Annotated in this window: 52 protein-coding genes and 2 pseudogenes (1 of these 54 cut by a window edge); 23 read left to right on the forward strand and 31 right to left on the reverse strand. The window is 65.6% G+C overall.

What is annotated here, in order from left to right; all coding sequences use genetic code 11:
• Positions 1-184 (reverse strand): annotated as a pseudogene (locus ACVIGA_RS31260) (FAD-dependent oxidoreductase) (its annotated part extends 353 nt beyond the left edge of the window); the annotation flags it as partial.
• 73 nt (positions 185-257) lie between these two features.
• Between ACVIGA_RS31260 and ACVIGA_RS31265 the strand changes: the two are divergent.
• Positions 258-731 (forward strand): MarR family winged helix-turn-helix transcriptional regulator, encoded by a 474-nt coding sequence (locus tag ACVIGA_RS31265; RefSeq protein ID WP_456669028.1) that lies wholly within the window; start codon positions 258-260, stop codon positions 729-731.
• A 173-nt stretch (positions 732-904) separates the two neighbouring features.
• Here the strand turns inward: ACVIGA_RS31265 and ACVIGA_RS31270 are convergent, their stop codons facing one another.
• From ACVIGA_RS31270 to ACVIGA_RS31285, 4 genes are all read right to left on the reverse strand, one after another.
• Positions 905-2,008: an alkene reductase gene (locus tag ACVIGA_RS31270; RefSeq protein ID WP_456669029.1), complete on the reverse strand. Its 1,104-nt coding sequence runs from the start codon at positions 2,006-2,008 to the stop codon at positions 905-907.
• A gap of 88 nt (positions 2,009-2,096) precedes the next feature.
• Complete coding sequence (locus ACVIGA_RS31275) at positions 2,097-2,951, reverse strand: SDR family NAD(P)-dependent oxidoreductase (protein WP_456669030.1); 855 nt, start codon at positions 2,949-2,951, stop codon at positions 2,097-2,099.
• Positions 2,952-3,098: 147 nt separating this feature from the next.
• On the reverse strand, positions 3,099-3,602 hold the full coding sequence (locus tag ACVIGA_RS31280) for a DUF1993 domain-containing protein (protein ID WP_456669031.1): 504 nt from the start codon (positions 3,600-3,602) through the stop codon (positions 3,099-3,101).
• Positions 3,603-3,877: 275 nt separating this feature from the next.
• Positions 3,878-5,194, reverse strand: a complete 1,317-nt coding sequence (locus ACVIGA_RS31285) for a lytic murein transglycosylase (RefSeq protein ID WP_456670927.1) — start codon at positions 5,192-5,194, stop codon at positions 3,878-3,880.
• A gap of 214 nt (positions 5,195-5,408) precedes the next feature.
• On the opposite strand from ACVIGA_RS31285, the gene ACVIGA_RS31290 reads away from it, so the two are divergent.
• Together ACVIGA_RS31290 and htpX are read left to right on the forward strand one after the other, a co-directional pair.
• Positions 5,409-7,061, forward strand: coding sequence for an ATP-binding protein (locus tag ACVIGA_RS31290; RefSeq protein WP_456669032.1), 1,653 nt, complete (start codon positions 5,409-5,411; stop codon positions 7,059-7,061).
• 222 nt (positions 7,062-7,283) lie between these two features.
• Complete coding sequence (gene htpX, locus ACVIGA_RS31295) at positions 7,284-8,216, forward strand: zinc metalloprotease HtpX (RefSeq protein ID WP_456669033.1); 933 nt, start codon at positions 7,284-7,286, stop codon at positions 8,214-8,216.
• A gap of 146 nt (positions 8,217-8,362) precedes the next feature.
• On the opposite strand, the gene ACVIGA_RS31300 is transcribed toward htpX, so the two are convergent.
• Both ACVIGA_RS31300 and ACVIGA_RS31305 read right to left on the reverse strand, forming a co-directional pair.
• Positions 8,363-9,313: an aldo/keto reductase gene (locus tag ACVIGA_RS31300; protein ID WP_456669034.1), complete on the reverse strand. Its 951-nt coding sequence runs from the start codon at positions 9,311-9,313 to the stop codon at positions 8,363-8,365.
• Between the two features lie 247 nt (positions 9,314-9,560).
• Entirely contained in the window at positions 9,561-9,932 is a 372-nt protein-coding gene (locus ACVIGA_RS31305) for a hypothetical protein (RefSeq protein ID WP_456669035.1), read from the reverse strand.
• A 421-nt stretch (positions 9,933-10,353) separates the two neighbouring features.
• Between ACVIGA_RS31305 and ACVIGA_RS31310 the strand changes: the two genes are divergently transcribed.
• Positions 10,354-10,689, forward strand: a complete 336-nt coding sequence (locus tag ACVIGA_RS31310) for a GYD domain-containing protein (protein ID WP_456669036.1) — start codon at positions 10,354-10,356, stop codon at positions 10,687-10,689.
• Positions 10,690-10,955: 266 nt separating this feature from the next.
• Here ACVIGA_RS31310 and ACVIGA_RS31315 read toward each other — a convergent pair whose 3' ends face one another.
• Positions 10,956-11,369, reverse strand: a complete 414-nt coding sequence (locus ACVIGA_RS31315) for a nuclear transport factor 2 family protein (RefSeq protein ID WP_456669037.1) — start codon at positions 11,367-11,369, stop codon at positions 10,956-10,958.
• Between the two features lie 283 nt (positions 11,370-11,652).
• On the opposite strand from ACVIGA_RS31315, the gene ACVIGA_RS31320 reads away from it, so the two are divergent.
• From ACVIGA_RS31320 to ACVIGA_RS31330, 3 genes are all read left to right on the forward strand, one after another.
• Positions 11,653-12,417 carry a S1 family peptidase gene (locus ACVIGA_RS31320; RefSeq protein ID WP_456669038.1) on the forward strand — a complete coding sequence of 255 codons (765 nt, stop codon included), beginning with the start codon at positions 11,653-11,655 and terminating at the stop codon, positions 12,415-12,417.
• Positions 12,418-12,493: 76 nt separating this feature from the next.
• Complete coding sequence (locus ACVIGA_RS31325; RefSeq protein WP_456669039.1) at positions 12,494-12,925, forward strand: hypothetical protein; 432 nt, start codon at positions 12,494-12,496, stop codon at positions 12,923-12,925.
• A gap of 336 nt (positions 12,926-13,261) precedes the next feature.
• Positions 13,262-13,519, forward strand: a complete 258-nt coding sequence (locus ACVIGA_RS31330; RefSeq protein WP_456669040.1) for a high-potential iron-sulfur protein — start codon at positions 13,262-13,264, stop codon at positions 13,517-13,519.
• A 32-nt stretch (positions 13,520-13,551) separates the two neighbouring features.
• On the opposite strand, the gene ACVIGA_RS31335 is transcribed toward ACVIGA_RS31330, so the two are convergent.
• Entirely contained in the window at positions 13,552-14,994 is a 1,443-nt protein-coding gene (locus tag ACVIGA_RS31335) for a helix-turn-helix domain-containing protein (protein ID WP_456669041.1), read from the reverse strand.
• Positions 14,995-15,237: 243 nt separating this feature from the next.
• On the opposite strand from ACVIGA_RS31335, the gene ACVIGA_RS31340 reads away from it, so the two are divergent.
• The 3 genes from ACVIGA_RS31340 to ACVIGA_RS31350 all read left to right on the forward strand — a co-directional run bounded on the left by ACVIGA_RS31340 (position 15,238) and on the right by ACVIGA_RS31350 (position 17,080).
• On the forward strand, positions 15,238-15,447 hold the full coding sequence (locus ACVIGA_RS31340; RefSeq protein ID WP_223969444.1) for a DUF4170 domain-containing protein: 210 nt from the start codon (positions 15,238-15,240) through the stop codon (positions 15,445-15,447).
• Between the two features lie 209 nt (positions 15,448-15,656).
• A complete protein-coding gene (locus tag ACVIGA_RS31345) occupies positions 15,657-16,232 on the forward strand; it encodes a hypothetical protein (protein ID WP_456669042.1) in 576 nt (191 codons plus the stop codon).
• Positions 16,233-16,297: 65 nt separating this feature from the next.
• Positions 16,298-17,080 carry a glycine-rich domain-containing protein gene (locus tag ACVIGA_RS31350; RefSeq protein ID WP_456669043.1) on the forward strand — a complete coding sequence of 261 codons (783 nt, stop codon included), beginning with the start codon at positions 16,298-16,300 and terminating at the stop codon, positions 17,078-17,080.
• 61 nt (positions 17,081-17,141) lie between these two features.
• Here ACVIGA_RS31350 and ACVIGA_RS31355 read toward each other — a convergent pair whose 3' ends face one another.
• Positions 17,142-18,029, reverse strand: a complete 888-nt coding sequence (locus tag ACVIGA_RS31355) for a metallophosphoesterase family protein (protein WP_456669044.1) — start codon at positions 18,027-18,029, stop codon at positions 17,142-17,144.
• 147 nt (positions 18,030-18,176) lie between these two features.
• On the opposite strand from ACVIGA_RS31355, the gene ACVIGA_RS31360 reads away from it, so the two are divergent.
• From ACVIGA_RS31360 to ACVIGA_RS31370, 3 genes are all read left to right on the forward strand, one after another.
• The gene (locus ACVIGA_RS31360; protein WP_456669045.1) at positions 18,177-18,665 is read left to right on the forward strand and encodes an NUDIX domain-containing protein; all 489 of its coding nucleotides are present in this window, start codon (positions 18,177-18,179) and stop codon (positions 18,663-18,665) included.
• Between the two features lie 39 nt (positions 18,666-18,704).
• Positions 18,705-19,217: a GNAT family N-acetyltransferase gene (locus ACVIGA_RS31365; protein WP_456669046.1), complete on the forward strand. Its 513-nt coding sequence runs from the start codon at positions 18,705-18,707 to the stop codon at positions 19,215-19,217.
• A gap of 113 nt (positions 19,218-19,330) precedes the next feature.
• Positions 19,331-19,648, forward strand: coding sequence for an EthD family reductase (locus ACVIGA_RS31370; RefSeq protein ID WP_092124536.1), 318 nt, complete (start codon positions 19,331-19,333; stop codon positions 19,646-19,648).
• A 59-nt stretch (positions 19,649-19,707) separates the two neighbouring features.
• Here ACVIGA_RS31370 and ACVIGA_RS31375 read toward each other — a convergent pair whose 3' ends face one another.
• The 6 genes from ACVIGA_RS31375 to ACVIGA_RS31400 all read right to left on the reverse strand — a co-directional run bounded on the left by ACVIGA_RS31375 (position 19,708) and on the right by ACVIGA_RS31400 (position 29,715).
• Positions 19,708-22,065 carry a TonB-dependent receptor gene (locus ACVIGA_RS31375; protein ID WP_456669047.1) on the reverse strand — a complete coding sequence of 786 codons (2,358 nt, stop codon included), beginning with the start codon at positions 22,063-22,065 and terminating at the stop codon, positions 19,708-19,710.
• A gap of 112 nt (positions 22,066-22,177) precedes the next feature.
• Positions 22,178-22,600 (reverse strand): DUF2946 family protein, encoded by a 423-nt coding sequence (locus tag ACVIGA_RS31380; RefSeq protein WP_375776494.1) that lies wholly within the window; start codon positions 22,598-22,600, stop codon positions 22,178-22,180.
• A gap of 172 nt (positions 22,601-22,772) precedes the next feature.
• A complete protein-coding gene (locus tag ACVIGA_RS31385; RefSeq protein WP_456669048.1) occupies positions 22,773-24,836 on the reverse strand; it encodes a hypothetical protein in 2,064 nt (687 codons plus the stop codon).
• Between the two features lie 123 nt (positions 24,837-24,959).
• Positions 24,960-27,770, reverse strand: coding sequence for a DUF4159 domain-containing protein (locus tag ACVIGA_RS31390; protein WP_456670928.1), 2,811 nt, complete (start codon positions 27,768-27,770; stop codon positions 24,960-24,962).
• On the reverse strand, positions 27,770-28,711 hold the full coding sequence (locus ACVIGA_RS31395; protein ID WP_212315584.1) for a DUF58 domain-containing protein: 942 nt from the start codon (positions 28,709-28,711) through the stop codon (positions 27,770-27,772). Before ACVIGA_RS31395 ends, ACVIGA_RS31390 begins: the two co-directional genes overlap by 1 nt.
• Positions 28,711-29,715, reverse strand: coding sequence for an AAA family ATPase (locus ACVIGA_RS31400; protein ID WP_223969434.1), 1,005 nt, complete (start codon positions 29,713-29,715; stop codon positions 28,711-28,713). The genes ACVIGA_RS31395 and ACVIGA_RS31400 overlap by 1 nt, the downstream gene beginning before the upstream one ends.
• Before the next feature lie 229 nt (positions 29,716-29,944).
• Here ACVIGA_RS31400 and ACVIGA_RS31405 point away from each other — a divergent pair, with 229 nt between their 5' ends.
• From ACVIGA_RS31405 to ACVIGA_RS31425, 5 genes are read left to right on the forward strand one after another with little or no spacing between them, the layout of a single operon-like run.
• Positions 29,945-30,601: a DUF1285 domain-containing protein gene (locus tag ACVIGA_RS31405; protein ID WP_223969433.1), complete on the forward strand. Its 657-nt coding sequence runs from the start codon at positions 29,945-29,947 to the stop codon at positions 30,599-30,601.
• Positions 30,602-30,633: 32 nt separating this feature from the next.
• Positions 30,634-31,269, forward strand: a complete 636-nt coding sequence (locus ACVIGA_RS31410; protein ID WP_456670929.1) for a CoA pyrophosphatase — start codon at positions 30,634-30,636, stop codon at positions 31,267-31,269.
• The gene (locus ACVIGA_RS31415; protein ID WP_456669049.1) at positions 31,266-31,529 is read left to right on the forward strand and encodes a DUF6111 family protein; all 264 of its coding nucleotides are present in this window, start codon (positions 31,266-31,268) and stop codon (positions 31,527-31,529) included. The genes ACVIGA_RS31410 and ACVIGA_RS31415 overlap by 4 nt, the downstream gene beginning before the upstream one ends.
• On the forward strand, positions 31,526-32,782 hold the full coding sequence (locus tag ACVIGA_RS31420) for a CCA tRNA nucleotidyltransferase (protein ID WP_456669050.1): 1,257 nt from the start codon (positions 31,526-31,528) through the stop codon (positions 32,780-32,782). Before ACVIGA_RS31415 ends, ACVIGA_RS31420 begins: the two co-directional genes overlap by 4 nt.
• A complete protein-coding gene (locus ACVIGA_RS31425) occupies positions 32,779-33,543 on the forward strand; it encodes a TSUP family transporter (RefSeq protein WP_456669051.1) in 765 nt (254 codons plus the stop codon). Before ACVIGA_RS31420 ends, ACVIGA_RS31425 begins: the two co-directional genes overlap by 4 nt.
• A 289-nt stretch (positions 33,544-33,832) precedes the next feature.
• Here ACVIGA_RS31425 and ACVIGA_RS31430 read toward each other — a convergent pair.
• The 6 genes and pseudogenes from ACVIGA_RS31430 to ACVIGA_RS31455 form a co-directional block, all read right to left on the reverse strand.
• Positions 33,833-33,901 (reverse strand): annotated as a pseudogene (locus tag ACVIGA_RS31430) (DUF2158 domain-containing protein); the annotation flags it as partial.
• A 111-nt stretch (positions 33,902-34,012) separates the two neighbouring features.
• Positions 34,013-34,753 carry an HAD family hydrolase gene (locus ACVIGA_RS31435; RefSeq protein WP_456669052.1) on the reverse strand — a complete coding sequence of 247 codons (741 nt, stop codon included), beginning with the start codon at positions 34,751-34,753 and terminating at the stop codon, positions 34,013-34,015.
• A complete protein-coding gene (gene hemF / locus ACVIGA_RS31440; RefSeq protein ID WP_456669053.1) occupies positions 34,744-35,640 on the reverse strand; it encodes an oxygen-dependent coproporphyrinogen oxidase in 897 nt (298 codons plus the stop codon). The genes ACVIGA_RS31435 and hemF overlap by 10 nt, the downstream gene beginning before the upstream one ends.
• Positions 35,641-35,642: 2 nt before the next feature.
• Positions 35,643-36,008 (reverse strand): 6-pyruvoyl trahydropterin synthase family protein, encoded by a 366-nt coding sequence (locus tag ACVIGA_RS31445; protein ID WP_092126881.1) that lies wholly within the window; start codon positions 36,006-36,008, stop codon positions 35,643-35,645.
• A 27-nt stretch (positions 36,009-36,035) separates the two neighbouring features.
• Positions 36,036-36,668 carry a 7-carboxy-7-deazaguanine synthase gene (gene queE / locus ACVIGA_RS31450; RefSeq protein WP_456669054.1) on the reverse strand — a complete coding sequence of 211 codons (633 nt, stop codon included), beginning with the start codon at positions 36,666-36,668 and terminating at the stop codon, positions 36,036-36,038.
• A 10-nt stretch (positions 36,669-36,678) separates the two neighbouring features.
• Positions 36,679-37,149, reverse strand: coding sequence for a tRNA (cytidine(34)-2'-O)-methyltransferase (locus ACVIGA_RS31455; RefSeq protein ID WP_456669055.1), 471 nt, complete (start codon positions 37,147-37,149; stop codon positions 36,679-36,681).
• Positions 37,150-37,426: 277 nt separating this feature from the next.
• Here ACVIGA_RS31455 and petA point away from each other — a divergent pair, with 277 nt between their 5' ends.
• From petA to ACVIGA_RS31470, 3 genes are all read left to right on the forward strand, one after another.
• Positions 37,427-37,957: a ubiquinol-cytochrome c reductase iron-sulfur subunit gene (gene petA, locus ACVIGA_RS31460; protein WP_097672906.1), complete on the forward strand. Its 531-nt coding sequence runs from the start codon at positions 37,427-37,429 to the stop codon at positions 37,955-37,957.
• Positions 37,958-38,029: 72 nt separating this feature from the next.
• Positions 38,030-40,102 (forward strand): cytochrome c1, encoded by a 2,073-nt coding sequence (locus ACVIGA_RS31465; RefSeq protein WP_456669056.1) that lies wholly within the window; start codon positions 38,030-38,032, stop codon positions 40,100-40,102.
• Positions 40,103-40,309: 207 nt separating this feature from the next.
• A complete protein-coding gene (locus ACVIGA_RS31470) occupies positions 40,310-40,984 on the forward strand; it encodes a dienelactone hydrolase family protein (RefSeq protein ID WP_223969411.1) in 675 nt (224 codons plus the stop codon).
• Between the two features lie 48 nt (positions 40,985-41,032).
• Here ACVIGA_RS31470 and ACVIGA_RS31475 read toward each other — a convergent pair whose 3' ends face one another.
• On the reverse strand, positions 41,033-41,974 hold the full coding sequence (locus ACVIGA_RS31475; RefSeq protein WP_456667447.1) for an IS110 family transposase: 942 nt from the start codon (positions 41,972-41,974) through the stop codon (positions 41,033-41,035).
• Positions 41,975-42,241: 267 nt separating this feature from the next.
• Positions 42,242-43,240: a VOC family protein gene (locus ACVIGA_RS31480; protein ID WP_456669057.1), complete on the reverse strand. Its 999-nt coding sequence runs from the start codon at positions 43,238-43,240 to the stop codon at positions 42,242-42,244.
• A gap of 343 nt (positions 43,241-43,583) precedes the next feature.
• On the opposite strand from ACVIGA_RS31480, the gene ACVIGA_RS31485 reads away from it, so the two are divergent.
• Both ACVIGA_RS31485 and ACVIGA_RS31490 read left to right on the forward strand, forming a co-directional pair.
• Positions 43,584-45,749 carry an anthranilate synthase component I gene (locus ACVIGA_RS31485; protein ID WP_456669058.1) on the forward strand — a complete coding sequence of 722 codons (2,166 nt, stop codon included), beginning with the start codon at positions 43,584-43,586 and terminating at the stop codon, positions 45,747-45,749.
• Between the two features lie 14 nt (positions 45,750-45,763).
• Positions 45,764-46,303: an adenine phosphoribosyltransferase gene (locus tag ACVIGA_RS31490; RefSeq protein ID WP_223969405.1), complete on the forward strand. Its 540-nt coding sequence runs from the start codon at positions 45,764-45,766 to the stop codon at positions 46,301-46,303.
• 36 nt (positions 46,304-46,339) lie between these two features.
• On the opposite strand, the gene ACVIGA_RS31495 is transcribed toward ACVIGA_RS31490, so the two are convergent.
• From ACVIGA_RS31495 to ACVIGA_RS31525, 7 genes are all read right to left on the reverse strand, one after another.
• Positions 46,340-47,008, reverse strand: a complete 669-nt coding sequence (locus ACVIGA_RS31495) for a hypothetical protein (protein WP_456669059.1) — start codon at positions 47,006-47,008, stop codon at positions 46,340-46,342.
• A gap of 131 nt (positions 47,009-47,139) precedes the next feature.
• Entirely contained in the window at positions 47,140-47,883 is a 744-nt protein-coding gene (locus tag ACVIGA_RS31500; protein WP_092124553.1) for a P-loop NTPase family protein, read from the reverse strand.
• A 163-nt stretch (positions 47,884-48,046) separates the two neighbouring features.
• The gene (locus ACVIGA_RS31505) at positions 48,047-49,291 is read right to left on the reverse strand and encodes a M48 family metallopeptidase (RefSeq protein ID WP_456669060.1); all 1,245 of its coding nucleotides are present in this window, start codon (positions 49,289-49,291) and stop codon (positions 48,047-48,049) included.
• Positions 49,292-49,424: 133 nt separating this feature from the next.
• Positions 49,425-49,985, reverse strand: coding sequence for a LemA family protein (locus tag ACVIGA_RS31510; protein ID WP_092124555.1), 561 nt, complete (start codon positions 49,983-49,985; stop codon positions 49,425-49,427).
• A 249-nt stretch (positions 49,986-50,234) separates the two neighbouring features.
• Positions 50,235-51,200 (reverse strand): small ribosomal subunit Rsm22 family protein, encoded by a 966-nt coding sequence (locus ACVIGA_RS31515; RefSeq protein WP_456669061.1) that lies wholly within the window; start codon positions 51,198-51,200, stop codon positions 50,235-50,237.
• Between the two features lie 146 nt (positions 51,201-51,346).
• The gene (smc, locus tag ACVIGA_RS31520; protein ID WP_456669062.1) at positions 51,347-54,811 is read right to left on the reverse strand and encodes a chromosome segregation protein SMC; all 3,465 of its coding nucleotides are present in this window, start codon (positions 54,809-54,811) and stop codon (positions 51,347-51,349) included.
• Positions 54,812-55,158: 347 nt separating this feature from the next.
• The gene (locus tag ACVIGA_RS31525) at positions 55,159-55,815 is read right to left on the reverse strand and encodes a DsbA family protein (protein WP_092124558.1); all 657 of its coding nucleotides are present in this window, start codon (positions 55,813-55,815) and stop codon (positions 55,159-55,161) included.
• Positions 55,816-55,862: the final 47 nt, after the last annotated feature.

Here is a 55,862-nt window from a genome sequence, read left to right on the forward strand (position 1 = left end):
GCGCCAGCGCGAGCTGGCCGCTCTCGGTGTGCAGGTCGAGCGTTCCGCCCTGCGGCCGCTCGGTTGCCGAGCTTTCGCGTTCGAACAGGCTGGTCTTGATCCCGGCAACATGCAGCAGGCGAGCGAGCGTCAGGCCGCCGGGGCCGGCGCCGACGATAGCAATGCGAATGGGATTTGAACTCATTTACACCACGCTGACAACAGGATACATAGGTACCGATCTATTATAAATAGGGGCCTATGTAAATGGTGGGATCGTGACCGACTGGGACCTGTTCGATCGTCCGGCGCCGCTGGTCAACATGGCATCGCGCAGCTTCCTCAGGCTCGGCGAGCGGCGCGTGAAGCCGCACGGCTTCAGCATCGGGCAATTGCCCGTGATCTATCTGCTGCGTGACGGCAAGGCGATGTCACAGCGCGATCTCGCCCGCGCCGCTAAGGTCGAGCAGCCGTCGATGGCGCAGATATTGGCGCGGATGGAGCGCGATGGCCTGGTGCAGCGAAGGCCGACGCCGGGCGACGGCCGCAGCCAGCTTGTGTCGCTGACCAAGGCGGCCAAGGCCAAACTGCCGGCCGCGCGCAGGGCGTTGCATCGCAATCAGGACCAGGCGCTCGCGGGTTTTACCGCAGCCGAAGCCGCAACCCTACTCGACCTGCTGCGGCGGCTCAATCGAAACCTCGACCGTATGGTCGCGGAGGAGGTTGAGAGCGGTGAGGCTGCCGAGGCGTAGAAATCCCCGAGAGCGCGGAGGCATGACGAATAAGGGCCGGGAGCGATCCCGGCCTTGTCGTCTTCCGTCATTGCGAGGAGCGATAGCGACGAAGCAATCCATGCTTCTACGTATGCGGTTCTATGGATTGCTTCGCTCCGCTCGCAATGACGATGCTGAGAAAGCGGATCGCGTCACTCCGCCGCTTCGGTCGCCTTCAGCGTCGGATAATCCGTGTAGCCCTTGGCGCCGCCGCCGTAGAAGGTCGCCTTGTCCCAGTCGTTGAGCGGGGCGCCGGCCTTGAGTCGCTCGACCAGATCGGGGTTGGAGATGAACGGCTTGCCGAACGCGATCAGGTCGGCAGCACCTGCCTCCAGCACCTTCTCCGCCAGCGCGAAGTCGTAGCCGTTGTTGGCGACATAGGCCTGCTTGAAGCGCTTGCGCAGCGAGGCGTAGTCGAACGGCGCGATGTCGCGCGGGCCGCCGGTCGCGCCCTCGATGACGTGGATATAGGTCAGCTTCAGCGCATTGAGTTGGTCGACGATGTAGTCGAACAGTGGTTGCGGATTGCTGTCGGAGACATCGTTGGCTGGCGTCACCGGCGAGATGCGGATGCCGGTACGCTCAGCGCCGGCCTCCTTGGCGACCGCCTTCGAGACTTCCAGCATCAGCTGGGCGCGATTCTCGATTCCGCCGCCATAGGCGTCGGTGCGCTTGTTGGTGCCGTCCCTGGCGAACTGGTCGAGCAGATAGCCGTTGGCGCCATGGATCTCGACGCCGTCGAAACCGGCCGCCAGCGCATTCGCGGTGCCGCGCTTGAAATCCTCGATGATCCCGGGGATTTCCGACAGTTCGAGCGCGCGCGGCTCGGACACGTCGGCGAAGGTGCCGTTCACGAAGGTCTTGGTCTTGGCGCGGATCGCGCTCGGCGCCACCGGCGCGCCGCCATTCGGCTGCAGCGAGGTATGCGAGATGCGGCCGACATGCCAGAGCTGGATGAAGATGTGGCCGCCGCGCTCATGCACGCGATCGGTGACCTTGCGCCAGGCCGCGACCTGTTCCTTCGAATAGATGCCAGGCGTGTCCTGATAGCCCTGGCCCTGCTGCGAGACCTGGCTCGCTTCGGTGACCAGAAGGCCGGCGGAGGCGCGCTGGCCGTAATAATCCACCGCGAGCGGGCTTGGCACCATGCCGGGCGGCACCGCGCGGTTGCGCGTCAGCGGCGCCATCACGAAGCGGTTCGGCAGCGTCAGCGGGCCAAGCTTGTAGGGCTCGAGAAGTTTGGTCGGTTGGCTCATGTGAAACGGTTCCAGACAATGATCGATGAGGAGAGATTTGTGCATTGCCGCGACGAGCGCAATGGCCGGGATATGCCCAGTTTGCAGGCTAGCCGCGCACAATTCCGCCCATGTGGCCGGCATCGAGGAACAGCGTGTGCGCGTTCACATAGGAGGATTCATTCGAAATCAGGAACAGCGCAGTATAGGCGACCTCCCAGCCGGTGCCCTGGCGGCCGAAAGGTACCGTCACGGCGCGATCCGATCGCCTGCGGCTGGCATCTCGGCCCATCGGCGTGTCCATGAAGCCCGGCGCGATCACATTGCAGCGAATGCCCTTGTCCTCGCCGGCCCGCGCGATCGCCCGTCCCAGCGCGATCTGCGCCGCCTTGGAGGATTCATAGGCCGGGTTACGGCCGCCGGCGCGCTGGCTCGCCATCGAGGAGATCAGGATGATCGCGCCGCCCGGCGCCATCACCTCGAGCGCCTTCTGCGCGAACAGCATGTGGCTGCGTACATTGACGGCGTAGTCGCGATCCCAGGCTTCCGCCGTCATCTTGGGCAGCGACAGGCCGGAGGAAATGCCGACATTCAGCGCCAGCCCGTCGAGCCCGCCGAGCTTTTGCGCGCAGCGTTCGACCGCAGGCGCGATCGCCGCGACGTCGGAGACATCGACCACATCGGTGAAGGCCTTGCCGCCCTCGCCTGTGATCTGCGCGACGGTGTTGTCGGCGGCCTCCCGATTGACGTCGAGGCACGCGACCGAGGCGCCTTCGCGCGCGAACAGCACGCTCATCGCGCGGCCGTTGCCGATCGGCGGCTCTTCGTCAACGGTTGTGCGCTGTCCGGCACCGACCACGATGATGCGCCGGCCGGCCAGGCGGCCATGGTTCTTGGCAAGCCCAAGCGATTCCGCATGCAGCGAGGCGGACGGATCGACGGCTTTCGGTGCGTGGGTCGACATGGCGTGCTCCCTGACGTCTTGTTGTTGTCAAGGAGCAGTAGCACGGCTGTGCGCGCGAGGCGAAAATCCCGCAGCGGGGAATTTCGATTGCAGCAACGTCATTCCGGGTTCGTCCTTCGGACGCCCCGGAATGACGCGCGACGCGCGTCAGCTCACGCCGAGGAAATCGCGCTTGCCGACCTCGACGCCGTTGTGGCGCAGGATGCCGTGCGCGGTGACGGCGTGGAAGTAGAAGTTCGGGAACGAGAAGGCGCTGACGAACTGCTGGCCCTTCAAGGTCATGGTGCGATCGGGGCCGATCGGGAAGGTGACGTCCTTGGCATCGCCGCCGTCGAACTGCTCCGGCTTGAACGACTTCACATAGTCGATCGTCTTCGCCAGCCGCTGTTTCAGTTCACCGAAGCTCTTCTCGGTGTCGGGCGTCGACGGCACCTCGCTATGGGTCAGCCGCGCGCAGCCGCGTGCGGCGTGATCGCAGACCAGCTGCACCTGCTTGGTCAGCGGCAGCATGTCGGGATAGAGCCGCGATCCCAGCAGCACCTCGGGCGCGATCTTCTTCGCTTCGCAATGCGCCTCGGCCTTGGTCAGCTCGCCGGTGAGGCTGTTGAGGATCTGCAAATAGGCGGGGACGACGGCGTCATGAAAGGACATGGGGATGCTCTTTGTTTTGATGAAATCCGGATCTGCCGAACGGCGATGCTGCACATGGGGCCGCGAGGGGAAGAATACAACTGCGGGCGGCTGTAACACTTGGTCAAATGTTTCCCGGGGTGCCTTCTCAATCCCGTCATCCTGAGGGGCGCGTAGTGCGTCTCGAAGGATGCACGGCCCGGTCGGTGGCCGTCGACCCTTCGAGGCGCGCTTCGCGCTCCTCAGGGTGACGGTTCAAAAGCACTGCTTGCTACCCAGAAAGCCCGACGACGTCCCTACCGCGTCCCCGGCACCGCTGCATCCGCGGCCGGCTGCGCACGGCCACCGCCGCGCATCCGCGCCAAGAGCTCCGCGGTCGGCCAGGAATCCGCCGGCAGGCCGTATTTCATCTGCATCGCTTTCACCGCGCTGCGGCTCGCCTGGCCCAGCACGCCGTCGATCTTGCCGACGTCGTAGCCGGCGCGCGCGAGCAGCGATTGCAGCTCCTTGATCTCGTTGAACGGCAGCTGCGCGACCGGTGCGTGCGGACGCTGCATCGGCGGTGCGCCCGCGATGCGGCCGGCGAGATAGCCGGCCGTGGTCGAATAGATCAGCGAGTTATTCCACTCGGTGTAGGCGGCGAAGTTCGGGTAGGCGAGGAACGCCGGACCCATCCGGCCCATCGGCAGCAGCAGCGAGGCCGGCATCTCGTCATTCGGCAGCGCCTTGCCGTCGGTCAGCGTGATGCCGAGCGCTGCCCATTTCGAGCGCGGCAGCTTGACGGTGAGGTCGGCCTGGTCCCAAGGAAAATTCGGGGCCTGCGGCACGCGCACCTCCTGCAGCCACGGCTCGCCGCGCCGCCACTTCAATCCGTTGGCGATGTAGTTCGCGGTCGAGCCGATCACGTCGGGGCCGCTGGCGAGCAGATTGCGATGGCCGTCGCCGTCATAGTCGACGGCATAGTTGAAATAGTGCGTCGGCAAAAATTGCGTCTGGCCGAGTTCGCCGGCCCATGAGCCGATCATCTCGTCGGGCGTCAGGTCGCCGCGCTCGATGATCTTCAGCGCCGCGATGGTCTCGCCCTGGAACATCTCCGAGCGGCGGCAATCATAAGCCAGCGACACCAGCGATTTCAGCGTCGGCAGATTGCCCATCTGGACGCCGAAATCGCTCTCCAGTCCCCAGAACGCGGCGATCACCGCCGGCGGCACGCCATACTCCTTCTCGGCGCGCGCGAACGCGGCCGCGTAGGTCCGGATGTATTGCTGGCCCTGCTGCATGCGGTAGTTCGCAGCCATGCGGCCGGCGAACTGGGTGAAGATCTGCCCGAACACGCGCTGGCCGCGGTCGCGGTTGACGATGCCCTGGTCGTAAACCAGGTAGGGCGCTGTCTCCGCGATCGTCCGCTGCGAGACGCCGGCGGCGACCGCCTTCTGTTTCAGCTCGGCGAGGAAGCGATCGAAGCTCTGCCCGTTGTGGCAGGACGCAGCCCTTGGCGATGCTGTGGTGGTCGGGCGCGCCCTGACCGGAGCCGGGCCGGCGGGATTGGGCAGCGGTTGCTGCGCCAGGGCAAGGGAGGAGAGTGCCAGCGCCCCCGCGATCGCTGCGATCATGATCGGGGCGCGGAGGGGAGATGCTGGCATCGATGTCACCGGCTGGGAAAGGGGGATCAAGGCCCATCCTGCATACACCAGGGCGACACCGGGCAACAACGGGGGTGCTGGTGTTAGACCAATTGGGCTTCGGCAGGTTGAAGGGCCGCCGCTATGATCGGCAGGTGATTCGCGGGCAGGGGTGTCGGCGGATCGATCACGCCCGGAGGGACCCATGTGGAGTTTTCTCGAGCGGCTGGTGGATTCGTCGACGTTTTCGCCACACGGCATCTGCCTGTTGTGGGAGCCGGAGCTGATCTGGCTGCACGTGATTTCAGACGCGATCATTGCCGCTTCGTATTTCTCGATTCCGTTTGCGCTGGCGATCCTCGTCTCCAAGCGGCGCGACTTCCAATTCGGCTGGATGGCCTGGCCGTTTGCTGTGTTCATCCTCGCCTGCGGCCTCACGCATGTGTTCTCGATCTACACGCTGTGGGTGCCGATCTACGGGCTCGAAGGCATCGTCAAGGCGCTGACCGCCGTCGCCTCGATCTTCACCGCGGTGCTGCTCTGGCCGCTGATCCCGAGAATCCTGGCGATCCCGACCGAGCAACAGCTGCGCGAGGCGCATGTTGCGCTCGCCGAAGAAGGACGGCAGCGCCAGCGCTCGGATTTCCTGCTCGAGCGTTTCCGCGAGGCCGAAGTCAACGAGAGCAAGATCCGCCAGGCGCAGAAGATGGAAGCGGTCGGCCAGCTCACCGGCGGCATCGCGCACGACTTCAACAATATCCTCACCGTCATCACCGGCACCATCGACATCCTGGCCGAGGCGGTCACCCACAATCGCCAGCTCACCGAGATCACCAGCCTGATCCGCGACGCCGCCGAGCGCGGTGCGTCGCTGACGCGGCATCTGCTGGCCTTCGCGCGCAAGCAGCCGCTGCAGCCGAGCGATGTCGATGTCAATGCGTTGATGGTCGACACCATCGACCTGCTGCGGCCGACCATCGGCGACCATGTCGATATCGATTTTTGGCCGATGCCGGATCTGCCGCGCGCGCTGGTCGATTCCAACCAGCTGGTCACCGCGATCATCAATCTCGCGCTGAACGCGCGCGACGCGATGCCGAAGGGCGGCAGGGTGCGGATCGAGACCCGCGCGGCCGAACTGAAGCCATCAGACGTGCACGGCCATGACGGACTTGCCGCCGGCGACTATGTTGCGATCGCGCTGATCGACAACGGCCAAGGCATCGCGGAAGCCGATCTCGCCAAAGTGTTCGAGCCGTTCTTCACCACCAAGGACGTCGGCAAGGGCACCGGCCTCGGGCTTTCCATGGTCTACGGCTTCGTCAAGCAGTCCAACGGCCACATCGCGCTCGACAGCGAGGTCGGCCGTGGCACCAGGGTGATGCTCTATCTGCCGCGCGCGGCGGTGCTCTCGCCGGCCGCCGCACCCGAGCGGCGGCAGCCGGAGGTGCGCGGCGCGCAGGAGATCGTGCTTGTGGTCGAGGACGACAAACTGGTGCGCTCCTACGTGCTGACCCAGATCGAGAGCCTCGGCTACACGACGCGCTCGGCCAACAATGGCGGCGAAGCGCTTGCCGTGCTCGACAGCGGCGTGCCGGTCGATCTCTTGTTCACCGACGTCATCATGCCCGGTGCGATTAACGGACGCGATCTCGCCACCGAGGCGCAGAAACGGCGCCCCGACCTGCGCGTGCTGTTCACCTCGGGCTACACCGATGACGCCATCGACCAGGACGGTAAGCTCGAGCAGGGCATCCTGTTCCTGGCAAAGCCCTACAGCCGCGCCCAGCTCGCCCGCATGCTGCGGGTCGCGCTGCGCGCGCAGGAGGCGGTGATCGCGCGGGAGCCGGCCGAGTAGGCGCGGGATCGTAGCCCGCATGAGCGACAGCGACCTACGGGACCGGTCTTACCCCGCATGTCGCTTCGCTCATGCGGGCTACCGATTGCCTCTGCACATGACCAATCGTTAACCCGCGCCACGTCGCTGCGACGCACACCTTCCCCTTGCGGCTTCCGCGGCAAAATCCCTACCTCAACGGCGTCAGTTGTGGCAGCATCCGCTCGCCGTGAGGGAACCACGATGAATTATTTCCGCACCGCGCTCCTGCTTGCCGGCCTCACCGCGCTGTTCATGAGCGTCGGCTATCTGATCGGCGGCGGCACTGGCGCTGTGATCGCGCTGGTCGTTGCGGCTGCGACAAATCTGTTCACCTACTGGAATTCCGATCGCATGGTGCTGTCGATGTACGGCGCCCATCAGGTCGATGCGCGTTCGGCGCCGGAGCTTTACAATCTCGTCGCGGAGCTCGCGCAGCGCGCCGCTCTGCCGATGCCGCGCGTGTTCGTGATGGACGAGGCGCAGCCGAACGCATTCGCGACCGGCCGCAATCCGGAGAATGCGGCGGTCGCCGTCACCACGGGATTGATGCAGCAGCTCAGCCGCGAAGAGCTCGCCGGCGTGATCGCGCACGAGCTTGCGCATATCAAGCATCACGACACGCTGACCATGACGATCACCGCGACGATCGCCGGCGCGATCTCGATGCTGGCGCAGTTCGGCATGTTCTTCGGCGGCAACCGCAACAACAACGGCCCCGGCATCGTCGGCTCGATCGCGATGATGATCCTGGCGCCGCTCGGCGCCATGCTGGTACAGATGGCGATCAGCCGCACCCGCGAATACGCCGCTGACAATCTCGGCGCGCGCATCGTCGGCCAGCCGATGTGGCTGGCGTCCGCGCTCGCGAAGATCGAGAACGCTTCGCATCAGCTGCCGAACATGGAAGCCGAGCGCAATCCGGCCACCGCGCACATGTTCATCATTAACCCGCTGTCGGGCCACGGTGTCGACAATCTGTTCGCCACCCACCCCTCGACCGCGAACCGCATCGCCGCGCTGCAGCAGCTCGCCGCCGAGCTCGGTACCCAGACCGCGCCGCGCCCGGGCGGCGCCAGCTATCCGCCGCGCAGCCCGTGGGGCGGTGCCTCGGGCCAGCGTGGGCCGTGGGGCTAGGGCGAGGTGAGATAGGCTGAATAACGGCCGCACATTTCCTTCGCCTCCCCCGCTTGCGGCGGGTGGGGCTATCTCCATGATACGACTCGCGGAGAGAGCCCCCACCCCAGCCCTCCCCCCAGAGCCAGCAGGCCTAGCTTGCGCCGCTACGCGCTAGCTGTGTCCAGCCGTTCGACCTGACCCTTGCTCAGCTCGAGCTTGGCGGCCGCGACCAGCGTTGCGACCTGCTCGGGCTTGGTGGCGCTGGCGATCGGTGCGGTGATGCCGGGCTTCGCCATCAGCCAGGCGAGTGCGACCGCGGCCGGCTCGGCGTGGGTCTCTGCGGCGACCTCGTCGAGGCCGGCGAGGATGCGCATGCCACGTGGGTTCATGTATTTCGGAATGCTGCGCGTGCCGCGAGGGCTCTTGGCGAAGTCGCTCTCCGAGCGATATTTGCCGGTCAGGAATCCCGCAGCGAGCGAGAAGAACGTGATCACGCCGACGTCGTTCTCGACGCAGACGCGTTGCAGCGCACCTTCGTAGCTCGACCGCTCCGCTAGGCTGTATTCGGGCTGCATGCTCTCATAGCGCGGCAGCCCATTCGCCTTGGAAATATCCAGCGCGCTCTTGAGCCGTTCCGCCGAGAAATTCGAGGCGCCGATCGCCCTGACTTTGCCGGCCTTGATCAGTTTGTCGTAAGCCGCCAGCGTCTCTTCCTGCGGCGTCGCCTCATCGTCCTTGTGGGACTGGTAGAGGTCGATGTGGTCGGTCTGCAGCCGGCGCAGCGAGTCCTCGACGGCGCGCGCGATGTGGTCCGGCTTCAGGCCGACATTGCCGTTACCCATGTCCATGCCGACCTTCGTGGCGAGAATGATGCGGTTGCGGTTGCCGCGCGCCTTCATCCATTTACCGATGATCGTCTCGGACTCGCCGCCGTGATGGCCCGGCACCCAGCGCGAATAAACGTCGGCCGTATCGAGGAATGTCAGCCCATGCTCCAGCACGGTGTCGAGCAGCCGGAAAGATGCAGCCTCGTCCACCGTCCAGCCGAACACATTACAACCGAAGCAGAGGGGAGGGACGGTGAGGCCGGAGCGGCCGAGCGCGCGATGCTTCATGAGTGTTCTTTCGCTTGTTCTTGACGGGAGGCGCGGGAGACTGAGGCAGATCGGCCTTGTTTGCAAGGCACGCCGGGGTCCGCATTGCGCTGTTTCCGAGCGGTTGCGACCAGAGCCGACCGCAAACGCGCGACGCTGCCGTCCAGTTTGGGAGCAGCGTTGCGGGTCATCTGTCACGGGATCCGCCGGCATTGCCCTGTTGGAATGCCGACGGATGATCGCGGAGATTTCGCCGCCGGCGGCTCGGCTATTTGCGCTCGACGAAGACCGCCTTGCAGTCGTCGCTGCTGATGTTCTCGGCGGTGTGAGACACCACGAGTGGCCCGGCAAACGCCGTGCCTGCCTTGCTGGGGGTGTCTCGCGTGGTGCCGTCGGCATTGTGCAGGCGAATGGTACAGTCGGTCAGCGGATAGACCACGAACGGCACCGGGTGCGAATGCGGCTTGTCTGTGGTCCCCTTCTTCCATGTCGCGGCGATGACGCGGAAATTCTGATCCTCGAAGATGACCTTGTAGGTGTCCGGATCGCTTTGATAGCTCGGTGGAGAATCCGCAGCCGCCGTCGCAGAGACCGCCGCAAGCAATCCGACAATTGAAATGCCAAATGCACGGAAATTCATATCTGAAAACTCCCTGTTCAATCGAGCTACGCGCTCGGCAATGAGCGCGGGTGACATCTACCACAGGACGTTCGTCGCCACGAGATTCGTTCTGCCGTGCGCATCGCGGCGTCGCGCTGTGTCCGATGCAGAGACGATCGGCGGCGCTCGCTCGCGCATCAGGTCAGGCGGGCTGCCCTTCATGGTCGTTCGATGACGGGGCGATTATTTCCGGCGTTGCGAAACGCAATTTCATTTGCCGGTCATTTGATGTAGATTGCGCGGCGAGCTGCCACCGGTCACGCCGAATTCCGGAGAATGCGCGGCAGCGCAAATGGCCATCGGCAGGCCTTACGGTCTCATTTTCAGTACGAAAAACCTTCTGCCTGGGTCACGCCCGGGCGACTGATTTATTCATTCCCAGCCAAGTGGAGGGATTGCCATGCATTTCTGCCTCTCAGGGGAATACACGCCGCGTTCCATCAACAACATCATGGAGAGCCCGACAACCAATCGGTATGAGGCGGCCAAAAAGTTGATCGAGACGGCCGGCGGCAAGCTGATTTCGATGTACAGCACGGCGGCCGATGGCCCCGGCGTGATGGTGATCTTCGACGTGCCGGATCCGACCGTGGCGCCTGCCATCACCGGCGTGGTCGTGGCGTCGGGCGCCATCCAGAATGCGAAGCTGGTCCGGCTGTTCACGCAGGACGAGATCAAGGTGGTGCGTCAGCACGCGAGCAAGCTCAAGGCTGCTTATTCACCTCCAGGAAGCTAGCAGGCACAGACCACGAAACGCGGCACAGATCGATCTGATGACCGCTGTCACTCGCGCGCGGCGGCGCTTCGCAGTGTCCCGCGCGGAGGCGAGGGCCGTTGCGCGCCGCAGATCCGGGGCGCGTTAACGGATGGGCAGTCGCTCAGGCGGATGTCGCGCGCGCATGCTGGCTCGCATAGCCCCGGCCGGTTGTGCCGTCGCATGACGTCCGCCGCCTCGTTAAGCGCGTCTTCGGCGCGGCGATTGCGGCACCGTGCCGCCGCCGCTCATGAGGGCGGAGAGTCCAGACACACGTAAAGCGCCGCGATCTTGCCGTCCCGCGCGATGATGAAATCCACGCCGGTATAGACCGGCGTTTCGCCTTTCGGTCCGGAGCCCCACGCCAGGCGTCCCGAATTGTGCAGCGCCTGCGGCGCGCCGTGCGGCGTATAAACAAAGTGCGGATGCGTCGCGCGGAGATCGCCGGCGAACTTGTCGAGCGCGTCGCGGCCGACGAGAATGCCCGGCGGCGCGTAGAGCATGCAGTCCGCGGTGTAGAGCTCTTCAATTGCCGCCCTGCGGGGCACTGGATCGCCTTCACCGAAAACCTCCGGGAGGTTGCGGATGAGCAGCGTTTCGATCCAGCTCGCGTCTGCGCCCGCCGAGAGCGGAACGCTGGTCTTGCTGGCATGCTCGTTCATCTGAGACCTCCATGTGACTTCTGAGATGATGTGGTCGCAGCCGCCGTCCTGGAACGGCAATGATGGAAAGTCATCGTTTCACATTTTGATACATCGTCGTGACGGCCGTTCGTTCGAAAGCGTTCTGCGCGCCGCATCGTCCGCGGGGTCTTCAGCCGCCTTCAAGTGCGGTGTATGTACAAACGTTGCCGGCCAACGATTTGCGCGGCGACGTTGAAGGGCGGGTCGGGTTCTCAAAGTGCATCACTTGGTTCCGAGTTTGAGCGCGGCGTCGATGGCGCGCGTGAAATTGCCTGTCGGCATTGTTCGGCTGGCCTGCGGTATTGCGATCGGCTGCGCGCTCGTTGGCTTCACGCCGCCGCGGGTGATGGCGCAAGTGCCATTTTCTCCGTTTCAGCCGGCGCGACAGATCGAAGCGGCGAAGCCGCTGGCGCGTGACGTCACCGGCCCGCCGGCCGTCAGCCAGCGGCTCGACGGCACCGCCTTCTTTGTCGACGATCTCGGACATATGCTGACCGCGCGGCATGCGGTGGCGGATTGCGCCCGCATTGTCGTCAGCAAGGAGGGCCGGGCCGTCGCGGCGCGCGTGGTGGCGCTGGCCGCGAGCGACATTGCATTGATCAAGGTGCCGCGCACGCTCGGTCTCGCGGCGGTCTTCCCGCGCGCGAATACGTCGGTTGCCAACGACATGGTGTTTGCCGAGGCCTATGACCGCCTGAAGCCGATGCTCGCGCATGGCGGATCGCTCGCCAATGCGTTCGTCGATACCACGCTGCGCGATCCCGAGCACCTCGTGCTGCGCTCGAACGTCACCTTCGGCACCAGCGGTGCGCCGGTGCTGGATTCCCGCGGCCTCGTCGAAGGCGTGGTGAGCCGCAGGACCACGCTCGATCGCGTACTGGCGGTCGATGCCGTGCACGCCAAATCCTTCCTTGCCGCGCATGGCGTGCGCTTCCAGGAAGACGACCGGCCGCAGCTGAGCGGCACCGCGTCCCGCGCGCATCGCGCTGCCAGCATCTCGGCGCGCGTCACATGCCTGCAACAATGAGCGACTAGTTGCTGGCCAGCGTTGATGCTCGCGCGTCGTCCTGTCAGCTGTCTGCGGTCAACCCTTGTCCAGAACCATGCTCATCTTGCGGGGCACGCTCGTGCTCTCGTTCGGCCTCTTGATCCTGTCCCCGGCGCCGGGCCACGCCCAGGACGCCAACTTTCGCAATCCGGAACAGGCGCCGCCGTCATGGGCGCAGTTTGCCAAGCTGGTCAAATACCGGTTCGAGGAGTGGATCGCGGCCGACGAGACGGTCGCCAACCGCTTCCGCAACTGGGTCATCGAGCATTCCGGCAAGGAGAACGGGCCGCCGCCGACGCTCGTGGTGCGCGCATGGCTCAACCCGGACGGCACCGTCGAGCGCGTCGCGTTTCCGGCGCTCAATGATGCCGGCGCGACCGAGGACCTGCGCACCATCCTGAAGCGCGGCAATGTCGGCGAAGCGCCGCCGCCGGAAATGTTGCAGCCGCTGAATCTGCGCTTCTCGCTCAACCTGCGCAAACCCTGAGCGGCCGGCTACGCATCTGCATTCCGGGGGGCACCGCCCTTCGTCATTCCCCGGTGCGCAATTGCGCACCTGAGGGCGAGCGAAGCGAGAGCCCGGAATCCATTTCGCCACGAGTGATGCGGCTCAATGGATTCCGGGCTCGTGCTTCGCACGCCCCGGAATGACGGGTGGAGAGATGACGGGATTGGACTGCTTCCCTACCTCGGTGTCGTCCCTGCCAAAGCAGGGACCCATAACCACGAATTGCGCGATGCCGGAACGACGAGTCCCGTTTACAATGCCTGCCGCGGAGTATGGGTCCCGGCTTTCGCCGGGACGACGCATGGGGTGAACACCATGGCCAAACAACAGTCTGAATGTTCGCGACGTGCGTTCATCGCCGTCGCCATCTCCGGAATTCCCGCGGCACTTCTGCCGCGACCCACCGCGGCCTCCGACAAGATGACAAAACCGCAAGCCGAATACCAGGACACGCCGAACGGCATCTACTCCTGCGGCCTGTGCACGCTGTTCGTCGCGCCCGACGGCTGCAAGGTGGTAGAGGGCGCCATCAGCAAGGACGGCTGGTGCAAGGCCTTTGCCGCGGTCGATTGAGTCTTGCGCCTCCGAGGGAGAGGTACACCGCCTCACAACTCCCGCGCATTCGAGAACGCGAACGACGACACCCGCCGCGTGGTCTCGTCCAGGATCAGGCTGCGCGTGATCGGCGGTTCGGCGCGCTGGCTGCAATTCTCGCGCTCGCAGAGCCGGCAGTTGACGCCGATCGGCGTGCCCTCGACCTTCTCCAGATCCAAGCCGGTCGCATAGACGAGCTTCGCCGCATGACGGATTTCGCAGCCGAGCCCGATCGCAAAGCGCGGCTGCGGCTGCGGATAGGGCGCCACCGGCCGCCGCACCGTCTGCGCGATTGAGAAGTAGCGCGTGCCGTCCGGCAGCTCGATCACCTGGCTCAGCAGGCGGTCGGGCATGTCGAAGGTCGAATGCACGTTCCAGAGCGGGCAGGTGCCGCCGAATTTGGAGAACGGGAAGGTGCCGGAGGAAAACCGCTTCGACACGTTGCCGGCATTGTCGACCCGCAACAGGAAGAACGGCACGCCGCGCGCGTTCGGCCGCTGCAGCGTGGTGAGGCGGTGGCAGACCTGCTCGAACCCGGCATTGAAGCGCTGCGCCAGCACGTGGACGTCGTAGCTCAAGGCCTCGGCCGCGGAATGAAATGCCTGATAGGGCATCATCGCGGCCGCCGCGAAATAGTTGGCGAGCGTGATGCGATAGAGCCGGCGCGCGGTGTCGTCGAGCGGGCCGGCGCGACTGACGATCGCATCGATCGCGGCGCCGCATTCGACATAGCCGATCTGCAGCGCGAGCTGCAAGCTGCGGCCGGCACTGTCGACGAGTTCGGAGATCAGGATCTGCCGGCGATGACGGTCGAAACGGCGCAGCGTCTCGCGCATCACGTCGACCGGCATGACGCGGGTGACGATCGAATGCTTTTCCCGCAGCCGCGTGGCGAGCGCCGTGAACAGGCCTTCGGTCGGCACGTTGAGCTCGTCGCGCAGATTTTCCGCCGCGGTCTCGAGCTCCGGAAAATAGTTGCGGTTGGCCTCGATCAGGTCGCGCACCCGCTCGATCGGGTTGGCGTCAAACTGCGAGCCCTCGCGATCGGCCATCTGGGCCGCCACCAGCGTCTCGCCGCGGCGCGCCTCGGTATAGGCGGCGTAGAGCCGTTGCAGCGCATGCGTCACGCCGGGGCAGAGCTCGGCGAGATCGCGCAGCTCCTGCTTCGGCAGGTCGATCTGGCGGAACAGGGGATCGGAGAAGATCTCGTTGAGTTCCGCGAAGAAGCGGTCCTCGTCGGCGGTGGCAAGGTCGCGCAGATCGAGGTCGTAGGCCTCGGCCAGCCGCAGCAGGATCTGCGCCGTCACCGGGCGCTGGTTGCGTTCGATCAGGTTGATGTAGGAGGGCGAGATGCCGAGCCCCTCGGCGATCTGGGTCTGCGACAGCCCCAATTGCTGGCGGATCCGCCGGAAGCGCGGACCGACGAACAGCTTCTTTCCCGACTCGCCAGGCATGACAGCCTTCCTGACCTGTTTTTGTGACAAGATTTACAAATTGACATTTATTACAAGTTCATATGTTACATAACATCACCAATAAAAAACAAGGCATCTGTACGAAGTTCGCCTTTTCGCGTTTATCTCCTGACACGCACTTCGCGATGCTCTGTCAAGAATGTCGGTGCGGCGAGCAGATCGCGGGGATCAGAATTCAGGCGGCTGAGCAGAGGCAGCAGGATTTTTTAGAGGAGACTGACGATGAGCAAGAGCAGCAATTTCTGGGTGATCGGCGGCGAGTTCGGCTCGATGAACTTCCACAAGCTCGTCGAAGGCTCCGCCCAGGTCCGCGGTCCGTTCAAGACCCGCAAGGAAGCCGAAGAGTGCTGGAAGGAAGTCTCGGAAGAGAGCCGCCACAAGGCCGGCGTGCGCTTCTCGATCGTCGAGGAGCCGTCGCGGGTTTCGGCCTGACACCAAATTACCTGAGCTAAGAAACGTCCAAGGACGGCGGCCCCATCCGGTTCATCCGGGTGGGGTCGACCGCTTTTGGGACAGCGCCGGGATCTTTCATCTGGGGATAAGTGGCCGCCTAAGTGCTTGGGAACCAACGTGCTTTGCGGACGTCATGGTTGCTGATAGGTTAATGGGTAAGGCAACCCGTCACCACGAGGCCGTAAGGCATGTCCGATCCGCACAACACCGGCAGCGAGGCGCGCGAGATGCGGCCGACGCTGCGAGAGGCGCTGCGGCGGGCGCGGATCGAGGCGGCCGATCGCACCGGCGTCGTGGTCGAGTTGCGCGATGCCGAGGTGGCGCGGCTCGAGATCCTCAACGACGCGCTCGATCCGCTGTTCGCGCAGGTGCCTGAGAAGGTCGATCTGTTCGACCGCGGCATCAGCCAAGGCGAGACGCCGCGGCTGTGGATCGACGTCGTCGCGCATGTGCTGATGGGCCGCGACAAGCGCATCTACCGCTTCGTGCAGGACACGCGGTTCGGCCGCATCGTGCTCGCCGAATCGCACGACGTGGCTGTGATCGTCGATGCGGTCACCGATTATGTCGCGCGGCGCATGATCGAGCGCGAGCATGCGATGGTGGCAACGCCGCTTCCGGTTGCCGAGCCGCCGGCACCGCCGCCAGTACCGGTGGTGGCGCCGAAGCGCCGCGGCGGGGTCGGCACGTTCGTGCTCGGCTTCATCCTGGGCGCGCTGGCGCTGTTCGGCTTCGCGCTGCTTGCGAGCTTGCAGAATTTCTAAGGCATGATCCGGAAAAGTGCGAAGCGGTTTTCCGAAAAAGAAATGAAGGAAGGGGCGGGGGCATCGTGGTCATAACACCCGCCTCGGCATTTTTCGGCGCCCTGGCGGCTGCCGCGGTGGTCGGTAGCGCCGTGCTGTTCGGCAAATGGCAGACGCTGCGGCGCGCAGAATATATCCGCACCTTCAAGTGGCCGGCCGGCCTCTTGGCCCGGCTCGAGAAGCATCACCCCGGCTTCAGCCGCAAGGACAGCGCGCTGGTGTCGCGCGGCCTGCGGCAGTTCTTCCTCGCCTATCTAATGAGCGGCAAGCGCTACGTCTCGATGCCGTCGCAAGCGGCCGACGACCTCTGGCACGAATTCATTCTCTACACCCGCGAGTACGACGCGTTCTGCCGCCGCGCCTTCGGCAGCTTCCTGCATCACACGCCAGCGGTCGTGCTGGTGAAGGAGCGGCGTCGGAGCAATGAGGGGCTGCGGCGGGTCTGGTGGTACTGCTGCAAATACGAGAACATCGATCCGGTCAGGCCGACGCGGCTGCCGCTGTTGTTCGCGCTCGACGCCAAGCTGAACATTGCGGGCGGCTTCATCTATCACACCGACTGCGAGGCGCTGCGCCGCAGCGGCATCGGCGGCAGCAGTCCGTATTGCGGCGGCGATTTCTCCGACTCGTCGATCGATGGATCGTCGGCGGGGTTTGGCGATGCCGGCAGTGACGGAAGCCATGGCGGCGATGGTGGTGACGGAGGTGGCCACGGCGGCGGTGATGGAGGCGGCGGCGACGGTGGGGGTGGCGGCGACAGCGGAGGCGGCTGTGGCGGTGGGTGTGGCGGCGGCGGGGGCGGTGATTAGAGCGTTTTCGAGCGAAGTGGACACCGGTTCGCGTGAAGAAAACGCGTCGATACAAAATGCTCTAGGATAGCCGCACTTGCCTGAGCTCGCGAATGCCGTCATGAGCGCCCAGGCCGCGCACGGTCTGCTCGCAGCGCCAGCCATTGCCGTCACGCTCGATCGAGAACAGATTGTAGGCCGCCGCCGGATAGTGCTTGCGCGCCAGCGCCGATGCCGACGGCACGCCGATCGCCGGGATCTTCCGCTCGGGGCCGTCGAACCACATCGTCGAATGGATGTGGTCATGGCCATGCAGCACCAGCTCGACGCCGTGCCGCTTGAGAAGCGCCAGCAGCTGATGCGAATCGGTCAGCCGCTTGGCACGCCCGTCGGAGTGCAGCGGGTGATGCACCAGCAGCACGCGGAAGGCCTCCTCCCGCGACAGCTGCGCGAGGATCGTATCCAGCGCGCCGAGCTGGGCATGGCCGAGCCAGCCGGTCGCCATCAGCGGCGGCGTCGGCACGGCCGAGGAGACGCCGATCAGCGCCACCGGGCCGCGGCGGCGCACGAACGGAAAATGTGTCGCCGCGCCATCGGCGTCGCCGCGCAGATAGTCGCCGAAGTGACTGACGAAGCGATGCCGGGTCGCGCGCACATAGGCGTCGTGATTTCCTGGGACGACAGTGACGTCGGCAGCGCCGCCGACACCCTCGAGCCATTGCCGCGCCGGATTGAACTCGGCATCCAGCGCCAGATTGACGAGGTCGCCGGTTAGGGCGATGTGGTCCGGCTGCTGCGCCTGCATGTCCGACACCAGCGTGTCGAGCACGTCGCGCCGATGATATTTGTGACGGTTGCGCGTCCAATTCAAATAGCCGAAGGCGCGCTTGCCGGCGAGATCGCGCAGCCGCGCCGCCGGCAGCGGCGGCAGATGCGGATCCGACAGATGTGCGAGGCGGAACACCGCCATCACGCGATACCCTTCGGATTGTCCGTGAAAACTGGCCGGCCACCGGTCATGTCGTGCTATCCCGAACGTCCTGCCCTGTATTGGCAAGAGCTGCGCAGCCGCGCAAGGATCAAAGCATGGGTCAAACACCATGGTGTCGAGGGTTCAGTGACGGTCCTTGAGGATTTACGCAAACGCTGCGAGCCGCAGCTCAGGTGGGTGTTTCATTTCTACTGGCGGCTGGCCCGCGGCATGACGCTCGGGGTCCGCGCCGTGGTGCTCGACGCCGACAACAAGGTGTTCCTGGTCAAGCACAGCTATGTCCATGGCTGGTATCTGCCCGGCGGCGGGGTCGAGGTCGGTGAAAGTTTTATCGAAGCGCTGCGGCGCGAGCTCGAAGAGGAAGGGCGGATCGAGCTCGACGGCACGCCGGTGCTGCACGGCATCTTCCACAACAGCCACGTCTCGCCGCGCGATCATGTCGCGGTCTATGTCGTCAGGAACTACCGCCAGGACCGCCTCCCGGAGCCGAATCGCGAGATCGTGGCCTGCGGCTTCTTCGATCCGGCTGACCTGCCTGACGACACCACCCCCGGTACGCGGCTGCGGGTCGCGGAGGTGCTCGAGGGAAAGCCATCGCCGGCCACATGGCGGTGATGGACCGCGCCCGCGCCAGATGCTATCCCGCGCCCCACAATGACTGAACTGTCCCTGACCATCCTGCCCGAGACCCCGAAAGACGCCCAGGCGATCGAGCGCCTGACCGAGCGCACCTTCGGGCCCGGCCGCTTCGCGCTCAGCGCCTACCGGTTGCGCGAGCATGTCGATCATCTGCTCGACGTCTCCTTCACGGCGCGGATCGGCACGCTGCTGGTCGGTTCGGTGCGTCAGCTGCCGGTTTGCATTGGCGATACGCCGGCCCTGATGCTCGGGCCGTTGACGGTCGAGCCGCCGTTCCGCAGCCGCGGCGTCGGCCGCGCGCTGCTCGAGCGCGCGATCAACGACGCCCGCGCCAAGGGCCATCGGCTGATCGTGCTGGTCGGAGACGCGCCGTATTATTCGCGGGTCGGCTTCAAGCCGGTCCCGAAGGGACGGATGACGATGCCAGGCCCGGTCGACTACAGTCGCCTGCTTGTCATGGAACTGGTTGACGGCGCTGCCGAGGGCGTATCCGGCCCGATCCAGCCTGACTGGAGCAAGGCGATCTGACGTTTCCGCGAGTGTTGCCTGAACGGTTGCGCACTCTCGGAAACTGAAGCACAGTTGAGGCAAGCGCCGGGACAAGACCGGCGCATGTCATATCAACAGGGAGAGTGCGCGCCATGATCAAGGTCAGTGTGATGTATCCGAACAATCCAGGCGCACGCTTTGATCACGAGTATTATCGCGACAAGCACATGCCGCTGGTGAAGGCGCGCCTCGGCGACGCCTGCAAATACTACACCGTCGACAAGGGTCTCGCCGGCGGCGCGCCGGGGACGCCCGCAACCTATGTCGGGATGTGCCACATCTTCTGCGACTCGGTTGAAGCCTTCGCAGCCGGCATGGGCAAGCACGCCCAGGAGATCATGGGCGACATTCCGAATTACACCGATCTGCAGCCGGTGATTCAGATCAGCGAAGTCGTCGTCGGTCACTGAACGGCGCGGACATCAGAGCATGATCCCTCTGCCGCTGATGGCAGAGGGATTCGCTCGTCTCAGAACTTCAGATTGGCGAAAGCCCGCACGCCGAGGCCCGGCATCAGCACCTCGTCCTTGGTGTAGGACACCGAGTTGCGGATGTTCTGGTTGAGCAGATTGTTGCCGGCCAGGCCAAGCGTCATCTCGCGCGCACCAATCCACGATTGGTTGAGCTTGGTGTTGTAGGTGATCTCCGCGTTCAGCAGATTGTAGCCCGCGGTCGGGGTCTCGCCGATGACAGCGATGTCGTTCTGCGCGAAGGCGTGCACCAGGTTGATCCGGGTGAACCAGTTGCTGTCGCGCCAGTAGACGCCGCCGCCGAGTCGCACCGGCGGAATCCGCGGCACGTTGCTGCCGTCGGTGAAGGTGGCGCGCACCACGTCGAACTGGTTCTCGATGCCCCAGATGCCGCCGTTGAGCGGGCCGATGTCGAGCTGGCTCTGGAATTCGGCGCCGCGGAAGGTTGCATCGCGCTGCGAATAGACCGCCTGGCGGCCCTCGTTGCCGGGATCGCCGTTGCCGCAGGAGTCGAAATCGCTGCCGCACATCACTCCGGTCAGGCGGCGATAGATGAAATTGCTGAAGCGGGTGTAGTAGGCAGTGGCTTCGAAGCGGAACGGGCCGGTCGCCTTGCGCAGGCCGACCTCGACCGATTTCGCGGTCTCGATGGTCAGGTTCGGATTGCCGATGTCGAAGGTCGCGGTGGCATCATGCGCGCCGCGCGAGAACAGCTCGGCGGGCTTCGGCGCGCGCTCGACATATTGCGCCGTGATGCTGCCGACGAGGTCGCCGGGCAGGTTCTGGATCAGCCCGACGCTGCCGCTGACCGGCGTGTAGGACGGATTGCGTGAAACCGAGCTTTGCGGCGCGCCGTCCGGCAGGAAGTCCGCCGGGAAATCCGGCGTCGATCCGTGCAGCTCGACATGCTCGATGCGGCCGGCGAGCTGCGCCTTGGTCGAATCCGTGAACTTGAACTCATTGAACACATAACCCGCGATGCGGTTGTTGTTGTTCGGGCTCCACAGTCCGTTGAACAGCGTGCCCGGGTTGTCCGGGCTCGGCGCAGTCAGCTCCTGGTGTCCGCCCTGCAGGCCGAACGCCGTGGTCACCGTGGCGAAGCGCGCGTTGAACGGCATCATCTGCACCTCGACACGGGCCTCCTGCTCCTTGCTGGTGAAGGTCTGCCGCACGCCGTCGCTGAACAGGTCGGCCGGATCGGCGAGGCCGAGCTCGTTGTGCCGATAGTCGGTCGCGCCGACCCAGAACCGCACGGCGTCGATCGCAGCCGCATCGGGCCGGTACTCGCCCTTGACCGCGATCTTGGTCCGATGCGCGTCGATCCGGGTCCGGTGATCGGAGCCGTCGATGCCGGGGATGTGGTAGAGCGAGTCGTTCTGGGTGATCGACGCGCCGATAAAGCCGCCCTGGAAGAAGTAGGACGCGCCGACCGATGCGCCATCCGACTGGGTCGCGGAGTTCGGCTGGCGGCCGTTCACCGGCCGGGTCTGGTCGAACAGATACGGATAGCTCGGGATGCTGTAGTCGCTGCTGGTGCGGCCATAGACGTCGGCATGCACCGCGACATTGTTGCCGCCGGCGTCCAGCAGCATGCCGCCCTCGACGCCGCGATTGACCGAGCTGACGGACGTGCGGGTCTCGACATTGAGGCAACCGGGCGCGCCTGTGTCGGCCAGCGGCGCTTTCACCGGTAATCCGTAGCTCTGGAACGGCGCCGCCGCGCAGGCCGGCATCGCGTCGGGAATGCGGTTGTTGGTGGCACTCACCACGCCGCCGATCGAGGTCGAGCCGTAGCGCAGCGCGGCAGGTCCCCGCACCACCTCGATCTGGTTGGTCGAGAACGGATCGATCGGCACGAAATGATCCTCGCCGAGATCCGAGACGCCGCCGCCGCCGAGGCCATTCTCGACAATGCCGACGCGGTTGACGTCGAGGCCGCGGATGATCGGCCGGCTCGATGCGCCGGGCGCGAAGCTCGAACCGGTGATGCCGGGCTTGGAGAACAGGAGATCGCCCAGCGTGGCGCCGCCGGCGCGCCGCAGTTCCTCATTGGGCACCACGGTGACCGTTGCGAACTGGTCGGTGACGACGGGCAGTACGCCCTGCTGTGGTGCAGGCGCCGGCGCCGCTTGCGCTGCCGCGGCGCGATCGCGATCGCGGCTCGGCGCAGCCCGGCCGACGTGAACCGGCGTGCGTGTTGGCACAGTCCGATGCCGCTGGATCGGGCTTGGCGCCGTCACCGTGATGTCAGGGAGTTGCGTCGGCGTGTCATCGGCCAGCGCGCTGCTATGCATTGCGCCGAGCAGCAGCCAGCTCGCGCCTCCGATGTGGAGCGCTCGTTTCTTCTGAAATGTCATTGTCCCGATCCAGGTGCCGTCGAAATGACGGATCGATCCCGATTTGCCCTGCTGGAGCAGGCCGCAACTGTGACGCGGCCGTCCGCTCAGGGCGTGCAGCAATCAGTCGATGTCAGGACAGAGGAGGTGCGCGGGAGTGGAAGGCCGCAGGCGCCGATTTCAGGTGGATGAATTCGGCATTGGTGGTGCGGAACAGAAGCTCGATGGCTTCCGGCAACAGCAGCAGCGGCGGCGCTGTGAACAGCATGCTGCTCGCGAGCGAGATCACGGTGCAGATCGCGCAATGATCCGCCGGATGCCGGTCGTTGTCCGGCCTGGTGGGCGGCTCGGTCCCGGTCACCTGGACTGCGAGGTCCGGCGTCGCCGAGGTCCCGATATAGGCGAGATCGAGCAGCGACAGGCCGGTCTGGACCGCGGGCGCCGCTTGCGCGGCTGCGATCGGGTGGAAGTGCCCGAATGACAGCACGAACTGGACAGCGAGCGCGAACAGCGCAAGCCGCGAGCCAGTCTTGATGCGTCTTCGGAACCACTTCATGCCGATTGAGCCCCACCCATCGGGACGGCGCTCATTCCCCAGCCGTCCGATGTTACATTATAACATCGGAGGGTGGCCGCGATGTCAACGGTGGTTCAGACACACTGTGTCGATCCATTGCTGGTGTGTGATTGAAGCAACGGGCCGATTGGACATTGAGCGCTACTGGGTCTCAGCGTCCCTCACGCAGCCAGGTTGCCGCGAATGCGCCGAGCAACAGCAGCAGGCCGACCAGGCCGGCGAACATCGGCAGTACGCCGACGCCCTTGACCACGCTGGCGTCGCGCATCTTGACGCCGAGCCAGCCGTCGCCGCGGAAGATCGTCGACGCGCGCACCGGCACGACGCGGGGCATGTCGAGGCTCGACCCGTCGACGATGCGCCGCGCGTCGCCGCCCGTCGCCTGCGCCAGCGGCTTCAGCATGTCGGTGGTCGAGGTGACCTCGGAGAATTCCTTCGGGTTGGTCGGGCCGACATTGATCAGCGCCTTCAGCGTGCCGTCGGTAGCCTGCCACAGGCCGAGCTCGCTCGCGGGCAACGTGGCGCGCCACTCGCCGGGATCGCCGGCGGTCAAGGTCAGTTCATGGATGGCGCCGCTTGGCGACGTCACGGTGACCGGCGCGACGGTGTCGGCCATGGTCTGCCGCACCACCGCGAGGTCCTTGCCCTGCACCTGCATGCGCAGCGCCTCTTCGTCGAGGTCGGGCTGCTTCATCAGCCAGTGCGACACCCGCCGCAACAGATCGAGATGCGGTCCGCCGCCTTCATAGCCGCGCGCCCACAGCCAGATCTGGTCGGAGAGCAGCAGCGCGACGCGGCCTTCGCCGAACCGCGACAGCAGCAGTAGCGGCTTGCCGTCGGCGCCGGTCATCACCGGCGGGTTGATCGCGTTGCGGGTGTCGACGGTGCGGAAGAACCGGCTCCAATGCGGCGGCTCGGCATTCGAGCCTTCAAGTCCGCGCGTCACCGGGTGGCGTTTCCCGGCATCGCTCAAATGCGCGTAGAACGGCTTCTCGGTGACGCCGACCGGCTCGGCCGGCAGCACCGAATCCAGCGGCGTGCGCCAGATGCTGGTGGTCGAGGCGTAATCAGGCCCGGCCGAGACCAGCACGGCGCCGCCGGAGCGGACATAGCGCGCGATGTTGTCGAAATAGGCGATCGGCAGCACGCCCTGGCGGGCGTAGCGGTCAAAGATGATCAGCTGGAATTCGTTGATCTTCTGCTGGAACAACTCGCGGGTCGGAAACGCGATCAGCGACAGCTCGTTGATCGGCGTGCCGTCCTGCTTCTCCGGCGGACGCAGGATGGTGAAGTGCACGAGATCGACGCTGGGGTCGGACTTCAACAGATTGCGCCAGGTGCGCTCGCCGGCATGCGGCTCGCCGGACACCAGCAGCACGCGCAGCTTGTCGCGCACGCCGTCGATCGCGACCACGGCGCGGTTGTTGACCGGCGTCAGCTCGTTCTCGAGCGGTGAGGCCTCGATCTCGACGATGTTGGGACCGGCATGCTTGATGTCGATGTCGACGCTCGAGGTCTGGCCTGAGGTCAGCGTGCGCTCGTTGATGACCTCGCCGTCGCGGCGGATCGTGACCTTGGCGCGCTCGCCGGTGACGCCCTGGTCGTCGAGCCGGTAGGTGATGGTCTGGGTCTGGCCGACGATGCCGAAGCGCGGCGCGGCCGTGATCGCGATGCGGCGGTCGCGCTCGTCCTTGCGGCCGGTGATCAGGGCGTGCAGCGGCGCCTGGAAGCCGAGCGCCTGCGCGTTGCCGGGAATGTCGTGCACGCGGCCGTCGGTGATCATGAACGCGCCGGCGACGCGCTCGACCGGAACATCCGACAGTGCCGACGTCAGTGCGCCGAACAGCTTGGTGCCGTCGGTTTCGCCGTCGGCCTGGCCGGCCTCGACGACGCGGACCTCGAGGCCCTTGATCTGCTTCAGGCTGTCGACCAGCGCTTGCCGGGCCTTGTCGGTCTCCTGGGTGCGCGTGCCGAAATTCTGGCTCGGGCTCTTGTCGACCACCACGGCGGCAACCGAGGTCAACGGCTCGCGGTCCTCGCGGGTGAAGGAGGGATTGGCCAGCGCAAACAGGATCAGCGCCAGCGCGGCGACACGCACCGCGGCGCCGCGCGCGCGCGACAGCAGCAGCAGTGCCGCGATGACGACGATCGCGCCGAGCGCAATCCACAGCACGATCGAGGGAACCAGCGGTGTGAACGCGATACCGTAGTTCATGGCGCTACTCCGTCATTCCGGGGCGATGCGGAAGCATCGAACCCGGAATCGCGAGATTCCGGGTCTGGTCCTTCGGACCATCCCGGAATGACGGGTGGGCAGTTGAACTCATAACTCGCATCTCTATTGTCCCAGCCGCTCGATCAAGGCAGGCGCGTGCACCTGGTCGGCCTTGTAGTTGCCGGTCAGCGTGTACATCACGATGTTGACGCCGGCGCGGAACGCGAATTCGCGCTGGCGCGGCTCGCCAGGTGTCAGCGGCAGCATCGGCTGCCCGTCGGGGCGGATCGCCCAAGCGCCGGCGAGATCGTTCGACGTGATGATGATCGGCGAGACGCCGTCGCCGCCGCGTGCCGGGCGCTGCGCAGCCTCCTCGTCGTCCTCGCGAGGTAGCGCCTCGACCCAGGTCTGGCCCGTGTTGAAGCGGCCGGGGAAGTCGCGCAGCAGATAGAACGTCTTGGTCAGCACGTGCTCGCGCGGCACCGGCTCGAGCTCGGGCACGTCGAGGGTGGACAGCAATTCGCGCAGCGTCTGCATGCCCGGCGTCTGCGATGCGCCATTGTCGCCCGGCGGCGCCTCGACGGCGTCGCGGGTGTCGAAGATCACGGTGCCGCCCTGCTTCATGTAGGCGTCGATCTTGTTGATGGCGTCCTGCGCCGGCTTCGGCGCGCCCGGCACGATCGGCCAGTAGATCAGCGGGAAGAATGCGAGCTCGTCGCGCGCGGGATCGATGCCGACGGGATCGCCGGCCTCCAGCGCGGTGCGCTGGCCGAGGAACAGCGTCAGTCCGGACATCCCGGCCTTGACGATGGAATCGACGTCGGCATTGCCGGTCACGACATAGGCTAGCCGCGTCTGCGACACCGCCTTGATGGCGAAATCATCGCTGCTGCTGTTCTGCGCGCGGCTCGGCGAGGGCGCCATCGTCGTCGCAAGGATGAAGGCCAGAACGAGCACGGCCGGTGCGGCGCGACGCCGGATCAGCGCGGCGAGGCCGCCGCCAAGCATCGCCACCACGATCGCATCAAGCAGGAACAGCGCCAGCGCCGTCGACAGCATGATGCCGCGCAGATCACGCGGCTCGGTGTTGGTGTAGGTCGCATGCTTGGCGCGCAAGCCGGAGGTATCGAGCGGCGCAATGCGGTCGGCGGAGGCCAGCGTGTTGACCGCGATCGGGCTCTCGGCGGTGCCGTAGAAGCCGGGCGGATGGTCCGCGGTGCCGCGGTCGCGATAGTCGGCCGACATCGGCTTGGCGGTCGACGGCGGCGGGCCGAACGCGCCGAAGCCGTCGAGCGTGCGCAGCGGCGCCACCGTTTCGGCATTGGGATCGCTGGCGACGCCGGGGCCGGGCTTCGAGGTGTAGCCGGACATGTCGATCAGCCGGCGCAGCATCTCGACGAAGGTGCCTGACATCGGCAGATCAGACCAGCGCATGTCGGCGCCGACATGGAACAGGCTGACGACGCCCTTGCCGCGATGTTCGCCGGTGACGAGCGGCGTGCCATCTTCCAGCGAGGCCCAGCTCTTGGTCGCGAGCACGGCGTCGGGCTCGGCCAGCACCTGGCGGCTCACGGTGATGTCCTTCGGCACGGTGAGGCCCGTGAACGGGCCGTCGGCGGCGAACGAGGCCATGTGTTGCGGCTTCTCCCAGGTCAGGCTGCCGCCGAGCGTGCGTCCGCCGCGGCGCAGCTTGACCGGAACGAGGTCGTCATCGGCCTGCGCGAGGCGAGGACCTGCGAAGCGCACCAGCACGCCGCCTTGCTCGATCCAAGTGTTGAGCCGGTCGCGGATTTCCGGCGACAGCGTGCCGACATCGGCCATCACGATCATCGGCAGCCGCTGATCGAGGAATTGCCCGATCACCTGCTGCGGCGCGCCGCGATCGCCGAGCCTGACGTCGGCGAACGGCGACAGCGCGCGGGAGAGATAGAAGGTCGAAGCCAGCAGCGGTTGGGCGGTGTCGTTGCTCGCACCCGAGACCACGCCGATGGCGCGGCGGCGCCACCGCCGGTCGAGCAGCTGCACGGCGCCGGCCGAATGCTCGCCCGAGATTTCGAGCCGCGCGATGTCGTTGCGCAATTCGACCGGAAGATCGAAGGCGGCTTCGGTCTCGCGCTCCTGCGGGCCGAATGCGTAGCGGGCCTCGCCGATCGGCGAGCCCTTGGCATCGACTGCGCGCACCGTTCCCGCGGCGATGCCGCTTTCGGTGCGCAGCACCTTCACGGTCATCTTGGCGGCGGCGTTCTCGGCCGCGACCAGCGCCTGCGCGGATTGCGCGCCGCCCGCATAGATCGTCAGATTGCGGCTCTCGATCACCTTGCCGAGACCTTCGGTGAATTCACTGCCGCGGCCGGTGTCGACGCCATCGGACAGCCAGGCGATGTCGCAGTCGCCGGTCGATTTGAGGAAACGTTCCAGCGTCGCCAGGGTTTCGACGCGATCGATCGAGTAGGGCTTCGGCGCAAGCTGGCGCAGCGCGACGCGCGCGGCGCCGGCCGGCATCAGCGTGATGTCGCGCGTCGGCTCGGACAGCGGCACCAGCGCGACGCCGCGGCGGTCGCTGTCGGCATTGGTGACCAGCTCGTCCGCCGCCTTGATCCGCGCGTCCCAGCTCGAGGCCGCGCTCCAGCCGTCGTCGAGCAGGATCACCAGCGGCTGCTTGCCGGCGGCAACGCCGGTCTGCGGATTCCAGATCGGCCCGGCGGCGGCGAAGATCACCAGCGCGGCGGCGGCGAGCCGCAGCAGCGTCAGCCACCACGGCGTGCGCGACGGGGTCTCCTCCTTGGGCGCGATGTCGAACAACAGCCGCGTCGGCGGGAATTCGATCCGGCGCGGCCGCGGCGGCATCACGCGCAACAGCCACCACAGCACCGGCAGGCTGACCAGCCCCAATAGCAGCAATGGTTCGGCGAAGGAGAGCGGGAGGCCTGCGATCATGCGCTGCGTCCCGCCTTGACGGTTGACCGGCCGCCGCCCTTGCTCACCATCATGCCGGCATGCAGGAACAGCAGCAGTTCGGCCGCGGAGCGGCTGGTGGTATGGGTCGAGAACAGCCAGTCGAGCCGGTTGGTCTCGGCACGGATCTGGTCGCGATGCAGTGCGACGCGCGCGACATAGTCGCTCGCCCAGCTCTCGGCGCGGCCCGCGGTGATGACGCTGCCGGCCTCAGGCTCGACGAATTCGACGCGGCCTGAATAAGGAAAGCTCTCCTCGGCGGGATCGACGACCTGGATCATCGTGCCGTGCGCGCCCGACGAGGCGAGCCCGGCCAGCATGGTCGTGATCTCCGCGATCGGCGACCAGAAATCCGACAGCACGACGACTTCGGCCAGCGACGACGGCACGAAGGACGGCGGCAGGCTCGCGCGCGTCGTCTCGTCGTGCAACATCGCCTCCGCCATTTTGTCGATCACGTTGAGGCTTGCGGTCGGGTTCAGCAGGCCGGGAATGCCGACGCGTTCTCCGCCCGCAACGAGCAGTTCGGCAAGCGCGAAGGCGACGATCAGTCCGCGCTCCAGCTTGCTGTCGCGTGCCTCGCGCGAGGCAAAGGCCATCGAGGGCGAGCGGTCGGGCCAGATCCACACGGTGTGCGCGGCCTCCCACTCCTGCTCGCGGACATAGAGATGGTCGTCGCGTGCCGAGCGGCGCCAGTCGACGCGCTGCGACGGCTCGCCGGAGACGAAGCGGCGGTATTGCCAGAAATTCTCGCCCGAGCCGGCGCGGCGGCGGCCGTGCAGGCCATGGATGACGTTGGCGGCGACACGGCGGGCCTCAAGCACAAGACGCGGCAGCGATGCGGCGAGCGTTCGGCTTTCGCCATCGGCACGTCGAACCGCCAGGATCTCCTCGTTCTGGTGCCTGTTGTCTGCCGCCATCAACCGATCCGCGTCTTCAGCTGCTTGATCACGTCAGGAATGGTGCGGCCCTCGGCGCGCGCCGAGAAGGTCAGCGCCATGCGATGCTTGAGCACGGGCTCGGCAAGATCGAGCACGTCGTCGATCGACGGCGCGAGCCTGCCGTCAAGCAGGGCGCGGGCGCGCACCGCCAGCATCAGGGCCTGGCTGGCGCGGGGACCGGGTCCCCAGGCGATCAGCTTGCCGGCTTCGCCGCCTTCGGGGCCGGGACGCGCGGCGCGCACCAGCGTCAGGATCGCTTCGACCACGGAATCGCCGACCGGCAGGCGCCGCACCAGGCGTTGCGCAGTGATCAGCGTCTCGGCGTCCATCGACGCCTTGGCAAGCGTCTCGTCGGCACCGGTGGTTTCGAACAGGATGCGGCGCTCGGCGTCGCGATCGGGATAGTCGACGTCGATTTCCATCAGGAAGCGGTCGAGTTGCGCCTCGGGCAGCGGATAGGTGCCTTCCTGCTCGAGCGGGTTCTGCGTCGCGAGCACGTGGAACGGCTTCGGCAAATCGTGCCGCGCGCCGGCAATGGTGATGTGCTGCTCCTGCATGGCTTGCAAGAGCGCCGACTGGGTGCGCGGGCTGGCGCGGTTGATCTCGTCGGCCATCAGGAGCTGCGCGAACACCGGACCTGAGATGAAGCGGAACGAACGCTTGCCGGCCGAGCTCTCGTCGAGCACTTCGGCGCCGAGAATGTCCGACGGCATCAGGTCGGGCGTGAACTGGATGCGCTTGGCGTCGAGCCCGAGCGTAATGCCGAGCGTCTCGACTAATTTCGTCTTCGCAAGACCGGGGACGCCGATCAGCAGCGCATGGCCGCCGGACAGGATCGTCACCAGGGTGTTTTCGATCACTTGGTCCTGGCCGAAGATGACGGTGGCGACCGCTTCCTTGGCAGCCTTGATTTGGCCGGCGACCTGTTCGGCCGAGCGGACGATCACATCTTCCAGTTTCTCGACGCTGTCTGCACCGGCCATTCGATCCGCTCCTTCTTGACGATGCGCTCGATTCTCGCGTCGTCACCACATGGGCTGCATGCTAAACCTATGCGAAGGCCATGTATTCGTTGAATTAAACTATCCCCACCTTATCGGTATTTCAGGGTATGAACGGCATCACGATGTGGCGAGAATGACATCCCGACCACATCTCAGGATACGTGCACCAAATGTGCCAGATTGAGGGTTGGAAACTTCAGGGCAAACAATGGCGAAGCAAGGGCAGAGCGATTCCGGCAGTGAAACTACGGGGCTCGGAGCGAAGGCGCTCGGAGGCAAGGGCCTCGAAGGGCTGACCACCGCCGCCAATCAAGCCGCGACATCGGGTCCGGCCGGACGCAAGGGCCTCCCTCCGGTTCATCTATGGAATCCGCCGTTCTGCGGCGATCTCGACATGCGAATCGCGCCCGACGGCACCTGGTTCTACATGGGAACGCCGATCGGACGCCCCGCGCTGGTGCGGCTGTTCTCCACGATCCTGAAGCGTGAGGACGGCAAGCACTTTCTCGTGACACCGGTGGAGAAGGTCGGCATCCGCGTCGATGACGCGCCGTTCCTTGCCGTGGAAATGCAGACGGAAGCAGACGCGCGCGGCCGTTTGCTGCGGTTCCGCACCAATGTCGACGATTGGGTCGATTGCGAGAAGGGCCACGGGCTCAGATTCGAGGCCGCCGAAGACGGCGGATTGACGCCCTATCTGCACGTTCGCGCCGACTTGTGGGCCAAGGTCACCCGCGCGCTCTACTACGATCTGGTTGACATGGGCGAGGAGCGGATGGTCGATGGTCAGGAGATGTTCGGCATCGAGTCCGGCGGCGAATTTTTCGCAATGGCCGATGCCAGCCAGGTGAGGGGCGCACTTTGAACGAGCCGTTGCTGAAGGTGAAGCCGGCGACGATCAGCTCGACGGAATTCTTCGCGCGAGCCCGCACGCGGCTCGATTTCGAAGTGCCGCCGGGCCTGGTCGATCCGCATATCATTCCGCGCACCGGAGATTCCGGCAACGATCGCATGCTCGAGATCGTGGCCCAGGAGCAGCCGGTGCGGCCGGCCGCGGTGCTGATCCCGGTGGTCGATCATCCTGAGCCGACCGTGCTGTTGACGCAGCGGTCGCCCAATCTGTCGAGCCATGCCGGGCAGATCTCGTTTCCCGGCGGCAAGATCGACGCCACCGACGCCTCGCCGGTCGACGCGGCGCTACGCGAAGCCTGTGAAGAAGTCGGACTGAAGCGGGAATTCATCGACCCCGTCGGCTATCTCGACCTCTATGGCACCGCGTTCGGCTTCCGCATCCTGCCGACGGTCGCCAAGGTGAAGCCGGGATTCACCTTGGAGATCAACGAGGCCGAGGTCGTCGATGCGTTCGAGGTGCCGCTCGCTTTCCTGATGAACCCCGAGAACCATCAGATCCACACCAAGGAATTCCGCGGCATGGACCGGTCCTACTACGCGATGCCGTTCGCCGAGCGCTACATCTGGGGCGCGACCGCCGGCATCCTGCGGGTGCTGTATGAGCGGATCTATCTGTCATGATCCGCACGGTGTTGACCGAGATCGGCATCTTTCTGATCCCTTTCGCGGTCTATGCCATCTTCCTCTTCGCGACGCGGGCCGGCGTGACGCTGCCGGCATCATGGCCGCTCGACATGATCGCGAAGCTGACGCTGGCGGCGCTGGTGCTGGTTATCGTGAGCTTCGTGCTGCTCGCCGAATTGACCGGCGCGCCGCCGAACTCGACCTACGTTCCCGCCCATATCGAGAACGGCAGGCTGGTGCCGGGAGCTGAGAAATGAGCGAGGTGCGCCTGTTGTCCGACGCGCCGTGGCTCGCTTCGGGGCCCGCGGCGCGCGTGCTCGGCCTGCTCAATGCCGATGGCGAGGAAGCGCGGGTGATCGGCGGCGCCGTGCGCAACGCGCTGATGCGGATTCCGCTCGCCGACATCGACATCGCCACCACGGCGCTGCCGGAGGAGGTGATCCGCCGTGCCAAGCGGGCAACCATCAAGAGCGTGCCGACCGGCATCGAGCACGGCACGGTGACCCTGGTCGTCGACGGTCAGCCCTTCGAGGTGACGACGCTGCGCGAGGACACCGAGACCTATGGCCGCAAGGCCAAGGTGGCGTTCGGGCGCGACTGGGTGCGCGATGCCGAGCGGCGCGACTTCACCATCAACGGCCTGTCGGTCGACGCTTCGGGCGTCGTGCATGATCACGTCGGCGGTCTCGCCGATATCGAAGCGAGGCGGGTGCGCTTCATCGGCGATCCCGCGCAGCGGATTGCCGAGGATTATCTGCGCATCCTGCGCTTCTTCCGTTTCCACGCCGCCTATGGCGCGGGCGAGGTCGATCGCGCCGGCTATCTCGCCTGCATCAGCGGGCGCGCCGGACTTGCCGGCCTCTCGGCCGAGCGCATCCGCATGGAGATGCTGAAGCTCGTGGTCGCGAACGGCGCCGCTGGCGCGGTGGTCGCGATGGGCGATGGCGGATTGCTGCTGCCGCTGTTCGGCGGCGTCGCCTATACCGGGCCGTTCGCGGCGATGATCGAGATCGAGCAGTTGATGGCGCTCAAGCCGAGCGCGACGCGCCGGCTCGCCGCGCTGACGGTCGCCGTGACCGAAGACGCGCGGCGGATCGCAAGCCGGCTGCGGCTCTCCAATGCCGAGGCCAAGGCGCTCGATTCGATGGGCCATCGCTGGTGGCGTTTGCCCGGCATGGACGAGGTGCGTGCCAAGCGCAGGCTCTATCGGCTCGACGAAGAGCCCTATCGCGACCGGCTGCTGCTCGCCTGGGCGCGAACCGGCGCGAACCGCGACGTCGAGCAGTGGCGCGCGCTCGCCACGCTGCCACAGCGCTGGCGCGCCCCTCACTTTCCGCTGAGGGCGTCGGATTTCATCGCGCGCGGGATTGCCGAGGGACCGGCGCTGGGGCATGTACTGACCTTGGCCGAGGATGCTTGGCTAGCCGCGGATTTCCCGCTGGATCCGCAGGTGTTGTCTGGCATCGCCGACCAGACCGTTTCCCGCTTCACCCGCGATCATCGGCTTTGAATTTCCTCTCCGGCTTCGCAGACATCTCGCTCCTTCAAATTCTGCTCGTCGCAGCCGTCGCCCTGTTTGCTTCCGTGATCGGAGGCCTCGCCGGCTACGGCACCGGCGCTTTGATGCCGCTGGTGCTGGTGCCGATGGTCGGCGCCGAGCCGGTCGTGCCGATCATCGCGATCTCGTCGATCTTCACCAACACCAGCCGCTTCGTCGCCTTCGTCAGGTTTGCCGACCGCCGCAAGGCGATCATCGTGATCGCGGCGGCGCTGCTCTCCACAGCGCTCGGCGCCTACGGTTACACACGGCTGACCAGCGCCGGCGCCTCGCTGGTGATCGGGAGCATGCTGATCCTCAGCGTTCCGCTCAGGCGGCTGCTGCGCAAGCACAGCGTCAGGATCGGTGAGAGGGGCCTTGCAGCCGGCGCTGTCGGCTATGGCGTCGTGGTCGGCGGCACCGCGGGCTCCGGCGTCATCCTGCTGTCGTTGTTGATGGCGGCGGGCCTCGAGGGCGCCGCTGTGATCGCAACCGATGCGGTGATCTCGCTCACAAGCGCCGCGGTCAAGATTTCGGTGTTCGGTTTGACCGGTGTCATCACCGCGCAGGTGCTGGCGCTTGCGCTTCTGATCGGCCTGGTCGCCATTCCCGGCGCGTTCCTGGCCAAGGCCTTCGTCGAGCGGATGCCGGTGCATATCCACACCGCGATCCTCGATGCCGCCGTGATCACCGGCGGCGTGGTGATGATCTCGAGCGCGCTGCGCGCGTTGTGACGAGAAGAAGAGGCGACGCTGCCGGCGGCGCGCCGGGCAGCATCGCCTGAATCTCGCGCAGCCTTGTCAAGCTGCCTCGTTAAGCGGCCTTGCGCTTCTTCTTGCGGTCGCCGTCCTCGGCGTCGTCCTCTTCTTCCTCGTCGTCTTCTTCGTCATCCTCTTCGTCGTCGTCGTCCTGCTCGTCATCTTCCGGATCGATTTCGGCCGACTCGAGTGCGACGAGCGGCAGGGTCTCGCGGAACAGGTCACCGTCCGTGCCCATCCACAGGCACTCGACCTTGTCCTCGTCGACTTCGACCACCGTGATCGGATGACCGCCGGATTTCAGCATGACGACATCGCCTGGTTTCAGTTCCATGATTTTCCCTCCGCGCTGGATGACGCGGACGGCAAGCTAGCGACCGGTGATGACAGTGCGATCACGGCCGGCGCCTGGCGCGATGGATTTGCTGTGAAAACAGAAGCTGCGTTATTTGCGCGCGGCCGGAACCAGTTCGGTCAGCGAGCGGATGATGCGGTCGGGCTTGATCGTCGATCCCGGCGGCAGCCCGATGCCGTGCACGTCCATCCAGATCGCGTAGATGCCGAGCCGCTGCGGCGCCACGACTTCCCACTCCAGATTGTCGCCGATCATCCAGGTATCCGGTGCGGTGACGCCGAGCGCCTGCATCGCGTGCAGATAGGCGCGCTCCTCGGGCTTGCCGAAGCCGTGCTCGCCCTCGATCTGGATGTGATCGAAGCGATGGCCGAGCGCGAAGCGCTCGACCTTGGCGCGCTGCATGTCGGCGGCGCCGTTGGTGACCAGCGCGAGCTTGATGCCGAGCGCCTTGAACGTATCGATCGCCTCATGTGCGCCGGGGAAGATGAACATCTCCTCCTCGCGATAGGCGGTGAAGCGATCGGCGATGCGATCCGCGAGATCGTCCGGCAGCGCACGGTGGCCGGCCGCCGCAAGCTGAGCGAAGCCGCCCTTCACGGTGAGCCGTCGCGCTTCGCCGAGCTTGATCCGCCAGATCGGCTCGGCCGTCGACCAGAATTGCCGTGCATAGGCGAGCAGCGCGGTCGCGACCGTCTCCGGGGGCAGCGGCGCGAGCTCTGCGGCGAACTCGGTGGTGATCGTGTTCCAGGCGATCTCGGGACGTCCATAGGCCGACAGGATGGTGTCATCCATGTCGATCAGCATCGCGCGCGGCAGCTTGGTCACGGCCATTTCACCTCCGGCGGCAGCGACGACAGGATCGAATCGACATTGCCGCCGGTCTTCAGGCCGAAGATGGTGCCGCGATCATAGAGCAGGTTGAACTCGACATAGCGCCCGCGGCGGATCAGCTGCTCGTCGCGATCCTCCGCGCTCCAGTCGGTCTCGAAATTGCGCCGCACCAGATCGGGATAGATCTTTAGGAAGCTGCGCCCGACGTCCTGGGTGAAGGCGAGATCGGCCTCCCAGTCGCCGCTGTCGTGCCAGTCATAGAAGATGCCGCCGACGCCGCGGGCTTCCTTGCGGTGTGGCAGATAGAAATAGTCGTCGCACCATTTCTTGTACTTGTCGTAGTCGGCGACGCCGTTCGGCCCGCTGCAGGCCTCTTTCATCGCGGCATGGAAGGCGACCGTGTCGGGGTCTTCCTGGGTGCGCCGCCGGTTCAGCACCGGCGTCAAATCGGCGCCGCCGCCGAACCAGGCCTTGGTGGTGACGACGAAGCGGGTGTTCATGTGCACGGCGGGCACGTTCGGATTGCGCAAATGCGCGATCAGCGAAATGCCCGAGGCCCAGAACCTCGGATCGTCGGCCGCGCCGGGAATCTGCGCACGGAATTCGGGAGCGAACTCGCCATGCACCGTCGAGCAGTGCACGCCGACCTTTTCGAACAGCCGGCCCTTCATGATCGACATCACGCCGCCGCCGCCGGGCTTGCCGGTGTGGTCGGTGCGATCCCAGGGGGTGCGCACGAACCGGCCGGGATTGCCGGGATAGAGTGCGGAGGGGGCGTCGTCCTCGAGCTTCTCGAAGGCCGCGCAGATGTCGTTGCGCAGCGCCTCGAACCAGCCGCGCGCACGCGTCTTGCGGTGTTCGATGATGGTGGGGTCTGTTGGCAGCATGGCTAACCTTGCGGGCCGAAATAGGTGCAGCTCTCGTTGCAGCTGTCGCGATGGACGCTGACGCGGGTCAGCTTGCCCGCGTGCTGCAATCGCTCCCAGATGAAGCGTGAGAGATTCTCCAGTGTGGGGACACCGATCGCCTCGATCTTGTTGAGGAACTTGTGGTCGAGCGTCTTCTGCACCTCGGCCATGGCGCGTTCGAGCAGGCCGAGGTCGACCACCATCCCGGTTTTCGGATCGGGCGTGCCGCGGACGGTAACCTCGGCTCGAAACGAGTGACCGTGGATCTCCTCGCTGGCGGTACCAAAGGTCGTTCCGGATAGCGCATGCGCAGCCTCGAACCGAAACGCTTTCGTCAATTCCCACATCTCTCTCAACAATCCAGTTCCGTTAGTTCATCTAATGCCGAGCGCCTTGTGCGTCTGCACGCTGAGGCGCCATTGCGGGTGCTTCAGGCAGTATGCGATCGCCCGCTCGGTATTCTCGATCACGTCGGGGCCGTCCATCGGCTGCAGCGAGAAGCGCTCGAAGGCGAGGCCCGCAAAATCCTCCGGCGCGTTTTCCGGCTGCGGATAGACCAGCTTGAGCTCGTGCCCCGTGCGCACCACGAGCTCGGAGGCGGCCTTGGGGCTGACGCAGACCCAGTCGAGCCCGTCGGGCGGGGCGATGGTGCCGTTGGTTTCGATCGCGATCGCAAAGCCGTGGCCGTGCAGGGCCTCGATCAGGGCGGTATCGACCTGCAGCAGCGGCTCGCCGCCAGTCAGCACCACGTAGCGGTCGGCTTCGCCCCCGGTCCATTGCGCGGCAATGGTGCCGGCAAGCTCGGCCGCGTCGGCATAGCGGCCGCCGAGCGTGCCGTCGGTACCGACGAAATCGGTGTCGCAGAACCGGCAGACTGCCCCGGCGCGGTCCTGCTCGCGGCCGGTCCAGAGGTTGCAGCCGGCGAAGCGGCAGAACACGGAGGCCCGGCCCGCATGGGCGCCTTCGCCCTGCAGGGTGAGAAAGATCTCCTTGACCGCGTAGCTCACCAAAAATCCCTTAAGTTACCGAACCGGCAATTCCTGAACCCGTTTGCCGCAGCGCCTCTCCGACTGCCATGGCCGCGGTGACCGCCACATTGAGCGAGCGCAAGGACGGCTTGATCGGAATCAACAGCCGCGCATCCGCGGTGGCCACAACCGCCTCGTTCACCCCCGCCGTTTCGCGCCCGAAGAGCAGGACATCGGAGGCCCTATACGCGAAATCAAGGTAGGATTTCGCTGCCTTGGTCGTGAACAGGACCAGCCGGCATCCGGCCTCGGCCCGCCATTCTTCGAATTTCGACCATGAGTCGTGACGCTTCAACCGCACATGGTCGAGATAGTCCATACCCGCCCGGCGGAAATTCCGGTCCGAGGTGTCGAACCCTGCCGGTTCGATGATATGGGCTGCCACGTCCAGGCAGGCGCAGAGGCGCAGAATCGTCCCTGTATTCTGGGGGATGTCGGGCTGGAACAGCGCGATCTGCATGGTGCGGGCGACCTGTGAAATCCGGATGAAATTGTCTCAATAAAACATCGCTCGGCGCGGATTTCGTGCATTGCACGTGTGCGAGCCGATAGCGGGCTTGCGCTCGTCCGGCAAGGGTGCCAATAGAACGATTCTGGACTGCTGTTCCGCCATTTGGGGTGGGGAATAGCGGTTTTCTGCCGCCGCGGGGGCCGCGGGCGCCGGCAGCCTTTCTTGGGGCGCGTTCTGCGTCTCCGGGGCGGTTCCACCGGCTGCAGAAAAGAAAGGGCTAGGAATCGTGACGACAGCGTCTTCGGCGGACCATCCGACACGCCGTGATTTTCTCTTTGTTGCAACCGGAGCTGCCGCCGTGGTCGGCGCAGCCGCCACTGTTTGGCCGCTGGTTGCCCAGATGAACCCGGATGCCGCGACGATCGCGGCCGGCGCGCCGATCCAGGTCGACCTGACGCCGATCGCCGAGGGCCAGGACATCAAGGTGTTCTGGCGCGGCAAGCCGATCTACATCAGCCACCGCACCAAGAAGCAGATCCAGGAGGCCCAGGGCGTTGCGCTCTCGAGCCTGCCCGATCCGCAGCCCGACTCGGCCCGCGTCAAGGCAGGCCACGACCAGTGGTTGGTCGTGATCGGCATCTGCACCCATCTCGGCTGTATCCCGATCGCGCATGAGGGCAATTACGACGGCTTCTTCTGCCCCTGCCACGGCTCGCAGTACGACTCCTCCGGTCGTATCCGCCAGGGGCCGGCGCCCGCCAACCTGGCGGTGCCGCCCTACGCCTTCCTCACCGACACCAAAATCCAGATCGGCTAAGTCCCGGACATCACGGGACTTCGGCTTCCACTTGGACCCATCGCGTCGTTTTTCTTCTTCAGGATCGCATCAATGAGCGGACCATCTGATTTTCAACCGAGCAACCCCGCCTTGAAGTGGATCGAACGGCGTCTTCCGATCTTCGGCCTGATCCACTCCTCCTTCGTGGCCTATCCGACGCCGCGCAACCTGAACTACTGGTGGACCTTCGGCGCCATCCTTTCGATGATGCTGGCGCTGCAGATCCTGACCGGCGTGATCCTGGCGATGCACTACACGCCGCACGCCGATCTCGCCTTCAAGTCGGTCGAGCTGATCGTCCGCGACGTCAATTACGGCTGGCTGCTGCGCAACATGCATGCCTGCGGCGCGTCGATGTTCTTCTTCGCCGTCTACATCCACATGTTCCGCGGTCTCTATTACGGGTCGTACAAGGAGCCCCGCGAGGTGCTGTGGATCCTCGGCGTCATCATCTACCTCCTGATGATGGCGACCGGCTTCATGGGCTACGTGCTGCCGTGGGGCCAGATGAGCTTCTGGGGCGCCACCGTCATCACCAATCTGTTCTCCGCCGTGCCGTATTTCGGCGAGAGCATCGTGACCCTGCTCTGGGGCGGCTATTCGGTCGGCAACCCGACGCTGAATCGCTTCTTCTCGCTGCACTACCTGCTGCCGTTCGTGATCGCCGGCGTGGTCGTGCTGCACGTCTGGGCGCTGCATGTCGCGGGTCAGAACAACCCGGCCGGCGTCGAAGCCAAGACCGAGAAGGACACCGTTCCGTTCACCCCGTATGCGACGATCAAGGACGCGTTCGGTGTGTCGTGCTTCCTGATCTTCTTCGCCTGGTTCATCTTCTACATGCCGAACTATCTCGGCGACGCCGACAACTACATCCCGGCGAACCCCGGCGTGACCCCGGCGCACATCGTGCCTGAATGGTACTATCTGCCGTTCTACGCGATCCTGCGCTCGATCCCGAACAAGCTCGCCGGCGTCGTGGCGATGTTCTCGGCGATCATCATCCTGTGCTTCCTGCCCTGGCTCGACAGCGCACGGACCCGGTCGTCGAAGTATCGTCCGCTGGCCAAGCAGTTCTTCTGGATCTTCGTGGTGGTCTGCATCCTGCTCGGCTATCTCGGCTCGCAGCCGCCGGAAGGCATCTATGTGATCGCCGGCCGGATCCTGACGGTGTGCTACTTCGCCTACTTCCTGATCGTGCTGCCGCTGCTCGCCCGCATCGAGACGCCGCGCCCGGTGCCGAACTCGATCGCCGACGATGTGCTGGCGAAGAGCAAGGGCAGGGCCGCGACCGCAGCCTCCGTCATGCTTGCGCTGGTGCTGGCCGGTGGCCTGTTCGCCGGCAGCACCCAGAACGCCAAGGCCGAGGAAGGTGGCAACGCGCCGCCGGCCCAGAGCTGGTCGTTCTCCGGCCCGTTCGGCAAGTATGACCGCGGCTCGCTGCAGCGTGGCCTGAAGGTCTACAAGGAAGTCTGCTCGGCCTGCCACAGCCTGAACTACATTGCATTCCGCAACCTCGCCGATGCCGGCGGCCCCGGCTATTCGGAGGCGCAGGCGGCGGCTCTCGCGGCCGAGTACAAGATCAAGGACGGTCCGAACGACCAGGGCGAGATGTTCGAACGCCCGGGTCGCCCGGCGGACTACTTCCCGGCGCCGTTCCCGAACGAGCAGGCCGCGCGCGCGGCCAATGGCGGCGCGGCGCCGCCGGACCTCTCGCTGATCACCAAGGCGCGGTCCTACAAGCGCGGCTTCCCGCAGTTCGTGATCGACTTCTTCAGCCAGTACCAGGAGCAGGGACCGGACTACGTCGACGCCATCTTGCAAGGTTTCGAGGACAAGGTGCCGGCCGGCGTGACGATCCCGGAGGGCTCGTACTACAACAAGTACTTCCCCGGCCATTCGATCAAGATGCCGAAGCCGTTGTCCGACGGTCAGGTGACCTTCGACGACGGCTCGCCGGCGACGGTCAAGCAGTACGCGCACGACGTCACCACGTTCCTGATGTGGGCGGCCGAGCCGCACATGGAAGAGCGTAAGCGGATCGGCATGCAGGTGTTCTTCTTCCTCGTGATCTTCGCCATCCTGATGTACTTCACCAAGCGCAAGGTCTGGGCCGACGCGCACTGACCTCAGACGCGGTAGCGAATTTGAAAAAGCCCCTTCGGGGGCTTTTTTGTTGGCGTCATTGCGAGCGCAGCGAAGCAATCCACTCATCCGTTGTGCGGAAATATGGATTGCTTCGCTGCGCTCGCAATGACGGCTAATTGATTGCGTCCGTCACCGAGTACGGACAAGATGCCGGCCAATCGGCCGGCAAACATTGCGGAGGAACTCATGGGTACCAGCATCAACTTCAAGCGTCCGGACGGCAAGGAAGCGTCGGGCTATCTCGCCAACGCCGCGCGCGGCAACGCGCCCGGGGTCGTCGTGATCCAAGAGTGGTGGGGGCTGCAGGACCAGATCAAGGGCATGTGCGATCGTTTCGCGCGGGCCGGCTTCGATGCGCTGGCGCCCGATCTCTACAAGGGCAAGGTGGTGCCGTATCACGACACCGACGCGGCCGGCAAAGAGATGAACTCGCTCGACTTCATGGACGCCACCACGCAGACGGTGCGCGGCGCCGCGCAATATCTCGGCAAGAACGGCGCCAAGGTCGGCCTGACCGGCTTCTGCCTCGGCGGCGCTGTGACCATCATCGGCGCCACCAAGATCCCGGAGCTGACCGCAGGCGTGGTGTTCTACGGCATTCCCCCGGAGCAGGCGGCCAAGCCGGCGGACGTGCGGATTCCGCTGCAGGGCCATTTCGCCACCAAGGACGATTGGTGCACGCCGGCGCTGGTCGATGGTTTCGAGAAAGCGATGAAGGCCGCCGGCAAATCGCTGGAGCTGTACCGCTATGACGCCGACCACGGCTTCGGCAACGAGCAGCGCCTGTCAGTGCACGACCGCCAGTGTGCGGAACTGGCCTGGGACCGGGCGACTGATTTCTTCAGGAAGCATCTGGGCTAACCCGATTGCGAAAACCACCGGCGTCGTCCCGGCGAAGGCCGGCAACTGTTATGTTGGTTTGGTTTGCAGGTACGGCTTTCGGTCTCGCATGATGGCATTGAGGACCGTCAGCAGCTTCCTGGCGACGGCGATGAGGGCGAGTTTGGCTGGTTTTCCGGCCTGTCGCAGTCGTGCATAGAAGGCCTTGAACGGATCAGCTCTGCGGACTGCGTTGAGGGCCGCCATATAAAGGGCGTCACGAACGCGCTTTCGGCCGCCCGCAATCTTGCGCTTGCCGCGGAAGGCGCCGCTGTCGACGTTGAAGGGGGCAAGGCCAGCGAGCGCTGCGAGTTGTTTCGGTCCGATCCGCCCGAGTTCCGGCATCTGCGCGATGAGCTGCATGCAGGCCACGGGACCCACGCCGGGCAGCGAACGCATTAACTTCGCATCGTCCGCGATCTCCGCTTCGGCTTTAATCAATGCGCTGATGTCGGCCTCGATCTCGGCGATCTCGCTGTCGAGGACCTCGATGAGGCGGCCAATGCGTTCGGCCATGGCGCGATCGTCGGCCTCGCTGCGCCGGTTCTTCTCCTGGGCGCGCATCAGGACCAGCTGATCCCGCCGTTTTGCAAGCCTCGCCAAGGCGTTGCGTGCAGGATCGGCGACCTGCTCGGGGGCGGGCTGCATGGCCCGCGCAAAGGCTGCCAGCATCCGCGCATCGATCGGATCGGTCTTGGCGAGCAGGCCGCTAGCCCGTGCAAAGTCGCGGGCACGGGCCGGGTTGATCCGTGCGAACCGGATCCCTGCCTGACGTAGCGCCTCGCGAAGCGCGAGGTCATAGATACCCGTCGCCTCGAAGACGACCAGCGCATCGCATTGCCAACGCGCCACCTGCTGTGTGATGGCCTGTGTCGCGTTGGCAATGCGCCTCGGCACGCCGTCAGCCTCATCAAAGATATCGAGGTGTTTTTTGGAGATGTCGATTCCGACGTAACGAAGAGCTATGATCACGGTGCCTGTCCCTGTGATGCGAGGTCTGTTGGCGCAGCCTCGTGCAACTGTTCAGGTTTGTAGATGGAACGGGCGGGAGACCGAGCCGGCTCACGGCGTCAAGCGCCAAGGACCCAACGGCTTCCCGCCCACCCCATCATGACAGACTTCCAAGACACAGGGACCCATACGCCGCGGCCTTTGCAATGGGCACTCTGGCAGTCATCACGCTGAACAATTGCAGCCTGTGGTGATGGATCCCAGCCTTCGCCGGGACGACGGCGAGATTTAGTTCTCCGCCTTCACCCCGTCCCACCACGGGCAAGTCCCCGACATCAGCTTGAAATTGCCTTCCAGCACCTGCACCGGCGCGCGCTTGCCCTCGGCGGCGGCGCGCATCCGCATCTCGCGCGCGACCGCGCGGTCCTCCGGCGACAGCCAGACGCGTTCGTGGCCCCACAGGCTCGGGCCGTCGTACATCTCGAATGGCGTCCAGTTCTTAGGGTCGATCTCGCGGCCGCCCCAGCCGCACTCGACCATGAAGGCTGACGGGGACTTGGCGTAGAACGACGTCATCAGGTCGTTGGTGTGCCGGCCGAGCGTGACGTTGACCCGGTCTTCCTTCGTCGCGATGTCGTAGGCTTGGCCGACATCGTCCAGCGAGAACAATTCCACCATCAGATGATGCATGCCGTTCGTGCCGGTCTCGATCAGCGCGAGCGAATGGTGGCGGGCATTGACGTGGAAGAAATAGGCGCGGAACGGTTTTTCGATGTAGTCGCTGAGGCCGAAGCCGAGCACGTCGACATAGAAGCTCATGACGGGTGCGATGTTCTTCACGGTCAGCACCGCGTGACCGAGCCCCAGCGCGCCGGTACGGAAGCCGGAGATGGATCGTCCGGGCCGGAACGGCGTGTCGTCGATCTCGGGGCCATGAAAGGCCTCCAGACGGTTGCCGGCCGGGTCCTGGAACGAGATCAGTCCGCGCACCCGCCTGCTATCTGCGAGCGCCTGCGGTTCGGCGATCACGGCAACGCCGGCATGCTCGAGCCGCGCCGCCAGCGCGTCGAGCGCTGTGGCATCCGCGACCTCCCAGCCGAAGAACCGCGTCCCTTCGCCCTGGGCGCGGTCGATCACGATGCGCTGCTTGCGGTCGTCCATCCGAAAGGCGAGCAGCGAGTTGCCGCGCTCGATCGCCTGCAAGCCGACCAGGCCGGTGCCAAACTGCCGCCAGTCGTCGAGCGCGTCGGAGCCGAAGCCGGCATATCCGAGACCCAAAATCGCCATCTGCGCCTCCACCATCTGTCTGTTTTTTGGGCGGCTGGTCACCGCCATTTCAGCAAATCCTACGCGGATTCCGGTCGCTTCAAACCTCGAAAATGGCGTCCGAGAGGGCGTCCAGGATTGGGGCAGGGGTGTCGGGCGATCCCTTGACACGGCCCGCGCCCGGTGGTGAGTAGCGGCCATGAGCACCGTTGCCAGTCCATCCCGTCGTTGGTGGCCCACCTTCTCATAGGTGGCCGGTGCGTTTTCATTTCCCAAAAACGTCGAAGGTCGCCATCGCAGTGCGACGGTCTCCCTTCGTTTGTCCTGTGTGGCGCTCTCTTCCCAAGTTTCGTAAGAGGATCACATGAACAGGACAGTCTTCTCCCTGCCGGCCAAGAGCGAATACCTGACCAACGGCGGCCTCGCGGTCGCGCGCGTGGTCGAGCAGTTCACCGGCGGCGCCAACCGTCTCGACGATTTGATCGCGCTGCTGGACCGCCGCCGCGGCGTGGTGCTGTCCTCGGGCACCACAGTGCCGGGCCGCTACGAGAGCTTTGATCTCGGCTTTGCCGATCCGCCGCTTGTGCTGGAAACCTCAGGCACCGATTTCTCGTTGCAGGCGCTGAACCCGCGCGGTGAGGTCCTGATCGCCTTCCTCGGCGACGTGCTGCGCGAGCCTTGCGTCGTCATCTCCGAGCGCAGTGCCACGCGGCTCGCCGGCCATATCATCCGCGGCGCCGCGCCGGTGGAGGAAGACCAGCGCACCCGCCGCGCCAGCGTGATGTCGCTGGTGCGCGACATGGTGGCGGCGTTCACCTCCAATGCCGATCCGCTGCTCGGCCTGTTCGGCGCTTTCGCCTACGACCTCGTGTTCCAGATCGAGGACATCGTGCAGAAGCGCGCCCGCGAGGCCGACCAGCGCGACATCGTGCTCTACGTGCCGGACCGGCTGCTGGCGTATGACCGCGCCACCGGCCGCGGCGTGGCGCTGAATTACGAGTTCTCCTGGAAGGGCAAATCCACCGCCGGCCAGTCGCACGAGACCGCGCCGAGCCTCTACGCCATGACCGGGCGGCAGGGTTTTGCCGATCACGCGCCGGGCGAATACCAGGCGACCGTCGAAGTCGCGCGCGCGGCGTTCGCCCGCGGCGATCTGTTCGAGGCGGTGCCCGGGCAGCTGTTTGCCGAGCCCTGCGAGCGTTCGCCGGCGGAAGTGTTCCAGCGGCTCTGTCGCATCAACCCGTCGCCCTATGGCGCGCTGATGAATCTCGGCGACGGCGAATTCCTGGTCTCTGCATCGCCGGAGATGTTCGTGCGCTCCGACGGCCGCCGGGTCGAGACCTGTCCGATCTCGGGCACCATCGCGCGCGGCTCGGATTCGATCGGCGATGCCGAGCAGATCCGCAAGCTGTTGAACTCGGAAAAGGACGAGTTCGAGCTCAACATGTGCACCGACGTCGACCGCAACGACAAGGCGCGCGTCTGCGTGCCCGGCACCATCAAGGTGCTGGCGCGGCGGCAGATCGAGACCTACTCAAAGCTGTTTCACACCGTCGACCACGTCGAGGGCATGCTGCGGCCAGGCTTCGATTCGCTCGATGCTTTCCTGACCCATGCCTGGGCGGTGACCGTGACCGGCGCGCCGAAATTGTGGGCGATGCAGTTTGTCGAGGATCACGAGCGGTCGCCGCGGCGCTGGTACGCCGGCGCGATCGGCTGCGTCAATTTCGACGGCAGCATCAACACCGGCCTCACCATCCGCACCATCCGCATGAAGGACGGTCTCGCCGAGGTGCGCGTCGGCGCGACCTGCCTGTTCGACTCGGATCCCGCCGCCGAGGACCGCGAGTGCCAGGTCAAGGCGGCGGCGCTGTTCCAGGCGCTGCGCGGCGATCCGCCGAAGCCGCTGTCGGATTTCGCGCCTGACGCCACCGGCTCGGGCAAGAACGTGCTCCTGATCGATCACGACGACAGCTTCGTGCACATGCTCGCCGACTACTTCCGTCAGGTCGGCGCCAACGTCACCGTGGTCCGGCATGTCCATGCCCAGGACATGCTGAAGCAGCGCGGATGGGACTTGCTGGTGCTGTCGCCCGGTCCGGGTCGTCCGGAGGATTTCGGCATCGCGAAGACCATCGACACCGCGCTCGAGAAGAAGTTGCCGATCTTCGGCGTCTGTCTCGGCGTGCAGGCGATCGGCGAATATTTCGGCGGCCAGCTCGGCCAGCTCGGCCAGCCCGCGCATGGCCGTCCGTCGCGGGTCCAGGTGCGCGGCGGCCGGCTGATGCACAATTTGCCGAATGAGATCGTGATCGGCCGCTATCACTCGCTCTATGTCGAGCGCGACAGCGTGCCCGAGGTGCTGGCGGTGACCGCGACCACCGAAGACGGCGTCGCGATGGTGATCGAGCACAAGACCCTGCCGGTCGGCGGCGTGCAATTCCATCCGGAATCGCTGATGTCGCTCGGCAACGAGGTGGGCCTGCGCATTGTCGAGAATGCATTCCGGCTTAATCCGCCGGCCAATTGAGGATTGCGAGACCAATGACCTTCGACCACGACATCAAGGCGACCGTTCGCACCATCCCGGATTATCCGAAGAAGGGCATCCTGTTTCGCGACATCACGACGCTGCTCGCCGATGCCCGCGCCTTCCGCCGGGCGGTGGATGAGCTGGTGCATCCCTGGGCGGGGGCGAAGGTCGACAAGGTCGCAGGCATCGAGGCGCGCGGCTTCATCCTCGGCGGCGCGGTGGCGCATCAGCTCTCCGCCGGCTTCGTGCCGATCCGCAAGAAGGGCAAGCTGCCGCACACCACGGTGCGGATCGCCTACTCGCTGGAATACGGCATCGACGAGATGGAGATGCATGCCGACGCAGTGCAGCCCGGCGAGCGCGTGATCCTGGTCGACGATCTGATCGCGACCGGCGGCACCGCGGAGGGCGCGGTGAAGCTGCTGCGCCAGATCGGCGCCAACATCGTCGCCGCCTGCTTCATCATCGACCTGCCCGATCTGGGCGGCGCCGCCAAGCTACGCGCGATGGACGTTCCGGTGCGCACGCTGATGGCGTTCGAAGGGCACTAGCGCCACGCGTCGTCCCGGCCTTCGCCGGGACGACGGTCATCCCCGCTGCAGCAGTATGCTCAGCTCGAGATCGCGGAACGTGGTGTAGTTCTTCCGGATCCACTGATGCAGCTCGGTCGATGAGTCCCTCTCCTGGCGCAGATAGCCGGTGAAGGAGAAGGTCAGCCGGTCGATATAGGTCTTCAGGAACACCGGCAGCGCCCGGAAGCGCAGCACCCGGCTGGCGGTCATGACGGGCGGCAGCTCGCCGCGCACCACGAACTCATTGTCGATGACGATGAGCGCGTTCGGCGGGATCATGCCCTGCAGCGTCTGGTAGCCGTGCACCGAGGCGCGGTCGGTATCGGCGACATAGAGGATCACCGGCGAGACGCGGCGGCGCATCGCCTCCTTCATCAGCCCGATCTGGTCGCACATTCTGAAGAATTCGTCGAAGGCGTGGTAGCCGAGGTCGATCACCTTGCCGATGCCGTCATTGACGATGACGCGGTCCATCAGCTGCATCTTGCCGTAGGTGTCGATCACATCGGCGGTTTCCGTGATCCGCGGCAGGTAGTCGAGCAGCGACGGCTCCTTCAGGTTGATGTCGTAGCAGACGACATCGCCGTTCTTGAGCAGCAGGAATTCGCCGAGCAGCCGCGCGATCAGCGTCTTGCCGACCTGCGGGCGGGGCGAGCAGATGATGTAAACGGGCGTGGACGACATCGCCCGCTATATCAGGCCAAATTTTCGCCTAATCCAGCCCCATCGCCGCCTTGCGCGCGACTTTTTTCGCTTCCCCGGGCGCGACTCGTTCGCTGCGGCCGGGCGCGACTTTCGGTCGCCTTTGCGCGCGACTATTTTTCGCCCTTGGCCGCCTTGGCGCCGACCAGGTCGGTCAGCTTGATCCGGTCGAACTCGCTCCAGACGTTCGCAAGCCAGTGCCGGACATAGCCGCGCAGCACGAAGGAGTAGTTCGCGGCGTCGTCGTTGATGCCCTTGTTGGCAACGAATTTCAGGAACGGAACCGAGGAGACCTCGACCTGCTCGTAGGCCATTTCGTTGAGCTTGGGGATGGTGAGGTCCACGGCATCCTTGATGCGGTGGAAGTAGGAATTGTAGGTGGCCTGGTCCCACTGGAAGAACTGGGTATCGTTGATGAAGTTCTTCACCAGGAAATACTTCGCGCCGCTCATGAAGTTGGCGGTCTCGGCGATCTCGTCCAGCGAGGCGATCGAGGGGCCGAGGATATGGAACACGGCGAAGGTGATCTGGCCGGAGCGCGCCGCGTCGAGGAAGCCGATATCGCGCAGCGAGGCCAGCGCGGGCGACAACAGGCCGGCGCGGACGTCGATCACGGTGACCGAGGAACCGGCGTTCAGCGTATCGAAGATTTTCATCTGGTCCGCGGTCGTCGTCATGTCGACGATCTCGGTGATGTCGGGATGGAAGCGCTTCAGCGTGCCGCGCGGCGACTCGGTGTCGAACGCCCGGGTCTGCACATTGTTGGCACTGAAATAGTCCAGGAGCGTCCGCGAGACGGTGGTCTTGCCGACCCCGCCCTTGTCAGCGCCCACCACGATCACAACCGGCTTTGCCATGGAAGTCCCTTAAAGCGCGCTCCCGACCGCGATGGCGATCGGCAAGTCCCCACACTGCTTTGGGCGCGAACATGGCAGAAACGAGGGAGAATTCAATTCCTTAAGGTGCCCACATTGGGTTTGGTAGGGATTTCCTTAATGGACTGAGTGGCCTAGGGCACGATCAGCGGCGCCGGCCCCAAGGGCCTTGAAGTGGGCCTTGCAGAGGACCCAGCGGCCCCAATGGTCCCTGTGCGGGGCTGGTGCCGGGCAGCGGCGGCGGATTGTTCGGTTGTGGGGGCGGCGTGTCACCCCACGGGCCATGGGTCACCGGCGGGGGCTGGTCGCCTGCCGCGGACGGCTGGTCCTGCGTTCCCGTCTCCTCCGATGTCTCATCCGGCAGCGCCAGCGGTCCGGGGTCGTGGCCGCCGGCATATTTCACCAGGGCATCGACCCGGGACTTCACCGACGGGTGGGTGGCAAACAGGTCGGCAAAACCCTCGCGCGGATTGTCGACGCAGAGTTCCATCACCGCCGAGGTGGCGCCCGGCAACTCACCGCGGTTCTCGATCTTGCGCAGCGCCGAGATCATCGCATCGGGATTTTTCGTCAGCTCGACCGATCCGGCATCGGCGAGAAATTCGCGCGAGCGCGACAGCGCGAGCTTGACCACCTGCGACAGCAGCCAGGCCAGCACGATCAGCGCGACCGCGATGATGATCACGACGATCGCGCCGCCGCCCGAGCCCTTGCTGTCGCGGTCCGACGAGGATGACGACGATCGCGAGGACGACGACCAGCCACCTCCTCCGCCGCCGCTCCACGACAGATTTGTGAACAGGCGGAAGAACAGCTCGCCGAAGAAGCCGACCACGCCGGCGATGATCACGGCGACCACCATCAGCTGCACGTCGCCATTCTTGATATGGGTGAGCTCGTGGCCGAGCACGGCCTCGATCTCCTGGTCATCAAGCGCCTTCAGGAGACCCGTGGTGACCGTGATGGAATATTGCCGCGGGCTCAGTCCGGTCGCGAACGCGTTCAGCGCCGGGCTGTCCATCACCTTCAGCTTCGGCATCGGGATGCCGCGCGAGATGCAGAGGTTTTCCAGCAGATTGTAGAGCCGCGGCTGCTGCTGCCGCGTCACGCTTTCGCCGCCGGTGACGGCGTCGATCATCTTCTGGTGAAAGAAATAGGCGATCACGATCCAGGCCACCGCCGCGATCGTCGCCCATGGGAAGGCCGAGACCAGATCGCGCGAGGCATGGGTCAGATAGTAGTCGGCCGTGCGGCCACTATCGATCATCACCTCCGCGACCAGCGCGCCGGCATACACCAGCACGTAGATCAGCAGGAACAGGCCGGCAAGCAACAGCATCGAACGAAACTTGTTCGATGCGATATGCGTGTAGAGACCATAGGCGGCCATGACTAACCATCGTCATTCCGGGGCACGCCAACGGCGTGAACCCGGAATCCAGAGGTTTCCTGGTCGATCGAGACTCCGGGTTCGATGCTTTGCATCGCCCCGGAATGAAAGAGCTGGCTGGATGCCATGCTGATCAGAACTTCACGCTCGGTGCCGCCTCGACCTCCGTGCGGCTGGCGCCGAGGTCGAAGAAATCCTTGCGGGTGAAGCCGAACATGCCGGCGAACAGCGCGGCCGGCATCTGCTGGATGCCGGTGTTGTATTCCTGGACCGCGTTGTTGAAGAAGCGGCGGCTGGCGGCGATCTTGTTCTCGAGGTCGGAAAGCTCGGAGGCAAGCTGCTGGAAATTGGCGTTGGCCTTGAGGTCCGGATAGGCCTCCGACAGCGCGATCAGCCGGCCGAGCGCACCGGAGAGCTGGTTCTCCGCCGCCGAGACCTGGGCCGGGCCCTGTGCCGAGATCGCTGAGTTGCGTGCCTTGATGACGTCGTCGAGCGTGCCGCGCTCATGTGCGGCATAGCCCTTCACGGTCTCGACCAGGTTCGGGATCAGATCGTGGCGCTGCTTGAGCTGCACATCGATGTCGGCAAAGGCCTGGCTGACGCGCTGGCCGAGCGCGACAAGCCGGTTGTAGGCGCCGAACGCAAACAGCACGAGAAGGACGATGACGCCGATAACGATCCAGCTGGTCGACATGGCAGGGCAGCTCCTGATGGACGAGACGGCGGCACCGTAGCCCAAGATCGGGGCGCAGGGCAGCCCGCCGCGAAAAGGTGGGCATGAGTTGGTCGGGGATGGTGTCCAATTAGTTCAAAGGCGTCGTCCCGGCGAAGGCCGGGACCCATACGCCGCGGCCCGTGGAAGGGGCACAAGCGGCGTCGGCTTCGCTTCACAACCGGGATCGGTGGTTATGGGTCCCGGCCTTCGCCGGGACGAGGCAAGTAGCTAAACCGCGTCGCCCCAGCGCCAGCGCCGGGCCCGGGCGTAATCGGCCTTCGCGCGCCGCGGCACTTTTGTGACAACAACGCCCTCGGGCGTGCAGAGCTTGGCCGCAATCTCGACCTTGCCGACATCCGGTTGCGCCAGTACGCGCGATGGCCGGTTCTCAACGCGCGCGCGGCTCAGCGCGACATAGGCGAAGCGCTCGTCCTCGAACGGGGCGTTGGCGCCCTTGACCTGCTTGTGCGCGCGCGAGCGCTGCAGGCGCTGCGAGAAATGGCACCAGTCGGGCGTGACCAGCGGGCAGGCGCCATCATGCGGACAGGGGGCTGTGACATGCGCGCCGGCGGCGATCAAGCGTGCGCGCAGTGCGATGATCCGCGCATAGCCCGCGGGCGTGCCGGGTTCGACGACCAATAGCGTGTCGCGCGCTTTGGACCACAGCGCGTCGGTCAGTGCCGCGCGCTCGGACTCGCCGAGCTCGCCGATCATGTAGCTGGCGACGACGAGGTCGGCGGGGTCGGCCTTGTCCAGCAAGGCGCGGGCTTGGCCGAGTTGGTAGCTGATGTCGTGCAGGCGTACGGTACGTTGAAAGAGCTCCTGCGCCAGCGTTCTCAACGCGCCATTGGCGTCGAGCAGGGTGAAGCCCCGCAGCGACGTGAACGTCTCGGAGGCCGCCCAGGTCGCGGTCCCGGGGCCGGCGCCGACATCGAGCAGGCTCGCCGGTGCGAAGTCCGGCCGGATCTCTGTCAGTGCATTGAGGCTCGCCACCACGGCCGCATAGGTTGCGGGCATCCGTGCCAGCGCATAGGCCAGCGCATCGGTCTCGGTCCGGATCGTCCCGGAGCCGCCGCCCTCGCGGTAGGTCTGTGAGATGATCGCCGCGCGACCGGCCGCGTCGTTGCGCGACAGGCCTTCGAGCCTGGCGTTGAGGGCGGCACGCAGTTCAGCGGGGAGATCGGGCGAGGTCATCCGCTATACTATCGCACGTCATTGCGAGCGGAGCGAAGCAATCCATCGCGCCGCTTGTGGAGGCGTGGATTGCTTCGTCGCTGTCGCGCCTCGCAATGACGGGGCCGAGAGGCCTCGCCTCAAGTCCGAGGTGCTTCGACGTAGCGTTACGCCACGTTCTGGTCGAGGATATCGACCGCGCCCTGCAGGTCGACCGACACCAGCTGCGACACGCCGCGCTCGGCCATGGTGACGCCGAACAGCCGGTTCATCCGTGCCATCGTGATCGGATTGTGCGTGATGATGATGAAGCGGGTTTCCGTCGACGAGGTCATCTCGTTCAGCAGGGTGCAGAATCGTTCGACGTTGTGGTCGTCGAGCGGCGCATCGACTTCGTCCAGCACGCAGATCGGCGACGGGTTGGTCAGGAACACCGCGAAGATCAGCGCGAGCGCCGTCAGCGCCTGCTCACCGCCTGACAGCAGCGACAGCGTCTGCGGCTTCTTGCCGGGCGGCTTGGCGATGATCTCGAGGCCGGCTTCGAGCGGATCGTCGCTCTCGATCAGATGCAGCGCGGCCTCGCCGCCGCCGAACAGCTCGGTGAACAGCCGCTTGAAGTGGTTGTTGACGGTCTCGAACGAGGTCAGCAGACGCTCGCGCGCTTCGCGGTTGAGGCTCTGGATGCCCTGCCGCAGCCGCTTGATCGCCTCGACGAGGTCGTCGCGCTCGGTGGTCAGCGCGGTGTGCTGGGTCTCGACTTCCTTGAGTTCTTCCTCGGCGCGCAGATTGACCGCGCCCAGTCGCTCGCGGTCGCGGCGCAGCTTTTCGAGTTCTTCCTCGACCTGCGCGACCGGCGGCAGCTCCGCGCCGGGCTCGATCTCGGCGAGGCCCACGACCGCCTGCGGCTCGACCTCGAGCATGTCGTGAATCTCGCGCTCGATATCGGCGAGGCGGCGGCGGGTGCCTTCCATGCGTTCTTCGGCGCGCGCGGTTGCCTCACGGGAATAGGAGAGGGCTTCGAGCGTAGCCTTGGCCACACGATCGGTTTCCGCCATGGCGGCCTCCGCGGTCGCCAGCGCATCGGCGGCGATCCGGCGATCACCCTCGGCGTGCTCGATCTCCGTGATCAGCGCGCTGCGCTTCTCGGCGAACACTTCCGGCGCGTTGGCCAGTTCCTCGCGCTCGGCCGACACCTCGGCGATGCGCTCTTCGATGGTCCCGACCTGCGAGGCGGCGCTGTTCTTGCGGCTCTGCCACTCGTTGCGTTCGGCAACGATGGCCTGCACGCGGCGGTCGGCGAGCTCGGCCTCGCGGGCGAGCGCCTGCGCCTCGGCGCGGACTTGCGCCGCGGCACGGCGCTGGTTGTCGATCTCGGCGCGAACCGCGGCGAGCTGGGCTTCGGTCTCCACGCCCGGCGGCAGTTCGGACAGCGCGGCAACTGCGTTCTCATGGGCCGCTTCGGCCTCGGCGCGGTCGGCGGCGACGCGGCTATGCGCCTCGGTCAGCGCCGATTTGCGCGCAGAGTGGCGATTGATCTCGCGTTCGGTCGCGGCATGGCGCTCACGGGCGGCGTCGGTTTCGCGGCGGGCGGCACGCACGGCTTCGCGCGAGGCACCCTCGGCGGCGGATGCCGAGCGCAATTCTTCTTCAGCCGTCTCCAGCGCCTGGCGCTTGGCGGCGGCATCGATGCGGGCCTGTTCCAGCTCATGCTCGATGTCGACGAGGCGGGCGCGCTCGGCGAGGCGGCGGGCGGCGCCGGTCGGGGCATGGGCGTCGGCAACGAAGCCGTCCCAGCGCCAGACGTCGCCTTCGAGCGACACCAGCCGCTGGCCGGTCTTCAGCTGCGACACCAGCGCCGCGCCGCGTTCCTTGGCCACCACGCCGATCTGGGCCAGACGACGGGCGAGTTCCGGCGGCGCCTGGACGTGATCGGCCAGCCGCTCGACGCCGTCCGGTAGCGCAGGATCATCAGCGGCTTCACCGACATTGGTCCAGCGCATCGGCGCGGAGGAATCCACGGGAGCGTCGAGGTCGTCGCCGAGCACGGCGCCGATCGCCTTTTCGTAGCCCTTGGCGACCGTGATGCCGTCGATGATCGGCGGCCACAGATTCTTGGTCTCGCTGGTGACGAGCTTGGAGATGGTGCGGGCTTCGGTCTCAAGCCGCTGCACGCGCTTCTCGGCCTCAGCGAGCGGATTGCGGGAGGATTCCAGCGTCTGCCGTGCGGCGGCGTGATGCGCCTCGCCCTCCTGCACAGCCGCCTCGGACTCGGCGAGCGTCTGCTGCGCCATCTCCATGGCAGCGGCGAGCGCGTCGATGTCGCCGAGATTGCCGGTCTCCTGCGCGAGCTTGGTTTCCTCGGCCTGGACGTTGGCGATCTCCTGATCGAGCCGGGCCAGCCGGTCGCGATGCGTGCGCACGCCGGCTTCGAGCTGGTTGCGCTTGGCGGTGAGGTCGGCGAGCTGCGTGGTCAACTCGCTGAACTGGCGCTCGGTCGCGGCCAGGATCTCCTCGGCCTCGGAGACGCGCTCGTCGACGCCGGAGCGCTTTTCGACGCGCGACTTGATCTCTTCCTTCAGCTCGGCGTCTTCGGTGTCGAGCCGCTGCAACGCGATGTCGGCATCGGAGGTCTGCTGCTGCTCGCGCGCGATATCCTGGGCGAACTGGGTGAGGCGGCGATCGAGCTCGCCAACACGTTCCTTGGCGCGCTGTTCCTCGCGGTCGAGCATCTCGCGCGCATTGGTCAGGCGCTGCAGGCCGGCGGCGGCGCGCGCCTCGGCATCGCGCAGTGCCGGCAGCTCGGTGGCACGGATCGCCTGGATACGCGCGGCTTCCGCTTGATGCTGGGTGCGCTCCGCCATCTCGCGCACGGCGAGATCATGCGTCCGCCCGGCGTCGTTGACGTCGGCATTGGCCCCGATCCAACGCAGATGGAACAGCATGGCCTCGGACTTGCGTACCTTGGCCGCGACCTCGCGGTAACGAATCGCCTGGCGGGCCTGCTTCTTCAGGCCTTCCATCTGGCCGGTGAGCTGGCCGATCACGTCCTCGACGCGGGTGAGGTTGGTTTCGGCCGCCTTCAGCCGCAGTTCCGCCTCGTGGCGGCGGGCGTGCAGGCCGGCGACGCCGGCCGCGTCTTCCAGCACGCGGCGGCGCTGCTCGGGCTTGGCCTGAATGATCTCGCCGATCTTGCCCTGGTGGACCAGTGCCGGCGACCGCGCGCCGGTGGCGGCGTCGGCGAACAGGATCTGGACGTCGCGGGCGCGCACGTCGCGGCCGTTGATGCGGTAGACCGAGCCGGCCTCGCGCTCGATGCGGCGGGAGATTTCGAGCAACTGGCTGTCGTTGACAGCGGCCGGCGCCGAGCGATCGGAATTGTCGATCGTCATCACGACTTCGGCGTGGTTGCGCGCCGGGCGGTTGCCGGAACCGGCGAAGATCACCGCATCCATGTCGGCGGCGCGCAGCGACTTGTGCGAGGTCTCGCCCATCGCCCAGCGCAGCGCTTCGACCAGATTGGATTTGCCGCAGCCGTTCGGTCCGACGACGCCGGTCAGGCCCGGCTCGATCATGAAATCGGTGGGTTCAACGAACGACTTGAAACCGTGCAGGCGGAGGCGCGTGAGCTTCATGTACACAAATCTCGTTTGGCCGGGCGCGAATCTCCCTGCCGTGACAATACCATGGTTGGCAATGTCGGTGTCTGGGGTGAATAGCTGCGTGCAGCTCTCATGAGCGGCGACAATGGCGATGCGAGTGCGTCAGGGCAACCGCTTGACCAAGCTTTTCCCAAGGGATTTGCAGGGGATTTACAGGGGTTTTGTGGCCCCTGCATCTCCTCCAAGATTCGCATCGCGCGAATCAGGTTTTCAACAACCAAATTATGCGACGGCCGCACGCCGTGATCGCAAATCATCCACAATTATCGTGCCGCGACTCAAACGCGGGCACGACGACGTCGGATTCGCGGGGCGCGCGATCAGCTCTTCAGCAGCGGATCGATGTGCTTGCTGAACTCCTCGAACGAGGTCTCGCCCTTCAGCATCTCGCCGTTGACGAAGAAGGTCGGCGTCGAGTTAACCTTCAGCACGTCGTTGGCGTATTTCTGGTCGGCGGCGATCTTGTCGAGCAGCGTCTGATCCTTCAGGCAGTCCTCGACCTGCTGCTGGCTGAGGCCGGCCTGCTTGCCGATCCGCGTCAGCGTCTCGGTGGTGTTCTTGACCACCCAGTCGTTCTGCTGGCGGAACAGCAGGTCGATCACGGCGAAGAACTTCGGCGCGTCGTCCTTGGCGATGCAGCGCGCCAGCATCGAGCCGGCGGCGGCCTTGATGTCGAGCGGGAATTCGCGGAACACGTAGCGGACCTTGCCCGAGTCGATGTAGGTCGACTTGATCTTCGGGAACACGGTCTCGTTGAAATTGGCGCAGTGCGGGCAGGTCATCGAGGCGTATTCGATGATGGTCACCTTGGCGTCCGCCGGGCCGAGTCCCATGTCCGGCAGCGACTGCGGCTTGGCGACCTCGGCGGCGGTCTGCGCGAACGCGTCCGTGATCAGGCGCAGCGGCGACAGCCCGGCGAGCGCGGCAAGCCCGGTCAGCGAGAGAGCAGTGGTGAAAGCGCGGCGCGTGATGATCAAGGTCAGCTCCCGGATTGGCGCATTCACGCCAGAATGAAGGGGGTCCC

This window comes from Bradyrhizobium sp. USDA 3240 (genome assembly GCF_054063295.1).

Bases quoted from the DNA above. Each gene is read 5' to 3' on its own strand.
- ACVIGA_RS31415 (WP_456669049.1), top strand. From the start codon at position 31,266: ATGATCCGCACGGTGTTGACCGAGATCGGCATCTTTCTGATCCCTTTC.
- ACVIGA_RS31385 (WP_456669048.1), bottom strand. From the start codon at position 24,836: ATGAACTACGGTATCGCGTTCACACCGCTGGTTCCCTCGATCGTGCTG.
- ACVIGA_RS31470 (WP_223969411.1), top strand. From the start codon at position 40,310: ATGGGTACCAGCATCAACTTCAAGCGTCCGGACGGCAAGGAAGCGTCG.
- ACVIGA_RS31325 (WP_456669039.1), top strand. From the start codon at position 12,494: ATGCTCATCTTGCGGGGCACGCTCGTGCTCTCGTTCGGCCTCTTGATC.
- ACVIGA_RS31285 (WP_456670927.1), bottom strand. From the start codon at position 5,194: ATGATCGCAGCGATCGCGGGGGCGCTGGCACTCTCCTCCCTTGCCCTG.
- ACVIGA_RS31345 (WP_456669042.1), top strand. From the start codon at position 15,657: ATGTCCGATCCGCACAACACCGGCAGCGAGGCGCGCGAGATGCGGCCG.
- ACVIGA_RS31515 (WP_456669061.1), bottom strand. From the start codon at position 51,200: ATGACCTCGCCCGATCTCCCCGCTGAACTGCGTGCCGCCCTCAACGCC.
- ACVIGA_RS31455 (WP_456669055.1), bottom strand. From the start codon at position 37,149: ATGCAGATCGCGCTGTTCCAGCCCGACATCCCCCAGAATACAGGGACG.
- ACVIGA_RS31490 (WP_223969405.1), top strand. From the start codon at position 45,764: ATGACCTTCGACCACGACATCAAGGCGACCGTTCGCACCATCCCGGAT.
- ACVIGA_RS31505 (WP_456669060.1), bottom strand. From the start codon at position 49,291: ATGGCCGCCTATGGTCTCTACACGCATATCGCATCGAACAAGTTTCGT.
- ACVIGA_RS31365 (WP_456669046.1), top strand. From the start codon at position 18,705: ATGACTGAACTGTCCCTGACCATCCTGCCCGAGACCCCGAAAGACGCC.
- ACVIGA_RS31400 (WP_223969434.1), bottom strand. From the start codon at position 29,715: ATGGCCGGTGCAGACAGCGTCGAGAAACTGGAAGATGTGATCGTCCGC.
- ACVIGA_RS31340 (WP_223969444.1), top strand. From the start codon at position 15,238: ATGAGCAAGAGCAGCAATTTCTGGGTGATCGGCGGCGAGTTCGGCTCG.
- ACVIGA_RS31485 (WP_456669058.1), top strand. From the start codon at position 43,584: ATGAACAGGACAGTCTTCTCCCTGCCGGCCAAGAGCGAATACCTGACC.
- ACVIGA_RS31315 (WP_456669037.1), bottom strand. From the start codon at position 11,369: ATGAACGAGCATGCCAGCAAGACCAGCGTTCCGCTCTCGGCGGGCGCA.
- ACVIGA_RS31380 (WP_375776494.1), bottom strand. From the start codon at position 22,600: ATGAAGTGGTTCCGAAGACGCATCAAGACTGGCTCGCGGCTTGCGCTG.
- ACVIGA_RS31355 (WP_456669044.1), bottom strand. From the start codon at position 18,029: ATGGCGGTGTTCCGCCTCGCACATCTGTCGGATCCGCATCTGCCGCCG.
- ACVIGA_RS31480 (WP_456669057.1), bottom strand. From the start codon at position 43,240: ATGGCGATTTTGGGTCTCGGATATGCCGGCTTCGGCTCCGACGCGCTC.
- ACVIGA_RS31330 (WP_456669040.1), top strand. From the start codon at position 13,262: ATGGCCAAACAACAGTCTGAATGTTCGCGACGTGCGTTCATCGCCGTC.
- ACVIGA_RS31305 (WP_456669035.1), bottom strand. From the start codon at position 9,932: ATGAATTTCCGTGCATTTGGCATTTCAATTGTCGGATTGCTTGCGGCG.
- ACVIGA_RS31420 (WP_456669050.1), top strand. From the start codon at position 31,526: ATGAGCGAGGTGCGCCTGTTGTCCGACGCGCCGTGGCTCGCTTCGGGG.
- ACVIGA_RS31275 (WP_456669030.1), bottom strand. From the start codon at position 2,951: ATGTCGACCCACGCACCGAAAGCCGTCGATCCGTCCGCCTCGCTGCAT.
- ACVIGA_RS31335 (WP_456669041.1), bottom strand. From the start codon at position 14,994: ATGCCTGGCGAGTCGGGAAAGAAGCTGTTCGTCGGTCCGCGCTTCCGG.
- ACVIGA_RS31405 (WP_223969433.1), top strand. From the start codon at position 29,945: ATGGCGAAGCAAGGGCAGAGCGATTCCGGCAGTGAAACTACGGGGCTC.
- ACVIGA_RS31445 (WP_092126881.1), bottom strand. From the start codon at position 36,008: ATGTGGGAATTGACGAAAGCGTTTCGGTTCGAGGCTGCGCATGCGCTA.
- ACVIGA_RS31290 (WP_456669032.1), top strand. From the start codon at position 5,409: ATGTGGAGTTTTCTCGAGCGGCTGGTGGATTCGTCGACGTTTTCGCCA.
- ACVIGA_RS31465 (WP_456669056.1), top strand. From the start codon at position 38,030: ATGAGCGGACCATCTGATTTTCAACCGAGCAACCCCGCCTTGAAGTGG.
- ACVIGA_RS31270 (WP_456669029.1), bottom strand. From the start codon at position 2,008: ATGAGCCAACCGACCAAACTTCTCGAGCCCTACAAGCTTGGCCCGCTG.
- htpX (WP_456669033.1), top strand. From the start codon at position 7,284: ATGAATTATTTCCGCACCGCGCTCCTGCTTGCCGGCCTCACCGCGCTG.
- ACVIGA_RS31395 (WP_212315584.1), bottom strand. From the start codon at position 28,711: ATGGCGGCAGACAACAGGCACCAGAACGAGGAGATCCTGGCGGTTCGA.
- smc (WP_456669062.1), bottom strand. From the start codon at position 54,811: ATGAAGCTCACGCGCCTCCGCCTGCACGGTTTCAAGTCGTTCGTTGAA.
- ACVIGA_RS31375 (WP_456669047.1), bottom strand. From the start codon at position 22,065: ATGACATTTCAGAAGAAACGAGCGCTCCACATCGGAGGCGCGAGCTGG.
- ACVIGA_RS31510 (WP_092124555.1), bottom strand. From the start codon at position 49,985: ATGTCGACCAGCTGGATCGTTATCGGCGTCATCGTCCTTCTCGTGCTG.
- ACVIGA_RS31500 (WP_092124553.1), bottom strand. From the start codon at position 47,883: ATGGCAAAGCCGGTTGTGATCGTGGTGGGCGCTGACAAGGGCGGGGTC.
- ACVIGA_RS31435 (WP_456669052.1), bottom strand. From the start codon at position 34,753: ATGGCCGTGACCAAGCTGCCGCGCGCGATGCTGATCGACATGGATGAC.
- ACVIGA_RS31280 (WP_456669031.1), bottom strand. From the start codon at position 3,602: ATGTCCTTTCATGACGCCGTCGTCCCCGCCTATTTGCAGATCCTCAAC.
- ACVIGA_RS31300 (WP_456669034.1), bottom strand. From the start codon at position 9,313: ATGAAGCATCGCGCGCTCGGCCGCTCCGGCCTCACCGTCCCTCCCCTC.
- hemF (WP_456669053.1), bottom strand. From the start codon at position 35,640: ATGCTGCCAACAGACCCCACCATCATCGAACACCGCAAGACGCGTGCG.
- ACVIGA_RS31370 (WP_092124536.1), top strand. From the start codon at position 19,331: ATGATCAAGGTCAGTGTGATGTATCCGAACAATCCAGGCGCACGCTTT.
- ACVIGA_RS31495 (WP_456669059.1), bottom strand. From the start codon at position 47,008: ATGTCGTCCACGCCCGTTTACATCATCTGCTCGCCCCGCCCGCAGGTC.
- ACVIGA_RS31310 (WP_456669036.1), top strand. From the start codon at position 10,354: ATGCATTTCTGCCTCTCAGGGGAATACACGCCGCGTTCCATCAACAAC.